Genomic DNA, 56,481 nt, shown 5'->3' with positions numbered 1-56,481 from the left:
CTGCTGACGCCGGGGGCGCTGGCGTTGATCGGAGCGACCTTTCCGCAAGACGAGCGCGGGGCAGCCTTCGGGGCCTGGGCGGGGGCCGGGGCCCTGTTCGGCATGGTCGGGCCTCTGGTCGGCGGCTGGCTGTCGGACCATGCGGACTGGCGGTTCATCTTCTGGATCAATCTCCCCCTGGCCGTGCTCACGGTGGTCGTGGCGCTGAAGGCAGTGCCGGAGAGCCGGGATGAGAGCGCCACGGGGCTCGACTGGCCTGGCGCAGTGCTCGCCATCGGCGGACTGGGCGCGCTGATCTGGGGGCTGACGGCGGCGCCGGATCTGGGCTGGACACACCCTGGGGTGATAGGCGGATTGATTGGCGGGGTCGTGCTGCTGGCGGGTTTCCTGTGGGCCGAGGCGAAAGGGCCGCATCCGATGATGCCCCTCGGCCTGTTCCGTTCGTCCGTGTTCAGTGGAATCAATCTGTTGACGCTGCTGCTTTATTTCGCGCTCAGCGGGGCGATGTTCTTCCTGCCGTTCGAGCTGATCCGGGTGCACGGGTGGTCGGCGACCGGGGCAGGGTCCGCCATGCTGCCGTTCGCGGCAGTGATGGGGCTGTTCTCGGGCGCGGCGGGCAGGCTGGCCGACCGGTTCGGGGCGAAGCTGTCCCTCAGCGTCGGGCCTGTGCTGGCCGGAACTGGCCTGATCCTGCTGGCCCTGATGCCGCCGGACGCCGGCTATGTGGCGGGGCCGCTGGCCGGGATGACGGTGATGGCCGTGGGCATGACCCTGGCCGTCGGGCCGTTGACGGCGGCGGTCATGGGGGGGGTGAGGGAGGGCCACACGGGCGTGGCCTCGGGCGTCAACAACGCCGTGGCCCGGATCGCTGGCCTGCTGGCCGTGGCCCTGCTGGGGGTGCTGTTGTCGGCGGTGTTTGTTTCAGGCCTTGGGTCGGGGGTCGATGCGCCGGATGCGCGGGCTCAGCTCGGCGCGGTGATGGCCGGGGAAGGTCGTGTCCCGGACGGGGCGGTCGCCGCCTTCCACCGGGCCTTCCAGTGGGTGATGCTCGCCTGCGCGGTCTGCGCAGGACTGGCCGGGGTCATCGGGCTGCTGACCGCGCCCGCCAGAATTCAAGAACATGGGGTTCAGAAGGCCGTGTAGAGGGCCTCGATCAATCGTTGCGCCCGGGGGTCGCCGATCAGATACTGGGACTGGCGGGTCATGGCGTAGGCGGCCGACAGCCTGATCTCCGGGTCGACCATGACGCAGCTGCCGCCCCAGCCGCAGTGGCCGACCGCGTCCGGGTTGGGGCCGAAGATGTTGAGCCCCGCGTTGCGCATCAGGCCCGCCGCCCAGGTGATGTCAAAGGGCAGGACCTTGTCCGGTCCCGAAATGCGCGGCTTCGTCGCCTCGGCGAGGACGGCGGGGGAGAGGATGGGCTGGCCGTCGAGCGCGCCCTCGTTGGCGAAGACCCCCATGATGCGGGCGAGGGCCAGGGCCGTGCCGTGCAGGTTGGCGGACGGGATCTCGATGGAGCGCCACTCGGCCGAGCCGCGCCCGCCGGGGGCCGAACCCTTGTCGAGGAAGGCGGCGGTCTTGATGGCGTCGATGGGGCCGAGGTCGGGGGCTTTCGACGGCTTGCGAAGGGCCGCGACGCGGTCGTGCTCGGCCTCGGGCAGGCCGATCCACAGGTCGAGCCCGAACGGCCTGGCGAAATCCTGCCGCAGGGCCTGACCCAGACTGCGGCCGTCAGCGAGGCGATGGACCTCGTTGGCGAGGAAGCCGACCGTAACGGGGTGGTAGCCGGAGGCGGTTCCCGGCGGCCACATCGGCGCCTGGGCGGCCAGGCGGTCGAGCACGGCGCCCTGGTCGAACCAGATGGCGGGATCGACGGGTTCGTCGAAGCCGGGCAGGCCGTCCTGATGCGACAGCAGCTGGGCGACGGTGACCTCGGCCTTGCCGTTGGCGCCATAGGCCGGCCACAGGTGGGCGACCTTCTCCTCATAGGCCAGCCTGCCGCGCTGTACGGCCGAGGCCATCAGCAGGGCCATGACCGCCTTGCCGGACGAGAAGACGGGCACGAGGCTGTTGTCCGTGAAGGGCGTCTTCTCGCGCGGATCGGCGACCCCGGCCCACAGGTCGAGCACCGTCTCGCCGGCGATCACGACCGAGAACCGGGCCCCCTGTTCGTTCAGCCCGTCGGGGGCGTCGGTGAAATTGGCGGCGAAGGCGTCCTTGACCGCGTGGAAACGGGGCGGGCAGAGGCCGGAAATCTCGGGCGCGGATACGGTCATACGGGGCTTGTATCGGCCGTTTGCGACGCCTGCCAGCCGAGGACGCCCTGCGCCGCGACCACGCCGGAGGCGAGGCTGGCCTGCAACAGATAGCCGCCGGTCGGGGCTTCCCAGTCGATCATCTCCCCGGCGACGAAGACTCCGGGCCGTGCGGTCAGCATCAACGATGGACTCACGGCGTCGAAACGCACGCCGCCGGCCGTGGAGATGGCCCGCTCCAGCCCCTGGATGCCGGTCAGCTTCAGGCGCACCGCCTTGATCCGTTTGGCCAGCTTGTCGAACCCCGGCGGAATGTCGCCGATCTCGCGCAGCAGGGCGACGGCGACGGGCGACAGGCCGCCGGCCTTGCGCAGGTGGTTGGTCATGGAATCCTTGCCGCGCGGGCGGGACAGGCGCTCGGCGAGGGCCGCCTCGGTCAGGTCGGGGCGCAGGTCGACGACCAGGGTGGCGGAGCCCTCGGCGGCGATGACGGCGCGCAAGTGCGCGGAGAGGGCGTAGATCGCCCCGCCCTCGACGCCGTAGCGGGTGACGACCATCTCGCCGCGCACCGTCTGCTCGCCGAAGGTCAGGCTGGCGGGCTTGAGCACCTGACCGGCGAACCGTTCGCTCAGGATGTCGGACCAGGCGACGTCGAACCCGGCGTTGGCGGGGACCAGGGGCGAGACGGCGACGCCTTCGCTCTCCAACGTCCGGACCCAGAGGCCGTCGGAGCCCAGCCGGGGCCAGCTGGCGCCGCCCATGGCGAGGACGGTGGCGGCCGGATGCTCGATCCGTTCGCCGTCGGGGGTCTCGAAGGTCAGGGCCTCGTCCCGCCAGCCGGTCCAGCGCGAGCGGGTGCGGATCTCGACGCCGAGCTCGTTCAGTCGGTCCAGCCAGGCGCGCAGCAGGGGCGAGGCCTTCATGGCGCGCGGGAAGACGCGCCCGCTGGAGCCCACAAAGGTCGGCTGGCCCAACCCTTGCGCCCACTGGGTCATGTCGTCGGGCGAAAAGGCTTCGAGCCAGTCGGAGATCGGCTCTGCGGCCTCGGCGTAGCGGGCCAGAAAGGCCGGCTGATCCTCGGTGTGGGTCAGGTTGAGCCCGCCGCGCCCGGCCATCAGCAGCTTGCGCCCGACCGACGGCATGCGGTCGTGGACCACGACGCGGGCGCCGGCCCTGGCCAGGGTCTCGGCGGCCATGAGGCCTGAGGGACCGGCCCCGATGATGTGGACGGCGTGATCGGAGGGGGTGGTCATTGGCGGGGGTGTAACGCGCGAGAGAACGGTCGTCTCCCTCCCACTTGGGGGAGGGTCGTCGCGAAGCGACGGGGTGGGGACGGCAGGGTGATGCGGATGCAGGCCTGCGGGGTTTCCTTGCCGCCCCCACCCGGTCTCCGCTGCGCTTCAACCACCCTCCCCCAAGTGGGAGGGAAAGAGTTGCGCGGGAACATCCGTGTCCCGCATACGCTTTCCCGATCATGAGCGTCGCCTTCACGCGCGAGGAGGATCTGGAGGCCACGGCCGCCGATCTGCCGGACCGCCCCATCTCCACCCATCCCAATCTGGTGACGCCTGCGGGCCTCGCCGCCATTGAGGATGCACTGGCGTCGGCGAGGGCCGCCTATGCCTCGGCCCAGGCGTCGGGGTCGATTGAGGCGGATCGGACGGCGATGGCGCGGGCGACACGGGACCTGCGCTACTGGTCCGCACGCCGGGCCAACGCCCAGCTGGTCGAGACCCAGGTCGACGGCCGGGTGCGCTTCGGCGGATCGGTGACCATCGAGCGCGACGACGGGCGGACCCAGACCTGGCGAATCGTCGGCGAGGACGAGGCGGACCCCGCCAACGGTTCCGTCAGCCACGTCTCGCCCCTGACCCGCGCCCTGATCGGCAAGGGCGTCGGTGACGAGGCGATGGTGGCCGGACAGTCTGTGGAAATCATCGCGGTGGACTGAGGCATCTCTCCGTGCACCTGACGAATGTCGGGGTCCAGGACCGCGAAATCTGGCATCCGGGATCAGGCATCACCACTTCTGTTCCCGTTGACGAACGTTTCCATCTGGACCCCGGCCGCAGTTTATCCTCGGGCTGGCTCTAGCCAGACCCGGGGGCAGGGGTGCACGGTGTGCAGGAATGAGCTCTCTGCTCGAAAGGACATCTCTCTTCATGGCCAGAAAACCCAACTACGGCTTCGAACGCATGGAACGCGACAAGGCGGACGCCGAGAAGGCCGCCCGCAAGGCGGCGGCAAAGCTGGCGAAGAAGGAAGCGAAAGCGCGGGGCGAGGACGTCGATCACCCCGACTGGCAACCGCCGGAAGACCAGGCCGTTTAACTCCACGGCCCCGCTTGGGGCTGGGAGGACGGCATGGCGGCGAAGGGCGAGCTCGAGACCTATCAGGCCAGGCGCCGGTTCGAGGAAACGCCCGAGCCCAAAGGTCGCAAAGCCGTCGGCAAGAAGGCCGCGCCCCGCCGCTATCTGATCCAGAGGCATGCGGCGACGCGGCTTCATTATGACTTCCGCATCGAGATCGACGGGGTCCTGAAGTCGTGGGCGGTGACCCGGGCGCCGTCGCGCGATGTCTCGGTCAAACGTCTGGCGGTCGAGGTCGAGGACCATCCGCTGGACTACGGCGGCTTCGAGGGCACCATCCCCGCCGGAAACTACGGGAGCGGCACGGTGCAGATGTGGGACCAGGGAACCTGGGAGCCGCAGGAGCCGGACCTCGATGAGGCTTTCCGCAAGGGCCAGATCAAGATGGTCCTGCACGGCGAGCGGCTGGCCGGAAAATGGGCGCTGATCCGGCTGAAGTCCGATCGCGGCAAGCCGTCCAAACGATCGAACTGGCTGCTGATCAAGGAGAAGGACGCGTTCGCCGTGGCCGGCGAGGGCGACGCCCTGATGGAGATCGACGCCTCGGCCACCACCGGCCGGTCGCTGGCGGAGATCGCCGGGGGCAAGACCGAGTGGGTCTCGTCGAAGAAGACCGGCCAGAAGGCGCCGCCGAGGCCGAAGGCGTCAAAGGCCCTCGCCAGCACGGCGACCAGGCCGCCAGCCTTCACGCCGATCCAGCTGTGCAAGGTCGTCGATCATCCGCCGCCGGGCCCCGGCTGGGTGCACGAGATCAAGTTCGACGGCTATCGGATGCAGTTCGGGATCGGCGGCGGCAAGGCAAAGCTGCGGACCCGCTCGGGCCTCGACTGGACGGCGAAATTCCCCAACCAGGCGGCCGATGCGGCGCAATGGCCGGACGCGGTGGTGGACGGGGAGCTGTGCGCCCTGGCCGAGGACCACAGGCCAGACTTTTCGGCATTGCAGGCCGCGATCTCGGACGGGGAGACTGGCGGGCTGATCTATTTCGCCTTCGACCTGCTGTTCGAGGGCGACGACGACCTGCGCACCCTGCCCCTGTCGCATCGCAAGGCGCGGCTGCTGGCCTATATGGACCGGATTCCGAAAGGGGCGCGGTCGCGGGTTCGCTATGTCGAGCATTTCGCCTCGACCGGCCAGGCGGTGCTGGAGAGCGCCTGTCGGATGGATCTGGAAGGGGTGATCTCCAAGAGGCTGGGCGCGCCGTATTCGGCCGGGCGGTCGACGACCTGGGTCAAGTCCAAATGCCGGGGCCGCGACGAGGTGGTCATCGGCGGCTGGACCTCGGAGGGGTCGCGGTTTCGATCATTGATTGTCGGCGTTCAGGACATCGATGCGCAGGCGGGCGATGGGTTGAGGCCTCTGGGCCGGGTCGGGACCGGCTATAGTCAATCATTGCTCAAGACCTTGTTGCCGGCGCTGAAGGCAGCAGCAGCGGACAGGTCGCCCTTCGTCGGCAAGGGGGCGCCGCGTGGCGGGCCGGGGATCAACTGGGTCAGGCCCGTGCTGGTCGCGGAGATCGAACACGGCGGCTACACCGACTCGGGCTCGCTGAGGCAGGCAGCGTTCAAGGGGCTTCGTGAGGACAAGCCGGCGACCGAGGTCGATACGGCGCCGCAGGAGGCCGCAATGCCCGCGAAACCCTCCGGCAAGGCGCGGGCGGCGGTCGCGGGCCTGACCATCTCCAATCCCGACAGGGTGCTGTGGCCCGCCGCGGATGGCCATCCGGCGATCACCAAGCTTGAGCTGGTCCAGTTCTATGAGGCGGCGGCGGAGCGGATCCTGCCCCATGTCGCCGACCGGCCCGTGTCGATCATCCGCGCGCCCGAGGGGATCGGCGGCGAGGTCTTCTTCCAGCGTCACGCCATGCCGGGCTCGAACCCACGGCTGAAGCTGATCGATGTGAAGGAGCGCAAACCCTATGTCGGGGTCGTCGACGTCGGCGGTCTGGTCGCTATCGGCCAGTCGGGCGGTCTGGAGCTGCACCCCTGGGGCTGCGCGCCGGGCGACCCGGAGACGCCGGACCAGATCACCTTCGACCTCGATCCCGACGAGGGACTGGATTTCGACGATGTGATCGCGGCGGCCAGGACGATGAAGACGCGACTGGAGGGGCTCGGGCTCAATCCGTTCTGCAAGACCACCGGCGGCAAGGGGCTGCACGTGGTCGTGCCGATCAAGGCGGACGCCAGGAGCCGGATTGAGTGGGACCAGTGCAAGGCCTTCGCCAGGGCCGTGTCGGAACAGGTCCGGCTGGATGCGCCGGATCGGTTCACCACGACCCTGGCCAAGAAGGCGCGGGGCGGAAAGATCTTCCTCGACTATCTGCGCAACGGCCGGATGGCGACGGCGGTCGCGCCCTGGTCGCCGCGCGCCCGTCCGGGGGCGGGGATCGCGTTTCCGCTGAGCTGGGGGCAGGTGAAATCGGGGCTGGACCCGAAGGCGTTCAACCTGAGGACCTGGCCGGCGCTGCTGAAGAAGCCGGACCCGTGGGCCGGGTTCAGGGCGGGGGCAGTGAGTTTGAAGCCGGTGCTGAAGAGGGTGCTCTGACGTCTTTCGTCATCCCCCGGTCTGCGCCGCGAAGGCGCGGCTTGCCGGAGGATGACGAAAGAGAGCTAGGCGAACTCCGCCTCGAGATCCGACAGTCTCGCCGCCTGATCCTCGGCGATCAGGGCGTTGAGCAGCGGATCGAGGTCGCCCTCCAAGATCTGGGGCAGGCTGTGCAGGGTCAGGTTGATGCGGTGGTCGCTGACCCGCCCTTGCGGATAGTTGTAGGTGCGGATGCGCTCCGACCGGTCGCCCGACCCGACCTGGGACTTGCGGGCGTCGGAGCGGGCGTTGTCCTTCATCTGGCGCTGCTGGTCGTAGAGGCGGACGCGCAGGTTCTTCATCGCCTTGTCGCGGTTGACGTGCTGCGACTTCTCCGAAGATGTCACCACGATCCCGGACGGGAAGTGGGTGATGCGGACGGCGGAATCGGTCTTGTTGACGTGCTGGCCGCCCGAGCCGGAGGCGCGGAAGGTGTCGATGCGGATGTCCTTGTCCTGGATGTCGATCTCGACGTCCTCGACCTCGGGCAGGACCGCGACCGTGGCGGCCGAGGTGTGGATGCGGCCCTGGGTCTCCGTCTGCGGCACGCGCTGGACCCGGTGGACGCCGCTCTCGAACTTCAGTCGTCCGAACACGCCGTCGCCGGTGACGGTGGCGATGATCTCCTTGTAGCCGCCGGCTTCACCCTCGGTGGCGCTGTCCAGCTCGACGCGCCAGCCGCGCGTGGAGGCGTAGCGCGAATACATGCGGAACAGGTCGCCGGCGAAAATGGCGGCCTCGTCCCCGCCGGTGCCGGCGCGCACTTCCAGCACGGCCGAGGCGTTCTCGTCGGCGTCGCGCGGGGCCAGCAGCAGGGCGACGTCGCGCTCCATGTCCGGCAGGGTGTCCTTGAGGACCTGCAGCTCATCGGCGGCCATGTCGGCCATTTCCGGGTCAGCGGCCATGGCCTCGAGGTCGGCCATCTCGGCCCGAGTCTTCGCCAGCGCCATGACGGCATCGGCGACCGGCTTCATCTCGGCGTGCTCCTTCGACAGGCGCACGATCTCCTGGCCGTCGGTGGCCGCACCCATGCGGGCCTCCACCTGATGAAAGCGGTCCAGGACCTGGTCGAGCTTGGACTGGGGCAGGCGCAAGGGCGGGGTATCCATCGGCGGAAGCGAGGCGCGGTCTTACTCCGTCGGGCCTCGCCGTGTCGATGCGCGTGCGTGTCCCGGGCCGTTCACGCACGGTTGTGACCGCTGTGTGCGGCGGGCGTCGGCCTCACAACGGTTACGCACGGACGCCCGGATGGCCCGGGTCTCCGCCTTGCCCGCGGGTGCCAGGCCCTCTCCCCGCAGGGGGAGAGGGACCGGGTCGGTCAAGCCAGCGAGGGCTCGATATCCTTGCAGGCCTGCAGCAGACCCTGGACCGAAGCGACCGACTTCTCGAACATCGCCTTTTCCTCGTCGTTGGTGGTGAACTCGACGATCTTCTCGACGCCGTTCGCGCCGATCAGGGCCGGCACGCCCACATAGAGGTCCTTGAGGCCATATTCGCCCGACAGCCAGACGGCGCAGGGCAGGACGCGCTTCTGGTCCAGCAGATAGGACTTGGCCATGGCGATGGCCGATTCCGCCGGGGCGTAGAAGGCCGAGCCGGTCTTGAGAAGGGCGACGATCTCGCCGCCGCCCTTGCGGGTGCGGGTGACGATGGCGTCCAGATCGGCCTGCGACAGGAAGCCGGCCGAAACCGCGTCGGGCAGGGGCAGACCGCCGATGGTCGAGTGACGCACCATCGGCACCATGTCATCGCCGTGGCCGCCCAGGGTCCAGGCGTGGATGTCCTGTACCGAGACGCCGGTCTTTTCCGACAGGAAGTAGGCGAAACGGGCCGAGTCCAGCACGCCGGCCATGCCGACGACCTTCTCGTGCGGCAGACCTGAGAATTTCTGCAGGGCCCAGACCATGGCGTCGAGCGGGTTGGTGATGCAGATGACGAAGGCGTTCGGGGCGTGGGCCTTGATGCCCTCGCCGACGGCCTTCATGACCTTCAGGTTGATGGAGACCAGGTCGTCACGGCTCATGCCGTCCTTGCGGGGCACGCCGGCGGTGACGATGCAGACGTCCGCGCCCGCGATTTCCGAATAGGCGTTGGCGCCCTTCAGCGAGACCGAGGAGCCGAACACAGCGGTGGCCTCGGCGATGTCGAGCGCCTTGCCCTGGGGCGTGCCCTCGGCGATGTCGAACAGGATCACGTCGCCCAGGGCTTCGCGCGCGGCCACGTGGGCCAGGGTGCCGCCGATCATACCGGCGCCGATGAGGGCGATCTTCGCGCGAGCCATGGAGTTCTCCGTCAGGGGCTTGTCATGGGCCGGCCGCGCTGAGCGCGACTTGAGGCCGGGTTGTGCAGTGCGATGTCAGAAACCGTCGGGCGGCGGTCTAGACCCGGTGCGGCATGGTCGCAAGCGGGGAAGCGGGGGTTTACCGGCGACGGGCGTCCTGCGACGGTCGCCGCCTCACAGACGAGGAGCCGACACCGATGCGCGCACAGTTCGCCGCCGCCCTTCTGTTATCCGCCGTCGCCGCGCCCGCAATGGCCCAGACGCCCCCCGCCACCATCGGCCAGCAGTATGTCCCCGCCCCCTGGTGGATGCGCGATCCGGTCATTGCCTCGATCGGCTACGTCCGGGTCGAGCTCCAGGCCAACCGCGCCGGCTTCAACGCCACCTTCGAGGTCGTGGACCGAAGCGTCGCCGAGGCGTCGAGGAAGGCCGCCGACCAGGTCCGCGCCCTGTCACAGACCTTGGCCGCCTATGGCGTTGAAAAAGTCCGCGTCGAGACCAGCCTGACGACTCAGCCCCTCTACGATCAGTATCGCGACGAGAACGGGATCCTGCGCGACAACACCCGCGCCGACCGCATCGAACGCTATCAGGCCCAGGCCACCGTCAGCCTGTCGGTCCGCGACACGGCCCTGCTGGAGCGGATCTACGCGACCGTGGTCGCCTCCCAGCCCAACTCCATCAGCCAGGTCTATTTCAGCCTGGAGCCCGACAATGTCGCCAAGTCCAACCTCGCCCGCGAGGCCGTGCGCGACGCCGCCAACCGGGCGCGCGCGGCCGCCGAGAGCGCCGGCGCGACCCTCGGCTCGGTGCGGGTCATCGATCCGACCGGCCGCGCCTGCCAGACCGACGTCCTCGCCGGCTGGCCGTCCTATGGCTCGGGCGCGTCACAGGCCACGACGGTGGACGAAATCGTCGTTACCGGCAGCCGAAACCGCGCCGAAATGGCCATGGCGCCGCCCCCGCCGCCACCCGCCCCCATGGCCGGCGGCGCGCCCAGCGAAGCCCAGATAGAGGCGGCGCGACTGGCGCTTCAGCCCCCGCTCCAGGTCCTGACCGACCAGGCCTGCGTGGTCTACGGCCTCAACTAGTGGCGGCGTTCGTCGTCGACCCGGCCTTCGCGGCCGGGTCCGTCTTCGCCGCCGACTGGCCCCTGTGTCATGTCCGGCTGCAGGACGACGCCCGTTTCCCATGGCTGATCCTGATCCCCCGGGTCGCGGGCGCGACCGAGCTGGAGCATCTCCCGGTCTCCGATCGCGCAGTCCTGATGGAGGAGACGATCCGGGCCGGCGCGATCGTCCGCGCCCTGGCCGGGGCGGCGGGAAAGCCCATCGCCAAGCTGAACGTCGCCGCCCTCGGCAACGTCACCGCCCAGCTGCACCTGCATGTCGTCGGCCGCCGCCGCGACGACGGCCTGTGGCCGGATCCTGTCTGGGGTCGGGGTCCGGCTGAACCCTACGATCCGGCCGCGAGAGCCCGCGCTCTCGGTCTGATCGATCTCGCATAAGATTTCCGTGCATCCCCGCGAAGGCGGGGACCCCGGTTTTGGCTGCACCTCGGTGCGCGGGATCACGGTCAACGCGCACCTGGCGCCCCCTGTTGCCCACAGCACTGGGTCCCCGCCTTCGCGGGGATGCACGGGGTTGGGCTGAATCAGCGAACGAGCGTAACGGGCCATTCGCGGTCGCCGCGCGCCAACACGCCGCTCCAGCCTTCGCCCGCAGACTGCAGCGACAGTCGTCCGCCGCCCATCTCCAGCACCAGAACGCCCGCCGACCGTTCCGCCGTCGTCAGGGGTCCGACCTCGGCCGTGGCGTCGGCGGTGCGATAGCCGCCCTCCAGCGGCCTGGTCTCGCCCTGGTCCATCAGGGACACGGTCATCAGCGTCCGCCCCTCGCCGTCCTTCAGCAGCCAGCGCCCGTCCAGCGGCCCCATGCGCGCGTCCATGCTGCGCTCGGCGTTGTTGACTCCAGCATCGTAGGCATTGTCCGCCCGCGAGGGCGCATGCTCGTAGCTGCGGCGGTAGGCCTCGACCGAGACCGGGGCCGTAATGACGCGAAGGCGGGTATCGCCCCCGCCGTCGCCTTCCTCCGTGACACGGCCGAAATTCGACGGTGGCTCGAAAGGTCGCACCACCGGCGCCTGATAGACCTGGGCCGTATAGGCCACGGGCGCCGACTGCCCCGTCACTGCAGCGGAGGAAACGGCGAGCGAAATCAGTGCGAAAACGACCATGGGGGGCAGCTTGTCGTCTCGCGGAGGCGATGGCCAGCGCCGACGTGCGACACGCGAAATCGTGATCGGCCCCCCGCAGTGCGGGATGAGGGTGCCGGCAAGCCCGTTTTGCACTGCACCCTCGCGTTGACACCGGCCTGCCACCGTCCGTAAAGCCAGTGCCACTCACGCTTGACGCCTGTTCCGTCTCAGTTTTTTGAGAACCATTCGCATGTCGAACCCTACCGGCGACGCGGCCGACGACCAGACCGGTCGCTTCGTCCCCCAGCCCAACGGCCGCCCACGTCCCCTGTCTCCGCATCTGCAGACCTGGCGCTGGCACATCACCATGACGGCCTCGATCCTATTCCGCGTCACCATCGGCGCGGCCAGCGTCGGCGCGATCTTCGTCGTCGCCTGGATCGCTGCCGCCGCCTTCGGACCGGAGGCCTATGCCGCCGCTCTCGATCTGGCGGGCTCGCCCCTGGGCCTGTTCGTCGGCTTCGGCCTGACGGTGGCGCTGGCCTCGCTCCTGCTGAACGGCGGTCGCCACCTGATCAACGACACCGGCGCCGGCCTGACGATCACGTCCGCCGACCGGCTGTCCTCGATCGCCGTCTACGGCCCCGTCCCCCTGGCCATCCTGTTCTGGGTCGCCCTGTTCGCCACCGGAAGGGTTTCGCTGTGAGCGCCCAGGCCCAGTACAAGAACGGCGTCCGGGTCTCCGAGCGCCACGGCGCCGGGGAATGGACCCTGGAAAAGATCCTGCTGGCCCTGATGATGCCGCTCGGCGTCTGGCTGCTGTCGACCGCCTTCACCCTGGCCGGCGCCGGATACGACGTCGTCCTCCAGTGGTTCGCCAGCCGGCTGAACGCAGGGCTGCTGATCGTCACGGCCCTGGTCTTCTTCGGTTTCGCCAGCCTGGCCTGGAAGGTGATCGTCGAGGACTACATCCACCGTCCGGGGAACAAGGCCCTGCTGCTGGGCCTGCTGAACCTGATCTTCCTCGCGCTGGCTGCCGCCAGCGTCTTCTTCATCGTGCGGCTGGCGCTGGGTTCGGCGCCGCTGCCGGCCGGTTTCGGGATCTGATCGAAAAAAAATGGCTGACTATCAAATCGTCGATCACGAATACGACGTCGTCGTCGTCGGCGCCGGGGGCTCGGGCCTACGCGCGGCCCTCGGGGCGGCGCAGCAGGGACTCAAGGTCGCCTGCGTCACCAAGGTCTTCCCGACCCGCTCCCACACCGTGGCGGCCCAGGGCGGCATCTCCGCCGCGCTCGGCAACATGGGCGAGGATTCCTGGAAGTGGCACATGTACGACACCGTCAAGGGGTCGGACTGGCTGGGTGACCAGGACGCCATCGAATATCTGGTCCGCGAGGCCCCCAAGGCCGTCTACGAACTGGAACACTGGGGCGTGCCCTTCTCGCGCACCGACGAAGGCAAGATCTATCAGCGCGCCTTCGGCGGCATGACGAAGAACTACGGCGAGGGCCCGGTCCAGCGGACCTGCGCCGCCGCCGACCGCACCGGACACGCCATCCTCCACACCCTCTACGGCCAGTCGGTGCGCCGCGAGGTCGAGTTCTTCATCGAGTATTTCGCCCTCGACCTGATCATGCAGGACGGCAAATGCACGGGCGTCACGGCCTGGAAGCTCGACGACGGCACCATCCACCAGTTCCGCGCCAAGCTCGTCATCCTGGCCACCGGCGGCTACGGCCGCGCCTATTTCTCGGCCACCTCGGCCCACACCTGCACGGGTGATGGGAATGCGATGGTCCTGCGCGCCGGCCTGCCGCTGCAGGACATGGAGTTCGTCCAGTTCCACCCGACCGGCATCTACGGCGCCGGCTGTCTGATCACCGAGGGCGCCCGGGGCGAGGGCGGTTACCTGACCAACTCCGAGGGCGAGCGGTTCATGGAACGCTACGCCCCGTCGGCCAAGGATCTGGCCTCACGCGACGTCGTCAGCCGCTCCATGACGATGGAGATCCGCGAGGGTCGCGGCGTCGGTCCGAACAAGGACCACATCAACCTGCACCTGGATCACCTCGACCCGGCGGTGCTGCACGAGCGCCTGCCGGGCATCTCCGAGAGCGCCAAGATCTTCGCCGGCGTCGATGTCACCAAGGAGCCGATCCCGGTCATCCCGACCGTCCACTACAATATGGGCGGCATCCCCACCAACTATCACGGCGAGGTCCTGACCAAGGTCGGCGACAACGCCGACACCGTGGTCCCGGGCCTGATGGCCGTGGGCGAGGCGGCCTGCGTCTCGGTCCACGGCGCCAACCGTCTGGGCTCCAACAGCCTGACCGACCTGGTCGTCTTCGGACGCGCCGCCGGCCTTCGGGCTGGTGAGGTGGTCGACAAGGCCGCCCCGGTCCCCGCTGCCCCGGCCTCGGCCACCGCCGGACATCTGGCCCGCCTCGACCGCTTCCGCTTCGCCAACGGCTCCCAGTCGACGGCGAAACTGCGCAACGAGATGCAGCACGCCATGCAGTCCGACGCGGCCGTGTTCCGCACCGGCGAGACCCTGGACGGAGGCGTCGCCAGGCTGCGCGACATCGCCGCCCGCTCGGCTGACATCAAGACCACCGATCGCGGCATGATCTGGAATACGGATCTGGTCGAGGCGCTGGAATACGACAACCTGATCGACCAGGCCCTGGTCACGATCGAGAGCGCGGCCAACCGCAAGGAAAGCCGGGGCGCCCACGCTCGCGAGGACTTCCCCGACCGTCACGACGACGAATGGATGAAGCACACCCTGGCCTGGAAGAGGCCCGGCGAGGACGTCGCGATCGACTACCGACCGGTCCACACCTACACGATGTCGTCCGACATCGAGTACATCAAGCCCAAGGCGAGGGTTTACTGAGATGGTTCAACTCACCCTCCCGCGCGGCTCCGCCCCGACCAAGGGCAAGGTCCACAAGGCTCCCAACGGCGCCAGGAACGTCAAGACCTACAAGGTCTATCGCTATGACCCCAACGTCGACGCCAACCCCTCGTGGGACGTCTTCGAGGTCTCGGCCGACGACCACGGCCCGATGCTGCTGGACGCCCTGATCCACATCAAGAACGAGATCGACCCGACCCTGTCGTTCCGGCGCTCGTGCCGCGAGGGCATCTGCGGCTCCTGCTCGATGAACATCGACGGCCGCAACACCCTGGCCTGCACCAAGGGCTGGGACGAATGCTCGTCCTCGACCATCGCCATCGGCCCCCTGCCGCACCAGGCCGTGATCAAGGATCTGGTGACGGACCTGACCCTGTTCTACGCCCAGTACGACTCGATCAAGCCCTACCTCCAGTCCGACGATCCGGATCCCACCACCGAGCGTCTGCAGTCGCCCGAGGACCGCGCGAAGCTCGACGGCCTCTACGAATGCATCCTGTGCGCCTGCTGCTCGACCTCCTGCCCCAGCTACTGGTGGAACCAGACCGAGTACCTGGGTCCCGCGGCCCTGCTTCAGTCCTATCGCTGGATCTCCGACAGCCGCGACGACAAGACCCAGGAGCGGCTCGACGACCTCGAGGACCCGTTCAAGCTCTACCGCTGCCACACGATCATGAACTGCGCCCAGGTCTGCCCCAAGGGCCTGAACCCGGCCAAGGCCATCGCCGAGACCAAGAAGCTGATGATCGCCCCGGGACGCAAGAAGCAGGCGGCCTGATCCTTGGCCAGAATTAGATACATCGAGCACGACGGCCGCGAACATGCCGTGGAGGTCAAGTCGGGCCTCTCCGTCATGGAGGGGGCGGTCCGCAACAGTGTGCCCGGCATTGACGCCGACTGCGGCGGGGCCTGCGCCTGCGCCACCTGCCACGTCTATGTCGACGAGGCCTGGCGCGAGGCGACCGGCAAGCCCTCGGCCATGGAAGAGTCGATGCTCGACTTCGCCGAGGCGGTGGAGCCCAACTCGCGCCTGTCGTGCCAGATCCGCGTCTCCGACGCCCTCGACGGCCTGATCGTGCGCCTGCCGGCCAACCAGCACTGACCCCAGAGTCTGGCATCGTCGAACCCCGGCTGATCCAGGCCGTGGACGATCTGATCCGCCGCCACGCGCGGCCGGGCCACCTCCCCCTGATCGCCATCGCGGGCGCCCAGGGGAGCGGCAAGAGCACCCTGGCGGCCGAGGCGGCGACGCGCCTGTCCTGCGCCGCCCTGTCCCTCGACGACGTCTATCTGACCCGCGCCGAGCGCGCCGACCTCGCCGCCCGCGTCCACCCCCTGTTCGCTGTCCGGGGTCCGCCCGGCACCCATGACCTCGACCTGCTGGATCAGACCCTGGCCCGCCTGCGCGCCGCCGGGCCAGGGGACAGCACGGCGATTCCCGCCTTCGACAAGCTCGCGGACGACCGCCGGGCCGAGGCGGACTGGCCCGTCTTCACCGGCCGGGCCCGCGCTGTCCTGCTGGAAGGCTGGTGCCTCGGCGCGACGCCTCAGGACGAGCCCGAACTGGCCGTCCCGATCAATGACCTCGAGCGGATCGACGACCCGGACGCCGTCTGGCGCCGCGCGATCAACCATTCACTGGCGACCCGTTACGCCCGCCTGTTCGCCACCTTCGACGCCCTGCTGTTCCTCAAGGCCCCGACCTTCGACCGCATCCTCGACTGGCGGGTCGAACAGGAGGCGGGATTGCTCGGCATCCGTCCTGCCGCCGTGCCAGAGGCCCGCCGCACCGAACTGGCCCGCTTCATCCAGGCCTTCGAGCGCATCACCCGCCATATGCTGGCCGGCGGCGTCACGGCGGACAGCGTCATCGAACTGGACGAAGACCGCGCCGTGCTTCACATCCGGGACCATGGCGGCACCTGAAGCGCCCGCCGCGCGTTGAGTACCGTGGCCTTGACCCAACCCATCGACCGTCGCCTCCAGCCCCGCTCGCCCACGAACGCGCGCGCCGTCCTGGTCGCGCCCGGGATCGAGATGGCCTGCGTGATTGTCGACACCTCGGCGGGCGGCCTCAAGGTCCGAACCGACCGTCAGCTTTCCCTGCCCGCCCGCGTCACCATTGTGGACGTTGCGGCGGGCCTCGCCACCGAGGCGGACGTCGCCTGGCGCAAGGGCGCGGAGGCCGGGCTCACGCTCAAGGGCCAGTCCGCCCTGCGCGGCCTCGTTCCCTCCCGCCTGCTCCCCGCCCGCGAAGCGTGGATCCGCGCCGGCGGGCGCTGACACTCGCCCGGCGGCGCTCAACATTGGCGATCCGTATAGTCGGAGACATGCGGCTCCAAACCGTCGATCACTAGAAACAGGGCTCCAACCACAGGAAGCCCTCACATGAAAACGACCGTTCGCAAATTCCTCCCCGTCGCCTTCGGCGCCCTGGTCCTGACCGCCGTCGGCGGCGCAGCCTTCGCCGCCGTCCAGTATGGAGACGAGGCGGAAGAGGTCGCTGCAGCCCGCGCCGCGCCGATCTCCCTGTCCCAGGCCGTTACCGCCGCCGAGACCGCAGCGGTCGGCAAGGCGATCGAGGCGACCCTCGAAATCGACCACACCGGCGCCTACTACGAGGTCTCGGTCGCCACCGAGGTCGACCTGAAGGACGTCATCGTCAGCGCGACCGATGGACGGGTGCTGCAGATCGCCATAGACCGCGACTGAGCATGATGGGCGCGTCACGCCGTTTCGACGGGATTCAGACATGAAGGTTCTCGTCGTCGAGGACGACCCCCGCATCGCCGACTACGTCTGCGATGGCCTGCGTCAGCAGGGTCATGTGGTGGATCACGCCGGCAACGGACGTGACGCGCTCTTTCTCGCGCTCGAGCCGGGACATGACGTCCTGGTGGTCGACCGGATGCTGCCGGGCATGGATGGCCTGGCGGTCGTCCGCGCCCTGCGCGCCTCCGGGTCCGGGGTCCCCATCCTCTTGCTGACCGCCTTGGGCGGCATCGACGATCGGGTGGAGGGCTTGAACGCCGGGGCTGACGACTATCTGGTCAAACCGTTCGCCTTCTCCGAACTGTCGGCGCGCCTCGCCGCCCTCGCCCGCCGCCCGGCCATCTCGGCCCGGCAGCACGAGACGACGCTGAAGGTCGGAACGCTGGAAATGGACCTGCTGCGACGGGCCGTCACGCGCGAGGGACGCCCCATCGAACTTCAGCCGCGCGAGTTCCGCCTCCTGGAGGTGCTGATGCGCCATGCCGGAGAGGTCGTGACCCGCACCATGCTTCTGGAACAGGTGTGGGAATTCCATTTCGACCCCCGAACGAACATCGTCGAGACCCATGTCAGCCGCCTTCGCGGCAAGATCGACCGCGAGTTCGGAGCTCCGATGCTGCACACTGTCCGCGGCGCGGGATACAGCCTGCGTGGCTAGGTCACGCCTGCTCAGCTCCGCGGCGTTCCGGCTGGCGGCCGTCTATGCCGTCATCTTCGCGGTGTCCGCCGCTGGTCTGCTCAGCGCCGTCTATGTCCTGGTCACCCGGTATGACGAGGCGCGCCATCGCCAGATCGTCCACACCCAGTCGGTCAACCTGCTGCGCGAGGCTGACGAAGACGGGCTGGGGGAAATTCTCGAACACCTGTCGGCCCAGGACGCGGACGATCAGGACCGACCCGACAGTTTCCTTCTGATCGGGCCCGACGGCCGGGTCATGGCCGGTGACGAACGCCTCGCCGACACGCCGCTCGGCCTCTCTGACATCACCCTGATCCAGTCGAACGGCGCCCCCCTGCCGATGATGGCGGTCCGGGCCAATGTGCAGGGCGGTGTCCTGGTCGTGGCCAGCGACACAGCGGACCTGCTCACCCTGCAGCGCGAGATGCGGTGGTCGTTCGCCTGGGCGGGCGGCCTGACCGCGATCCTGGCGATCCTGGGCGGGGCGGCCACCAGTATTCTGTTCCGCAGCCGGATCGGCATGGTCACGCGCACGACGCGACGGATCGTGGGCGGCGAACTGTCCGAGCGGGTATCGGTGTCGCCCAACGACGACGAGTTCGACCGCCTCGCCATGGATGTGAACGCCATGCTGGACCGGATCGAGAGCCTGATGGAGGGCCTGCGGCAGGTCTCCAACGACATCGCGCACGACCTGCGCACGACCCTGACCCGCCTGCGCCAGCGGCTGGAGACCGTGCGCAACGGACCTCAGGCCATCGCCCTCTATCAGTCCGCGCTGGACGCCGCGGTCGAGGACACCGACGAGATCCTCGCCACCTTCGCCGCCCTGCTGCGCATCGCCCAGATCGAGGCCGGCGCCCGCAAGGCCGGGTTCCAGCGTGTCGACCTCAGTCGCATCGTGGCCAATGTCGCGGAGGCCTTCACCCCTTCCGCCGAGGATCAGGGCCGCCGCCTGACCGCGCGCATTGAACCGGATCGGTCGGTCTCCGGCGACCCGGAGCTGCTGACCCAGCTGATCTCCAACCTGATCGAGAACGCCCTGAGCCACACGCCGGAGGGCACGCCGATCGAGGTCGCCCTGACGTCCCTGGGCGATCGCGTCGACGTCGTGGTCTCTGATCGCGGACCGGGCGTGCCCGAGGCGGCGCGCGACAAGGTCTTCCGTCGCTTCTATCGGGGCGACGCCAGCCGGACGTCGCAGGGCAATGGCCTGGGTCTGGCCCTGGTCGCCGCCATCGCCGACCTTCACGGCATGAGCATCGCTCTGGGGGATGCGCAGCCCGGCCTGACCGTGCGCCTGTCGCTGCGTCGCGCGCCGGAGGCGGCTCTCTAGTCGATCCTCGGCATCGTCCCGGCGTTGATCGCGATCCGCCCGATCAACCCCTTCACGATCAGGTCCAGCGGCTGGCCCTCGCGATAGTCGGCGGCGGCGACGAAATTGACCCGGTCCTCAGAGATCAACGAATAGATCTTCTTCTGATCCTTCTCCGAGTTCCGGGGATCATAGACGGCGATCGAGAAGCCGCCCTTGGTGTGCATCATCTTCATGGTCGGCACGTCGGTGTCGCCGTCGCCGAGGAAGATCATCCGCTCGAACGGAATGGCCCGGTCCTCGTCGGCAGTGAACCGGTTGATCCGCTCGTGGTCCCAGTGGTTCAGGACGCCCTTGTTGATGCGGAACAGATACTGGGTCTTGGTCGTGTAATTGACCCCCACCGCCGGCCAGATCGCCACCCCGTGGTCGTCATAGGCGAATTTCGACGCGAAGACGTGGTGGAAGGCGTCGCGGATCGGACAGCCGTCGATCATCTCCTCCAGACCCGCCGAGATGATGTAGTGTTCGATCTCCAGCCCGTATTTCGCGCCGATGGCGTCAATCCGCTCGAACCAGCCCTTGCCGGTCAGGTCCGACTTCAGCCCGTCGAACAGCTTCACGTCCTGGCCGTGCTCGGCAAGCAGCTTTTTGGTGATCGGCTGGTCGCTGTGCCGCGCCCGCTGCAGCATCAGCTGCATGTACATCAGGATGTTGTCGCCATCGGCCGACTTGGTCAGCCGGTCCGCCTCGCCCCAGAAGTCGCCGATCCCCATCCCCACCGAGGGAATGAAAGTGACCTCCTGCATATTCCCCCGCGCCAGGGTCCCGTCGAAATCATAGATCAGGGCGGTCTTGAGGAGCTTCGTCATGCCCGGTCCTTTATTCCGCCGCCTATCACCGCGCCAGCGGGGGCGAAGATGACCAATCCTTAAATAGCCATCCCTGCGACCTCTGTCATAGTCAGGTGTCGCTACGGAGCTTCCCATGTCGCCGAAGACGCTTTCCGTCCGCCCCCTGACCACCGCTGGGATCGTCGCCACCCTCCTGTGCGGCGTGGCGATCCACGCTTCCGCCCAGACGTCCCGACCAGAGCCCGCGACCTTGCCGGCCTCCGGAGCATGGGTGTTGGACGCCGCGCGCACCGGGGATGTCCGCGCAGCCGAGGTCTTCATCGCCCACGGTGCCGACGTCGATGCGGGCCGCGAGCACGACGGCACGCCACTGATCATGGCCGCCCGCAACGGCGACCTGACCATGGCCCGCTTTTTGATCGAACATGGCGCCGAGATCGACCGTCCAATGAAGGGCGATGGCAACCCCCTGATCGCCGCTGCGGCCAGCGGCCATATCGAGATGGCGGACTATCTGATCGGCCTCGGCGCCGACGTGAACGCGATTGTCCCGGACGACGAGACGCCCCTGATCAACGCCGCCCGCGAGGGTCATCTGTCGGTCGTCCAGCGGCTCGTCGCGGCCGGCGCCGACGTCAACCTGGCGGTGCCGGTCACTCTCGCTTCGGGTGGCACGGAAGTCCGATCGCCGATCAGCCAGGCGCGCCGCTATCGACACGCCGATGTCGCTGCCTGGCTGATCGACCACGGCGCCCGCAGCTAGGGCGGTCTACCCCAGCGCCAGTTCCGGCGCCGCAGCCCCGCTGTCGGCCTCCAGCGGCAGGTGCAGGATGAAGGCCGCGCCCTTGCCGGGTTCGCTTTCCACCTCGGCCCAGCCGCCGTGCAGTTCAACCAGGGCCTTGACCAAGGCCAGCCCCACGCCCGGCCCGCCGCGCTCGCGCTTCACGAACCGGTCGAAGACATGCGCCTGCAGATGATAGGGGATGCCCCGGCCGGTGTCCTCGACCCGGATGCGCAGCTCGCTTGAGTTGGCCTCGGCCCGCAGGGACACCGACCCGCCCTCCGACACCGAGCGCCCGGCATTGTCCAGCAGATGATCGACGGCCTGGGCCAGCCGCCGCGCATCGGCCCGGATGGCCGGCAGGTTGGCGGCGGCGACGGCCTTCAGTGTCGCGCCGCGTCCCTCGATCCTCGGCCGATGCTTCTCGACGGCGGCGGCGAACAGGTCACGGATGCGCACGTCGCCGAGCGACAGCTCCATTTCGCCCGCGTCGATCTGGGCCATGTCGAGCACATCGTCGATGGAGTGGGTCAGTTGGCCGGCGGCGACGCGGATGGCCCCCGCGTACTGGCGGCTACGGTCGGGCAGATCGCCCATCGTCTCCAGCAGTTCGGAATAGCCGACGATCGTGGTCAGCGGCGTCCGCAGCTCATAGCTGACCGAGCCCACGAACTCGCGCTTCAGCGCCTGGCTTTCCTTCAGGGCCGCCTCGCGCTGGGCCAGGGCCTGTTCCAGCTCGCGCCGCGCCGTCACGTCGGAGAAGGCCACCAGGGTCGCGCCGTCGGGCAGGGGCCGGGTCTGCCAGGCCGCCGTCCGCCCGTCGGTCGTGCGCCCCTCGCCCGAGACGGCGATGCGGCTCTCGGGATCGGGATCGGCCACCCGCGCCTTCAGCCCCAGCCAAAGGGCCGCGTCGGGCAGGGCCGTCTTGCACAGCTCGGCGATGGCATCGAACTCCCCCGCCTCCTCCAGCTGTTCGGCCGACAGGCTCCAGAAGGTCTCGAACGCCTCGTTGTGCAGCCGCAGCCGCCCGTCCGAGCCGAACACGGCGACCGCGTCGTTGAGCTTGTCGAGCGTCGCCGTCTGCACCTGAAGCTGGGCGTTGAACCGGCTGCGCAGGCTCAGTTCGCCCGTGATGTCCGAGAACAGCAGCAATATGCCGCCCAGGGGATGGGGCTGGCGCACCAGCCTCAGGGTCCGCCCGTCGGGCAGGGACCAGCTGTCGTCGGCCGCTGCTTCGGTGGCCTCGTAGAACTCCAGCTCGCGCGCCTTCCAGCCCGCATAATCGATGACCTCGGGCAGCATCCGGCGCTGACGCAGCCGGTCCAGCAACTCGGCGTGCGTCGGCCGTTCGTTCAGCCAGGCCGGATCGAGGTTGAACAGCACCTGGAAGGCGATGTTGTGGAAGGCCAGTTTCTTGGACGGCCCGAAGATGGCCACCGCATCGGCCAGATGGTTGAGGGTCTCGTCGTGGGCCGTAACGTGACGACGCAGGGTATCGCGCGTCTCCTCGGCCTCGGTCATGTCGATGGCGAAGACCAGCACCGGCCCGCCCGGCCCGGCCGCGCCGCCCGAGAACAGGGGCTCGGCCAGGATCTTCCAGGCCCGGCGACGTCCGTCTCCGGCGGTCCAGCGGAAACCTTCCTGATGCGTCCCGACCCGCGCGGCCTCGGCCGCCAGCTGGTCGGCGCCGCGGTCGAAACTGGCCCGGGCCTCGCGCGCCGCCTCGACCGTTCCGCACTTCACCTCGGCCAGCCACGCCTTGTTGGCCCAGACCAGACGGCCGTCGTGATCCACGACCCAGGTCGGCGAGGGCGAGGCGTCGGCGATCAGCCCGGCCCCGAACCCGTGCTCGCCGGCGCCCTCGCCCGGCCCACCCTGGATGTCCACCTGCGAGACGCTCCGCACCACCGGCGACAGCCTCAGCCAGGCGGTGCCGTTGACGGCGCTGCCCTCGATCTTCCAGGCGTCGCCGTCGTGCGCCTCGAACGGGGTCCCGTCGGCCAGAAGGGCGTCGATCGCCTCGGGCAGGCCCGCATGCAGGGCCTCGGCCAGGGCCGCGCCCGGCGACCCCTGGACGTCCTTCGCAAAGGCCAGCCGCACCGCCTCGATGGACTCGTCCCGCCCCAGCAACAGCGGCGGCTCGCCCGGCGTAAGCCCGATGCGCACGTCGTCGAAGGCGGTCAGGGCGCCGTCGTGCTGCGCCCGGCTCACCGCCGTCGCGACCCGTTCCCGCTCAATCATGGATTCGCGCGCGGCCACGGCCCGGCGCAGACGCCACGCCCAGACGCTGATCGACAGGGCCAGCCCCGCCGCTCCCGCCGCCGCCGCAAAGGCGATATCGGCCTCCGCCATACCCGTTCACCCGCTGGATCGAATCGCGACCATAGCCGAAGCCGCGCCGGGCGCGAATGGATGGTTAACAAGTAGTCGGGGCGTGCGCGACGGTGAGTCCCTTGCGCCACGGTGGCGCTGCCCCGGACGAGCGCCTAACTCCCCCGCCATGACCTGGAACGACCAAGCGGCCCCTTCGCTCGACGACTTCGCCCGGCTGGCGCGCCAGGCCTTCGACGCCCTGCCGGAGCCGTTCAGGTCCGCCGCCGGGGATGTGGTCATCCGCGTCGACGATTTCGCCGACGAGGAGACCCTGGCTGCGGTCGATCTCGAGGACCCGTTCGACCTGACTGGCCTCTATCACGGCGTCCATATCGGCGAGCGCGAAGGCTTCGGCCCTGCGCCCGAGCCGTCGCGCGTCTTCCTCTACCGCCGCCCGATCCTCGACGAATGGTGCGAGCGCGGCGACGTCGGCCTCGCCGAGATCATCGCCCACGTCCTCATCCACGAGATCGGCCACCACATGGGCCTCGACGACGACGACATCGACGGCATCGAGGCCGAGGATTGATGATGCTTCCTTCTCCCCCTGCGGGAGAAGGTGGCCGAAGCGGAGCGGAGGTCGGATGAGGGGTCACGCTGACCTCGCCAATTTACCGTCTGCCCCCTAACTCCACCCGCCGGCGAGACCCCTCATCCGTCAGCCTTCGGCTGCCACCTTCTCCCGCAAGGGGAGAAGGGAAACTCAAGCCGCCTTCTTCTTCCCCGGAGCCTTCTTCTTCGCCGGCGGATTCTTCGCCGCGACTCCCCCCGCCGACCCCTTCAGACTGTTCCGCAGCGCCGCCATCAGGTCCACGACATTGGTGTCGTCCGGTTCCGGCGCCTCGACCACGCCCTGACCCGCCTGTTTGGCCTTGATCATCGCCTTCAGCGCCTCGTCGTAGCGGTCCTTGAACAGCGTGGGATCAAAGTCAGCATCCTTCTGGCTGATGATCCGCGCGGCGATATCGACCATGTCGGCATCCGCCTTCATCGTCGGGATGTCGTCGAAATAGTCCTCGGCGTCGCGCACCTCGTCGTGCGCCCGCAGCGTCCAGGCCACCAGCCCCTTGCCCCGGACCTCCAAGGCGATGCGCCGCTCGCGGTTCCTGAGCACCAGCGAGCCGATGGCGATCTTGTTCTGCTTGGCCATCGCCTCGCGGATGACGGCAAAGGCCTCGGCCCCCACCCCCTTGTCGGGCACGACATAGAGGGGGTCGGCCCAGTACAGCCGGTCGATATCGTCGGCGTCGACGAACTGGTCGATGTCGATGGTCCGCGTCGAGTCCAGCTTCACCTTGTCGAAATCGGCGGTGTCGAACAGGACGTATTCGTCCTTCGACACCTCATAGCCCTTGACCAGATCCGACCGCTCGACCGGCCCCGTATCGGGGTCCGTCGCGACCATGCGGATGCGATTGTTGGTCTTCGGATTGATCAGGTGGAACGAGACGTCGTTCGTCCTGGTCGTCGCCGCATAGAGCGCCACTGGACAGGTGACGAGCGACAGCTTCAGATGGCCTTGCCAGGTGGGGCGTGCGGGCATGGGACGACTCCTCGGGACCGAGTCGAATGCTTGTCCCGCCGGTTGGTTCAGCGGCTCAACCCGGTGCGTGGTCGAGGCGTCCCGGACCCCTCCTCTTCCCGGTCACCCACGGGCGTGCATCGAGCGCGATGATCCGGCGGTTCCGGCGTCAGCAGGCGACGGGCGAAGGTCGCCTTCCCGGCCCGCTCTCGACTGGGGATCCCGACCCAAAGCGCACCTTACCAGGTAACGCTTTGTTCGGTATCGGGCATTAACCCTGAGCGTTCACAGGGATTTGGCGATGGCAAAGAGCGAAGCGTTCGACCGGCTGACCGAACTTGCGGCGGCACTGTTCGGCGCGCCTATCGCTCTGATCACTGTGCTGGATCAGGACCGGCAATGGTTTCGTTCGAACCGGGGCTATGACGCAGATCAGACGACGCGGGACGAATCCTTCTGCGCCCACATGGTTGGCGGGCCGGCAGGATCGACGATGGTGGTCGAGGACGCCACGCTTGATCCCCGGTTTCAGGACAACGGTCTGGTTACGCGCGATGGCGTGCGGTTCTATGCCGGGGCGGTCATAACAACCGTTGATGGAGCGCAGGACGGCGCGGTCTGTGTGATCGACACTGTGGCCCGGCCCGCACCCACCGCCGCCCAGATGGATAGTCTGGTGCTTCTGGCAGGGCTGGCAGGTCACGAGATCGACAAGGCCCGATTGATGCGCCGCCAAAGTGAACAGACCGCCAAGCTTGAGATGGCTGAGGCGATGTCCGGGGTCGGTCATTGGCGATACGACGTCGCGACGCGGGCGATTGAATGGTCGGACGAAGTGTTCCGCATCCACGGGCTGGAGCCTGGTTCGGTCGATCCAACGTTCCAAGCCATGAGCCCCCAGTATCACCCGGAGGACCGGGCGAAAGTCTGGGCTCTGATCGAGCGGGCCCTGGTTAACGGGGAGGGCTATGACACGCTCCTGCGTATAGACCGCGTCGGCGAGCAGCGCGTTACGCGGACCCAGGCCAAGGTTGAGCTGGACCATGAGGGCCAGGTCATCGCTCTGTTCGGCGTCTTTCAGGACATCACTGAGTCAGTGCGCGGACAAGAGCGTATCGAGGCGAGCGAAAACCTGTTTCGACTGATGAGCGAGACCGCCACCGACATCGTCGCGCGATACGCGGCAGACGGATCGTTCTTGTCTGTGTCGCCGTCGGTTGAAGCCATCCTCGGTCGCACACCCGAAGAAATGATCGGCCGGAAATGGGGCGACTTTACCGTCCCCGAAGACCTTCCCACCGTGTGTGCCAAGGTGAAGGCCTATCTCGAAGCGGGTTCAGGGGCGGAGGTCACGCGCTACGAATACCGGGCCCTCAAGGCCGATGGAACGATCGTCTGGCTGGAGGCGTCGCCGCGTGCCTTGCGCGACGCTGACGGACGGGTTTTTGAAATGCAGGACCATGTCCGCGACATCACCGCCAGGAAGGTCGTTGAAGGCGAGCAGGCCGAGTTGGTCGAGACTCTGAGGCTTGCGGAAAACCTGGCGGGTCTGGGCTCATGGAAGCTGAACGCTGTGTCCGGGCACGTCCGATGGTCGGAGCAGGTCTATCGGATCCATGGCGTGACGCCCGAGGCCTTTGACCCCAACCTCGACGATGCGGTCGGGTTCTATCATCCGGACGACCAGCAGGCCGTCCGTGACTGGTGTGCCAAGGCGATGGAGACAGGCGAAGCCGGGGAGTTCCAACTGCGACTGATGCGTTCGGACGGCGAGGAACGCACTGTGATTTCCCAATGCCGGCCCGAACGCGGGCCGGACGGAACCACAACCGCACTCTATGGCGTCTTCCAGGACGTGACCGAGCGGGTTCAGGCGGAAGAGACGATCAAGTCCAGCGAAGCGCGCTATCGGCTACTGGCGGACAACTCAACCGACATCATCGCAACCTACGGAATAGACGGGGTATTCCGCTATCTGTCTCCTGCGATCGAGGGGCCGATGGGCTACCGGCCTGAAGAGCTGGTGGGTCAACCGTGCGGCTATTTCATGCATCCCGAAGACGTAGACCGGGTTCAGGCTGTATTTGCCGACTACGCGCGGAGCGGGCCCGGAACGCCGTCGCCTCGCGTGCCTTATCGCGGTGTTCGTAAGGACGGATCGTTTGTCTGGCTCGAGGCCCACCCCAAGGTGATCCGTAATGCGAAAGGGCAGCCCTTCGAGTTTCAGGACGTGGTCCGCGATATCACGGAGACCAAAGCGCTGGAGGAGGCGTTGATCGAGGCGCGTGACGTTGCGGAGGCGGGCGCCAGGGCCAAGTCCGAATTCCTGGCCAATATGAGCCATGAGCTGCGCACGCCCCTGACCAGCGTGATCGGGTTTTCGGGGCTGCTGAAAGGCAGCCAGAGCCTGCCGGACGCCGAGCGGCGCTTCGCGGACCGGATCGCGACGTCGTCGGAAGCGCTGCTGAGCGTGATCAATGACATTCTGGACTATTCAAAATTGGAAGCAGACGCTGTGGGGCTGGATCCCATGCCGTTCGATCCGAAGGCCATGGCTGAGGGGGCAGCGGGGATCGTTGAGGCGCAGTGCGTGGCCAAGGGACTGGCGCTGGATATCGAAATAGAGCCCGGACTGCCCGAAGCCCTGATGGGCGATGAGGGGCGGTTGCGACAGGTTATGCTGAACTTCCTGTCCAATGCGGTGAAGTTCACCGGGCATGGCCGGGTTCTACTGAACATGGGCTGGGCCGACGGGCGGTTGCGGATCGCGGTGACCGACAGCGGGATTGGCATTGCGGCCGACAAGATCGACGCGCTGTTCGACCGCTTTACCCAGGCCGATGCCTCGACCACGCGGGTCTATGGCGGGACCGGATTAGGCCTGGCTATTTCGCGCCGCCTGATCGAACTGATGGGTGGGGAGATCGGAGCGGACAGCCGGCCGGGTCACGGTTCTACCTTCTGGCTGGAAGTGCCGCTGGACGTGGCGCGGACCAGTGCGACCGCCGACGCCCAGACCCTGGCGGAGGTACCATCGGGCTCCCGGATCCTTATGGCGGACGACGCAGCCGCCAATCGCGAACTGGTGCGGGCCATCCTGGGCAGCTGGGACATCGTGCTGGAGACGGTCGACGACGGCGCAGCGGCGGTCCAGGCTGCTGCGAGCGGCGACTATGACCTGATCCTGATGGACGTGCACATGCCGGTCATGGATGGGCTGGACGCCACCCGGGCCATTCGTGCGATGTCGGGGCAAGTGTCGCGCACGCCGATCCTTGCCTTGACGGCCAATGTTCAGCCTGAGCAGGTCGCAGCCTGTCGTGCGGCGGGGATGGATGGCCATGTCGGCAAGCCGATCCAGATCCACGATCTGATGGCGACCATTGCCAAACAGTTGACCGCTTCGAACGTCGAACCTTCCAACGTCGAAGCCGCCGCATGAAACACGCTGTTCTGATCGCTGAAGACGACCCGACAATCGGCGAGATGATGGACATCATTCTCACCCAGGCCGGGTTCGAGGTGTCGCTGGTCAACAACGGCGAGGCGGCTATCGACCTGTTGAAGCGGTCACGATTCTCGCTCGTGCTGCTGGATGTCCACATGCCGCGTGTAGATGGACTGGATGTCCTGAAGGCCATGGGGCGGATGGCGTGGTTTCCGCCGGTGTTGATTGTCAGCGCCAACCGATTGAGCGAGACGATCCGCGAAGCGGCAGCGCTGGGGTGCTCGGGCTACCTGGCCAAGCCGTTCACGCCGGACGGGCTGTTGCAACGGGTCCGCATGGTGATGGCTGGGCGAAAGCGGGCGAATGTCCTCCTTCTTTGACGCCGCTCCATACCGGCAAGTCGAGCAGGTCTTGGTAGCGCGCTTCGCGTTCGAGCGACCGTCGCCATGGCAAGATCGAGAAGTCGTCGCGTAGGGCGATCCCGACGCGAAAGACTGGAGATGGCAGCAAGGGCGGGCGCGAGGCGTTCAATGACGGCGAGCGCCTGATGGGCATCGATGTCGCACCCGGATGACATTGCGGACCGTCCTCCCATATCCGCACCATGCGGACGCGGTTAATCTATTGCGGGGGGCAGGGGCGGTGACAGGTTATGGCTCTGGCGTGAATTCCCGGCCCGATCCGGTGATGCCCGGTCAGGAAAGCGTGTGGGCCTATCCACGCCCGGCGATCGCCCAGCCGAGCGGTGCGCATGTTCTGATCGTCCACGCGGGCGTCATCGTGGCCGACACCCGCTCTGCGGTGCGAACGTTGGAGACGAGTCATCCGCCCAGCTACTATATTCCGCCCTCGGACATAGCGCCCGGGCTGCTGCGTCGCGCCCGCGGCGGCTCGTTCTGCGAGTGGAAGGGCGACGCGACCTACTGGGACGTCGTGATCGGCGCCCAGATCCTGCCGCGCGTCGGCTGGAGCTATCCGCAGCCGACGCCTCCGTTTGAAGGTTTGCGGGACCATATCGCCTTCTATGCCGGCCCCTTCGATCGCTGCAGCGTCGACGACGAGACAGTCGAGCCCCAGGTCGGCGGGTTCTACGGCGGCTGGATCACCTCGCGTCTGGCCGGACCGTTCAAAGGCGGCCCCGGGACCCTGACGTGGTGAGAGCGTGAGCCGGGACACGGGCTCATCCCCCGGACGGTCGGTGCCGCGCGGGCGCCTGTCGCGGCTGAGCCAGTTCGGTCGGCTGGCGGGATCCGTCGCCGGAGGCATGGTGGCGGAGGGCGCGCGACGGCTCGCGGAGGGCGAGCGCCCGCAGCTGCGAGACCTGCTCCTGACGCCGTCGAACGTCGGACGGATCGCCGACCGCCTGTCCCATCTGAGGGGTGCGGCCATGAAGCTGGGCCAGATCATTTCGATGGACGCCGGGGACCTGCTGCCTGCGGAGCTGACCGCCATCATGGCGCGGTTGCGCGACAGCGCCCACCACATGCCCCCGGCCCAGCTGCAGAAGGTTCTGGTGCGCGAGTGGGGCCCGGACTGGCGAAACCGGTTCCAGCGGTTCGACCTGCATCCGATTGCTGCGGCGTCGATCGGCCAGGTTCACCGCGCCATCACCCGCGACGGCCGCGAACTGGCGATCAAGGTGCAGTACCCCGGAGTCAGCGAAAGCATCGTGTCCGATGTCGACAACGTTGCCACCTTGCTGAGGATGTCCGGTGCCCTGCCCAGGGGCCTCGACATCGCGCCGCTCCTTGCCGAGGCCAAGCGCCAGCTTGCCGAAGAGGCCGATTACGAGCGTGAAGGCGAACAGATGATGCTGTTCGAGCGCCTGCTGGCCGATACCCCTGAGGTCATCGTGCCCACCCTGGATCAACAGCTGACGACGTCCCGGGTTCTGGCGATGACCTTCCTGTCGGGCCTTCCGATCGAGACGCTCGAGACCGCCCCCCAGGCGGCGCGCGATGCGGCCGTTCGTACGCTCATGACCCTGGTGCTGCGCGAGCTGTTCCAGTTCGGCGTCATGCAGACCGATCCGAACTTCGCCAACTACCGCGTCCAGCCCGATAGCGGCCGGCTGGTCCTGCTCGATTTCGGCGCAGCACGCCCGGTGCAGCCGGCCACAGCCCTGGGGTACCGCCAGCTCTTGCACGCAGGTCTGTCCGGCGACCGGATGGCCGCGCGGGCTGCAGCGCTCTCGGCGGGCTTCATCGGCCCGGCCGCGGTCGCCCGACATAGCGGGCGCGTCGACGCCATGATCGATGTGATCCTCGGCGAGCTTCAGCGCCCCGGTCCGTTCGACTTCGGCGATCGCCGCTTCGTGGCGGCCTTGCGCGAACCGGGTCTGGAGATCGCGGCGGACAGTGCTGCATGGCATCTGCCGCCTTCGGACATCCTGTTCGTCCAGCGAAAGATCAGCGGCACCGCCCTGCTGGCGGCCAGGCTGAAAGCCCGGATCGATCTCAGGGCACTTGTCCAGCCCTGGCTCTAGAGGTGAGCTCTCAATGGGTTGTCCATCCGGTCCGGGCCGAGGAAGCGGGAATTGCAGACTTCAGACCCTGCCTCGGAGGAGGGCCGAATGAACGTGCATCAGAATGCCCGGCTGACGCCCCATAGTCGAGCCTATCTGGTCCGGCACGGCTGGAGGTGGTCGGTTACACCCTGACCGACAGCGGCCGCAAAACGTGTAAGCACAATTTCCTGTTGAGCCGCCAAGGCCAGCACAAGGTGCTGACCTTGCGCAAGAAAATGATGGACGAAGGCGTCGTCGCCTCGGAATTTGAGGTCTGATGAGCGCCGACCGCTCATCGGCTGCGGCCTAGTTGCGCGGGCGTTGCGCCAAGGTCCCCGCCGGGGTCGCGGCCACGCCCGGCTCGCGCGCGGCCCAGCCCGACAACCCCCCATAGTAGCCGCTCGCTACAGCTGACTTGCCGTCGGCGGACACCGTGAGGTCCACGCTGATGGCGCGGGACAATCTGGCGACATTGCCTGGCATCGCCGTGCATTGCACCCATCGGCCCCAGCCCGAGCTTCCATGCGCCAGCGGCACGCCGGTCACCTGGGCGGGAAAGGGAGCCGGCGCGAAGGCGAAGAAGACCAATCCCCTCTGTACCTGGGGGTCGGCCCCCGACCCGTCCCGGAAGTCCATGACGCCGGTCACGATCTGGCCGGGCGAGCCTCCCGAGAGATGGTAGAGCCAGCGGCCGCCCGCGAGTTGCTCGCACGGTCCCGCGAAGGCTGGCGCCGCGACCAGCAGCGTGGCGGTGGAGGCCAGGACGGCGAAAACTCTGGACATGACAGGGGCTTCCCGGTCCGGACTGCGCGCGAGCCAGAAGGCCAGGCGACCGGACAGCATCAAAGACAGGGCAGCTTTTATGATGGTTCGTCAATCGACGTCGGATGAACGGTCGATCCCGGACGACTCACCCGCCTCGCTGCGGGACGCCCTGATGGCGCAGGGTGATGAGCGCGGCGCGATCCGAAAAATCCGCGCCGCCGCCGACCGTGCCCCGCAGTGGGGCGCGCTGCATCTGGCCCGGGGCCGGGCGCTGGAGGCGGACGGGAAGCGGGACGAGGCCCGCGAGAAATACACCGAGGCCGCCCGCATGAACCTGGCCGCCGCAGACAGGGCCGAGATGGTGCGACGGATGGCGGCGGTCAATCGGGGGTCCTGAGACCGGCTGCTGTAATGTCCGCCACCCACCCCAGGCGGCGGTTCGGGAGGTCTGATCTCAGGCCTGACGGTCAATGTCTGATTTTCGGCCTGACGCTTATGTCGTGCTCCGACCCGTTGCGGACATCCACGCGGTCGATCAAGACATCGTCGGCAAGCGCTCTGACGGCGGCTTGTCGTGATCGGAAGTAGCGAATGGGCGGTTCGAAGAAACCTCACTTCGGGATTGATGCCCCGGATCTTGTCCGCGCGTTCTTGCTGGCAGGCATGGCGCTGGCTTCGGCCAGCGTAGGCATCTTCGTCTTTGCGCCCCCGGTTCTGGGAGTTTGGATCGGCATCATCGTTCTGATCCCCGCAGTCTACGCCCTCTTTATGTTTGCCCTGATGATCCGGGGAAGTCTTGTCGACAAGGTTCGTGATGCCGAGGCCATTCTCGATCTCCATGAATGGAAGGGCAGCGAACAGGTTCTGGACGTGGGTTGCGGTCGGGGTCTGATGCTGATCGGGGCAGCCAGGCGACTGACGACTGGCCGAGCGGTTGGTGTGGATGTTTGGTCTGCAAACGACCAGTCAGCCAACGTTCCGGACGCACCGATCGAAAATGCTCGTCTCGTCGGGGTGTCTGACCGGGTTGTGGTTGAAACTGCCGATGCGCGTCACTTGCCGTTCGAGGATGGGTCTTTCGATGTCGTCTCGTCGAGTTGGGTCGTCCACAATCTTGAGAATGCCGGAGACCGGCTGTTGGCATTGAAGGAAATGGTTCGGGTCACCCGGCCTTCCGGCACGATCCTGCTGACCGACATCGTCAATCGCCACGAATATGTTTCGGCGATGAAAGGGATGGCTCTGGAAGATGTGCGGCTGGTCGTGCTTTCGCCGGGCAGGGACCGGTTCCTGAGTGCCGTTTCATTCGGGTCATTCCAGCCCGCTACAGTGTTCGCTCGCAGGACAGATCACGAAGTCGGGTGAACGTACGCTTCCGACCCCAGGCCGCGGTTCGGGAGGCCTGCTCTCAGGCCTGGCGGCCAATGTCTGATTTTCGGCCTGACGCTTGTGTCATGCTCCGACCCGTTGCCGAAATAGTCGCCTGTCCGCTGAAGAAACCGCCCAGCATCGGGCATCGATGACTGTTGGAGCTCGGGCTGGACTTACTGCGGAGCAGCTTCGATAGATGGAGCGAGCAGACGCGTTTCACGCGTTTGCCGGGGATCGCATGAACCAGGACTTCATCCGACGCGTCGCGTGGCGGGGCTACCTGCTGGCACTGGTCGCGTTTGGCGCCGCTTTCGCCGTGCGCTACGTGCTGGCGCATTGGTTCCCGCCGGGCTTTCCCTACCTGACATTCTTCCCGGCCGTAGTGGTGGTGGCCTATTATGCCGGCCTGCGTCCCGCCATCCTGACCGCCACACTGTCGGGCCTGGCCGCCTGGTGGTTCTGGATCGGCCCGGAAGGATTCGACCTCACCGTCGCCACCCTGGTCGCCCTGGGCTTTTTCATCTTCGTCGCGGCGGTCGACATCTTCTTCATCATCGGCATGGACGGCGCGTCACGCCGGCTGTCCCGCGAGGTCGAGCGCAGCGCCGCCCTTGCGGAGAGTCGCGACATCCTCATGCGTGAGGTGCAGCACCGGGTTTCGAACAATATCCAGGTGGTGAGTGCGCTGTTTAGCCTGGAAGCTCGAGCCGCCGTCGACCCGGGTGCTCGCAAGGCCTTGGCCGATGCCTCCGCCCGCACCGGCCTGGTCGCCCGAATCCAGAGAAGCCTGGCTGACGCTGAGCAGCAGGCAACGGCTTTCGAGGCCTTGGCGCGCTCCATCGTTGACGACGCGCTCGAAGCCGCCGCCCGCGACGATGTTGTCGTCTCCATTTCCAGCGGCGAGGTGGCGTTGTCGGCCGAAGAGGCCACGCCGGTCGTGCTGATCATGCTGGAATGCGTGAACAACGCACTGGAGCACGCCTTCCCCGACCGTCCCGGCCAGATCACGATCGAGCTGAGCGACGATGGTGTGGTCCGAACCCTGGTCATCGCCGATGACGGCGTGGGCGTCTCCGAAACGGCGACCACCGAACCCGCGAGTCTGGGGCTCAAGATCATTACAGCCCTCGCGCGACAGCTGGGCGGGCAATGGTCGCTTCGGTCGGCAGCTCCCGGCGCAGATGCCCGGCTGTGCTGGCCCAGCTCGCCCCTGTCGGGGCAGACATAACACCGCCCAGATCGGGAAGCGGCGCTCCAAGCCTTCACTTTTTCATATCCTGGCACAACGTGGGTAATGTCGGCTAACCACCCCGAACGGACCTGCACGATGTCCGCTTACGGCGCGTCCATCGAATGTCTGCAATCGGGCCTCAGGCTAAAGGCTGAACCCGACCCGTAGCGGACATCGCCTTTGCGCCGGACTATTGAGGCTGGTCAGTGGCCCCGGAACGGCGGGCGAGATTAATCGCAGATTTGCCAGCCAAGGCGAGACCAGCCAGTCCGATCAAAACCGCCCATGAAGAGCCGGAAACGATGGCGTAGGCGATTAGTCCAAGCCCAACCACGATAGCCACTGCGAAGGCCCAAGAGGGTGCTCTGTCAATCGTGCTCATCTGACAATCGTAGGTCGAGCATCTCACGGACGCAATGTCGGCTAACCACCCCATGCGGCGGTTCGGCAGATCCGCTTCCGGGACATGGCGGTGCGGTTCGGTTTCGGGCCTGATGCCAATGTCGCAATCCGACCCCTTGTCGACCGTGATGCCGCTTCAACACATTCGGCGCGGCAGTAACAGAGAACCCATGTAGGGCTAGTCGAACGAGACTCATTCAGAGGCGACATGCTCACCCTCATTGTCCGCTGGTCGCTATCCCGTCCGCGCCTCGTCGCCCTTCTGGCGGGCCTGATTGTCGCCTATGGCCTGGTCACCCTGTCGAGAGCCAGGTTCGACGTCTTTCCGGATTTCGTGCCGCCCCAGGTCGAGGTCCAGACGGAAGCGCCCGGTCTGTCCGCCGAACAGGTCGAACAGCTGATCACCCGCCCCATCGAGCAAGCCATCGCGGGCGGCCAGGGCATAGAGGCTGTGCGCTCCGAGTCGATCCAGGGCATCTCGGTGGTGACGGTCGTCTTCGCCGACAAGGTTGATCCCTATCGCGCCCGCCAGACCGTGACGGACAGCCTGGTCGAGGCTGGCTCCGCCCTCCCCGCCATCGCCAGGTCGCCCCAGGTCGCGCCCCTGACCTCCTCGACGATGGACCTTCTGAAGATCGGCTTCACCAGTGATGCGCTTTCGCCGGAGCAGCTTCGAAGCCTGATCGACACGGTCGTCCGTCCCCGGTTGCTGGCAACGCAGGGCGTCGCGCGGGCAAGCGTCTATGGCGGAGAGGTCGGCCGGATCGAGGTGCGGATGCGCCCCGCCGACATGGCTCGGTTCAACATCACGCCGTCCGACCTCGCGACCGCCGTGGCGGCGGCCACAGGGGTTCGGGGAGGCGGCTTCGTCGATACGCCCTCCCAGCGCATCCTCGTGACGCCGCAGGGTCAGGCCCAGGGTCCTGACGATCTGGCGCGCGGCGTCATCCGATCCGTGGTGGGCCAGCGCGTTTTGGTCGGAGACGTCGCCGATGTCGTCGAAGCGTTCGAACCCCGTCTTGGTGAAGCCCTGATCATGGGGCGGCCCGGCGTGCTGATCAGCCTGTCGAGCCAGTACGGGGCCAACACGCTCGACGCGACCCGGGCGGTCGATGCCGCGCTCGCTGAGCTGCAACCGGCGCTGACCGCCCAGAAGGTCTCGGTCAACGCCGACCTCCACCGCCCGGCGAACTTCATCAACACAGCCCTGTCCGGGCTCCGCGAGGATCTGGTCATCGGGGCTGTCCTGATCGCGGTCGTCCTGTTCGCCTTCATGGGCAGCGCCCGCACGGTGATCATCTCGTTCGTCAGCATCCCGATCTCGCTTCTCGCCGCCCTGATCGTCATGGACCTCCTGGGGCACACCCTCGACACGATGGTCCTCGGCGGCCTCGCCGTCGCCCTGGGCGTCGTGGTCGATGACGCAGTGATCGATGTCGAAAACATCGTCCGACGCCTGCGAGAGAAGACATCTGGATCGCTCGCGGAGGTCATCCAGCACGCGTCGGTCGAGGTTCGCGGGCCGGTCGTCTATGCGACGCTGGTCGTAGCACTGACGCTCGCGCCCGTCCTGCTGCTCGATGGACTTCAGGGGCGCTTCTTCAGCCCCCTGGCGTCCGCCTTCATTCTGGCGACAATGGCTTCGCTTCTGGTCGCGGTCATCGTGACACCGGCTCTGGCCCTGCTCACCCTCCGCGGCTGGACTCCGGTGGCCGAACCGGCCTGGCTCTCCAGACTCAAGGCGAGCGCCACAGGACTGATCGCCAGAGGCTCAGGCCGAGGCAAAGTCGCGATGGTCGTCACCGGTGCAAGCGCCGTCGCCCTGCTGGCGGCCCCCTTCGTCTTCCCCTCCGAACTGCTGCCGACCTTTCGCGAAGGTCATTTCGTTGTCGGCGTCGCCGCTGCGCCCGGCACCTCGCTGGAGGCCAGCCGCAGCCTGGGCCAGTCTCTGACCAACGCGTTTCTGGAGATCGACGGAGTTCAGACGGTCGAGCAACAGATCGGACGCGCGCAGGGCGGTGAAGATACCTGGGGACCGGAGCAGAGCGAGTTCCATATCGAGCTGAAGCCCCGCCTCAGCGGCGCCGCCCAGGACAGGGTCGAGGCCGGGTTGCACACCGCGCTGGACAGCCATCCCGGGCTTGAGACCGAAGTCCTGACCTTCCTGGGCGACCGGATCGGCGAGTCCGTGACCGGGCAAAAGGCCCCGGTTGCCGTCAGCGTCTTCGGCGATGATCTCGGTGATCTCGACCTGGCGAGCCATGCAGTCGCTCGCGCACTGGAGGCCATACCCGGGACCGGAGATGTGACCCGACAGACCCCGCCGGAAGCGCCCGCCGTCCGGATCAGTCCCCGTATCGATCAACTGGGGAACGTGGGACTGACCGTCAACGACATGCTCGATGTGGTGTCGAGCGCGTATCTGGGCACCGTCGCGACGCAGCTCTATCGTCCGGATCGAGCCATCGACGTAACGGTCATCCTGCCGCCAGAGCAGCGCGCCGACCCTGCAGCCATCGGACAGGTCGTGCTGCGGGGTGCGGCCGGCGAGGTGCCGCTGTCCAGCGTCGCCGATGTCGGGATGGGAAGTCAGCGGACCGTCGTCTCGCGTGAAGCCGGGCGTCGACGGGAAGTCGTCACCGCCAGTCCCAACCCTGTGGATGTGGCTCGGGTCGCTCGCCAGGCAAAGGCGGCCATCGCGACGCTAGGCCTGCCGCGAGGCATCGTGGCGTCCGTGTCCAGCACCGCGGACGCAGCCGCCTCGGCCCGCAATCAACTCGTGTTCAACTGCGCCATTGCGGCGTTGGCCGCCGTTGTCCTTCTGCTGCTTGCGTTCGGCGACGGACGCTCGGTTGGACTGGTGCTTTGCAGCGCTCCGGTGGCGCTTCTTGGCGGCATCCTCGCCCTGCCTCTCGCGGGCGGCAGCCTGTCGCTCGGCGCCCTCGTAGGCTTCGTCACCCTGTTCGGGATTTCATCGCGAAACTCGATCCTGCTGGTCTCGCATGTGGAGCACGTCGTGCGACACGAAAAGCGAGAATGGTCGCAAGAAACGCTCGTGAGGGCGACGCAAGAACGGGTTACGCCGATCCTGATGACGGCCCTGGTCACGGGTCTCGGACTTCTTCCCCTGGCCCTTCAGAACGGAGAGGCAGGGCGCGAAATCCAGGGGCCGATGGCGATCGTCATTCTCGGAGGGCTGCTCAGTTCAACAGCGGCGACCCTGTTCATGCTGCCTGCCCTGATCTGGCGATACAGGCGGTCGTAGTCGAGATCAGGCCCGATCGGTGTTCGGTATCCCAGGCGACGGACGAATGGCCTGTTTCCACTCCAGGCGGCGGTTCCGAAGGGCTGCTCTCAGGCCTAGCGGTCAATGTCTGGTTTTCGGCCTGACTTTGATGTCGTGCTCCGACCCGTTGCGGACTTGTGATGTGTTACTTTCGACGGTGGGGCTATCGCGAGTGCGATCCCGGTCTAGGATCCCGCCATGACAGAACCCTGCAATGTGGCAATCGCCGGCGCGACCGGGGATCTGGGCGCCCGAATCACCAGGGCGCTCATCGCCCGCGGCGCCTCGGTCAGCGCGTTGGTTCGCCCGGATCTCGGCAACGAAGAGCGATCTCGCCTCGCGACCCTGGGGGCGAGGATCACGCCGGCCGATCCGCACGACATCGACGCCATGGCCGCCGCCCTCGCCGGCGCTTCCTGCGTCGTCTCCGCGCTGAACGGCGTGCGCGAGGTGATCATCGATCGACAGACGGTTCTGCTCAATTCGGCGATCCGAGCGAACGTGCCGCGCTTCATTCCGTCGGACTATGCCGCCGACTTCACCAGGACCCGACCCGGCGACAACCGAAATTTCGATGTCCGCCGGGAGTTCATGGCCCTCGTCGATGCCGCGCCGATCCGGGCGACGTCGATCCTCAACGGCGCCTTCATGGACATGCTCGGCGCCGAGATGCCGATCATCCAGCCAGGGATCCGCCGGGTCCTCTACTGGCATGACGCGGATCAGAAACTGGACTTCACCACCAAGGACGATGTCGCCGCCTATGTTGCGGCCGCCGCGATGGACGAGAACGCGCCGCGGATTCTGCGCATCGCCGGCGACGTCGTCAGCGCGCGCGAGCTCGCCGTGGCCATGACCGAGGCGACCGGTGAACGCTACCGAACGCTGTGGGCGGGAAGCCTGGGCTCGCTGGCGGCGATGATCGGTTTCACGAAGCTGATCGTGCCCGGCAAGGACGAGGCGTTCCCGCCCTGGCAGGGTATGCAGTACATGCGCGACCAGTTCAGCGGCCGCGGCAAGCTCGAACCGCTCGACAACGCTCGCTATCCTGAACTGCATTGGACCCCGGTGAAGACGCTCCTGGCCAAGCGCTTCGACAAGGCGGCGTGAGAATGCGCCTCGATCCTGACGTTGAGGCCCGGCCCATATCCAGGTCCATCCAAGGGTCGCGTCCGTAGCGGATGGCCGCAGCATCCAGACCCATTCGCACGGGGAGAACGACCGGTGTAGCCGGCTGGTGCGGATCAGCCGGCCTGGCGGTCAATGTCCGGTTTTCGGCCTGGCGTTGATGTCGTCGTCCGACCCTTTTCGGACTCTCGGTCCACGCTCGCGAGGAACAAACCGTGTCTGGGAACATGGTAAAGCGTCGGCAGTTCTATGTGTCCCTTCAACAGAGGACACGCCTCAATGCACACCGACAATCATCGCGCCATCAAGACGCTCAACGATCTGATCGAGACGACTCTGGATAGCGTGAACGGCTATCGCCATGCCGCAGACGGCGTCAGCAATCCGGAACTCAAAACCCTGTTCACAGAGCGCGCCGGCCAGCGTGAAGAACTCAGCCGTCGGCTCCAGGCCGAAGTTCGCACGTTTGGTGGTGAACCTGAGGATGACCAGTCTCTGCTGGGCCGCATCCATAACAAGTTCGCCGAGATCAGAGGCGAACTCATGGGCCGTGACGACAGCGGCGTGATCGACGAGGTCGAGCGTGGCGAGGACGTGATCAAGGCGCGGTTTGAAAACGCGACCAAGGACACCGATCTTCCCGACACGCTCCGCCAGCGAGTGGCTGAAGAATATGCGTCGATCAAGGCTGATCACGATACGATCAGCGGCCTGAAGCATCGCCTCGACTAAAGGCAGGGTCCGTAAACGCACCATCGAACGACGCGCCAGAGTTGATCTCCGGCGCGTCGTTCTTCGACTACCTACTCTGTTCGGGCCGCGGCATCGGCAGCAGCATCGGTTTTCCGAGCGGCCGTGTCGGCGGCTGCATCGACGTTGGCTACCGCCTCGCTGGTTGCGGCAGAGGCGCTGTCGGCAGCGGCGTCTGCGTTTGCGGCGGTGTCGCTCGCAGCAGAAGCGACTGTCGCTCCAGCATTATCTGCAGTGGCGGCTGCCTTGTCTTCCGTATTCTCGGAGCAGGCGGCCAGTGACAGAGCGGCCGCTACGACGGCGAAATAGAGAGTGCGCATTTCGTTTCCTCTGGACTGACATGGCGGCTGATCCGCCTTCAAACGTCAGCTCGTGGAGCCTAGCGGGCGGTCAGTCCGGTGGCGACAGGATTGATAGCGCGTGCAGTGTGGGGAAACCGCAGCTTTGGGCCGTTGAGAAGGCGGCCCACCACCCACAGGGGACGTTGACCGCAGAAACCGGAAACCTCAGCAACATGCCGATATGAACCATTGTCCCCGAAAAGGCGTTTGGCAGGCGCGCGTAGCTTGACCTTATACAGGGGTAAAGATGCCAGGTGTGCCTGACACGATTGCTGGCTTTGCCAGGCTCCCGCGTTGACCGCATCGACGCTTGATACCTTGAGCCTGGCCATGCTGGCTGAGGAGTCTCCCGCAATGTTGTGGCGCGGAGACCTCAACGGCCGTTGCGTTTTTCTGAGCCGCGCCATGCGTGAGTTCTGGGGCTTGCAACCCGACGAGTGCGGCGTCTTCGACTGGAGCTCCAGTCTGCTCACCGAGGATCACGCCGTGGTTTTCGAGCCGTTTGCAGCCGCGATGGCGGCTCAGCGCGCGTTCACCTGCGAGGGGCGATACCGGCGAGCAGACGGCGAAGTGCGGATCCTGCAAACGCGCGCTCGCCCGTATTGCAATGAGGACGGCGTCTTCGCAGGCATGGTCGGAGTGAATGAGGATACGACCGAACTCCGCCGCGCTGATGAGGCGCTTCTGGCCCGCAATCGCCAACTGGATGACAGCCTCGTTCAACTGCGCTCGACTGCGGACCGGTTTGCGCTGGCGACGAGCATCTCCGGTCTGGCCATGTCCGAGCACGACGAAACGCTGAAGTACGTCTGGGCGCACAATGTGCCTGTTGAGTGCCTCGGGAAGACCCCTTCGGAATTCGTGGGGCCTGAGGTTGGAGGACCGCTTGAGGTCATCCTGCGCCGGACCATCGACACCGGTCATATGCAGACCGAGGAGATTTCGGTGCTGATCGGCGACGGGAGGACGTGGTGGGATATTCAGGCGTCGCCCTCGACCCTGCCGGACGGGCGGCCGGGTGTGGTCGCCAGTGCGCTGGACGTCACCGCACGCAGGTTGAACGAGGCAAAGCTGGAAATTCTGGCGAAGGAACTGGGGCACCGGGTCAAGAACGTGTTCGCCGTCGTTCAGGCCATTGTTCGCCAGTCCGCGCGTGCAACACCGGTGCCAGACGCCTTCATCAAAGCGGTGGAAGCCCGGCTCGTCGCTTTGGCGGACGCCCAGGACTCATTGCTGACGATGTCGGACGACCGGTTTTCCCTGCAAGGCCTGCTGACTCGACAATTATCGCATCTGGAAGGCGTGGAACTGGACGGGCCCGAAGTGCTGCTGCCGGGCAAGTTCGCTCCCTATCTCTCCCTGGCCGTGCACGAGCTCGGCACAAATGCGCTCAAACACGGCAGCCTCCGCGTACGGGACGGAAAGGTAGCGGTGAGCTGGGCTCAAACCCGCCCTGACCAACTGTGCCTGTCGTGGCGGGAACGGGGCGGCCCTGCCCCGGCATCAGGCCCCGCCTTCGCTCCGGGTCGGAAAGGGGGCTTCGGCTCGCTATTGCTGACCAAGGTCTTCGAAGGCGCGACAGGCGGCGAGGTGGATATGGAGTTCGGCCGCGACGGTCTGCTCTGGACCGCGATCATCCCGACCGGAGTCGAGTTGCACCTCTGACCGGGCCGGGCGGGTGGGGGCGCCCTGTCCCGTTCCCACCCCATGCGGCGGTTCGGGAGGTCTGCTCTCAGTCCTGGCGGTCAATGTCCGGTTTTCGGCCTGGCTTTGATGTCGTGCTCCACCCCAATCAGACATTGGACCGGTGCGCTTTCGGGGCCTGCGCGCCCCGTTGGTTGCACCGGAATGCGGACGCAAAAGACCGCTCACGCAAAATCAGTCCTCAAGGACTGATCAGGGCTCCGACAACGCCGACCATTCCAACCAATACTCCGCCGAATGCTGCCGCGATCTGCACAGCAAGCATCAGCGCAAAGCCTTTGAATACGCCTACAATACGCGACCGGAACCATCGCCCATGTCCCATGCGAATGAAGGCAATTACCCCTAGCAACATGATTGCTGCGGATGTCATCGCTGCTTTAGGCCCTGTGCCGTATGAGAACCACGCCAAAGGAAGCATCAGAACGGTCCAGGCACAAAGCCAGCCAAAGCTGGCACGGAACCCTCTACGCCATCCCAGATCTTCCTTGTCCCACAGACGAAGTAGAGGAGCTGCCGCCAATGCGTAGAAGGCTGACAGCAGGGGCACCATGACCAGAGTCATCCAGCCGTCAGCGTCTGCCACGAAAGCGTCCTGCGACTTGCCTGACCGTTCGATCAGCGGGTCAATCACTGCAGGCGGCATACCCTCCAAAATGAACCCGGCGCCACCCTGCAAGAACAGAATCAACATCAAGATGGCATTGAGCCCGAGGTAGAGGCGCAGCGGGCGGGCATAGGCGCCACCTCCCTCGGGACCCGCCTCCATCCATGCCCGCAGAACCGTCGAAGGTCGTAGCAGGAGGTCCCTGGCGGTGATTACCTCACGGCCTGCGAAGCCCAAAAAGTCTTCAGCAAGCTCATCGCTCGGTTTGCGTGTGTCTGTCATTGCTCCCCCTTGATGACAGAGATAACTGCGTTTTGAACTCCCACCCACCACATTCCTTCAAGGTCGGCTTTCGGCTGGAGAACCGTCGACCGATTGGCCGGCGACCTCGGAACACGCGCACGCCCGTTATTGAAACGGCTGCCAGAGCTGGCGCGGGGTCGGTGATCCAGGGTCCCTTTCCCACCCCCTCACGGACGTTCGGCGTGTCCGCCCGGGTCGGTCCGGAACCGCCCGGCGCGCGATCGCCAGCCCTTCGCCGGCTGTTGGCGTCACAGGAAAAAGGGGCGGCGATCGCTCGCCGCCCCCTTCATGTCCGACCGACGCCGGTCGCTACTGCGCCGGACGCACTTCCAGCGGCAGGCCGAGGGCCTCCAGCTGCGGACGCACCACCGAGGCGTCGCCGACCACGACCCAGACGAACTGGTTGGGCTTGATGACCTGGCGGGCGGCCTCGTCCATCTGGGCGGCCGTCAGCGCGCGGGTGCGGCTGGCCAGCGTGGCCTGATAGTCGTCGGGACGGCCGAACAGGGCGTTGGAGCGCAGGGCGCCCAGGATCTGGCCCGAGGTCTCGAACCCGCCGGCCAGCGACCGGGTGTTGCCGTTGATGGTCCGCTCCAGCTCGGTCGGCTGGACGCCGTCGGTCTGCAGGAAGCGGTCGTACTGGGCGATCAGGGCCGCGACCGAGTCGCCGGTGCGGTTGGCCTGAACCGGGGCGTTGACGATATAGGGGACGCGGTATTCCAGGGCGTTGACCCCGCCGCGCACGCCATAGGACCAGCCCTTGGTCTCACGCAGGTCCGAGTTGATCCGCGACAGGAAGTCCGAGCCCAGGGTCACGTTCGCCGCGTTCAGCGCCAGCAGGTCGTCGGTGCCCGAGACGGGCAGGACGGCGCCGCCGTAGATCAGCGACTGCGGCGACTGCGGACGGTCGATCAGGACAATGCGGTTGGTCGGCGCGGGCACGGCGGCGTCGGCGAAGTCCTTGGTCCCCTTCGCCGTCGCGGGCGCGCGCCAGTCGCCGAAGGCGGCTTCCAGCTGCGCGGTCACCTGCGCCAGCGGCAGGTCCGAGACGACGAAGATCGTCGCATTGTCCGGACGCACCCAGGCGTCATGCTCGGCGGTCAGGTCGGCGCGCGTCAGGGCCGTCAGGGTCGCCTCGTCGCCCGACCCGGTGAAGGACCGGCCATAGGGGCTGTCCGCGCCATAGATCAGCGGCGGCAGGGCGCGGGCGGCGATGGCGTTCGGGTTGGTCTTCTCGCTGGCCAGACCCGACAGGCGCGAGGCGCGGATGCGCTCGATCTCCGCCGGGGCGAAGGCCGGATTGCGCACCACGTCCGATAACAGGGTCAGGGACGGCGCCAGGTTGGCGGTGACGGTCGACAGCTCGGCCGAGGTCCGATCCATCGAGGCCGCGACATTGACCGAGGCGCCCAGACGTTCCTCTTCCTCGGCCAGCTGGTTGGCGTCGCGGGTCGTCGTGCCCTCGTCCAGCAGGTCCAGCATCATGGCGTGGGCGCCGAGCCGGTCGGCCCGGTCGGCGGCGTAGCCGGCGTCGAACTCCACGGCCACGCGGGTGACGGGCACGGTATCGACGTGGGCGTAGACCACCTTGATGCCGTTCGACAGGGCGGCGCGCTCGACCGCAGGGAACTCCAGATCCGGCACCTGGCCGATGGCCGGCATCGGATCACGGGCGACGCGCTGGATCTCGGCGGCCGGAGCCGGGGCCGCGCCCGACGGGGCGGCGGCCTCGACATAGGCCTCGCGCTCACCGGGCGCGATGGTCATGTCGAACACCGGACGGGTCAGCCAGCGCTGCATGGCGGCCGTCACCTGGGCCGGGGTGACCGAGGCATAGGCGGCCAGCTCGGTCTTGTAGTGGTCCGGATCGCCCGCATAGAGCTGGCCCTCGGCCAGCACATTGGCCTTGCCGTTGACCTGTTCCAGGCTCTGGATCCGGCCCGAGACATAGCGGGTGGCGACGCGGGCGACCTCTTCCTCGGTCGGCCCCCGGGCGATGAAGTCGGCGACGATGGCGTCGAGGCGACGGCCCACCTCGCCCGCATCCACGCCCGGCTTCACATTGACCGAGATGTCGAAGATGCCGATGCGGTGGAAGTCCGACAGGGACGACGACACCTGCACCGCCGTCTGCTCGTCGCGGACCAGCAGGTTGTCGAGGCGCGAGGAGGCCAGACCGCCCAGCACCTGGGCGCCGACCGACAGCGGCACGGCGTCGTCGCTGAGCAGGCCCGGCACGGCCCAGCTGCGCGTCAGACGGGTCGTGGCCACCCGGTCCGTCATGGTCGCCACGATCGGGGCGGCCAGGGTCGGCACGTCCGCCTCGGCCGGGGTGTTGACCGGGCCGCGCGCAATCGCGCCGAAATAGCGTTCCATCAGCGGGCGCGCCGTGGCCTCGTCGATGTCACCCGACAGGACGACGATGGCGTTGTTCGGGCCGTAGTTCTCGCGGAACCAGTTGCGCACAGTCTCCAGGCTGGCGGCGTCCAGATCGGCCATCGAGCCAATGGTCGAGTGGCGATAGGGGTGGCCTTCGGGGAAGAGGGCTTCCAGCTGGGCGTATTCGAACATGCCGTAGGGCTGGTTGTCGCCCTGGCGCTTCTCGTTCTGGACCACGCCGCGCTGCAGATCGAGCACGGGCTGGCCGATCTCGCCCAGCAGATAGCCCATGCGGTCGCTTTCCAGGAACAAGGCCTGTTCCAGCGCCGGGGTCGGGACGGTCTCGAAATAGTTGGTGCGGTCGAACCAGGTCGTGCCGTTCAGGTTCGACGGCCCGAGGTTGCGCATCCGGCCCAGATAGGAGCCCGGCGCATTCTCCGACCCGCCGAACATCAGGTGTTCGAACAGGTGGGCGAAGCCGGTCGACCCGGCCGGTTCGTCCTTGGAGCCGACATTGTACCAGACCGACACCGCCACCACCGGCGCCTTGCGATCCTCGTGCACGATGACCGTCAGGCCGTTGTCGAGCGTGAACCGCGTCCACGGAATATCGACCTCGGCGACCAGCTGCGACACCGGGGCGGCCTTCAGTTCGGCGGCCTGGGGCGTGGTCGCCGCCATCGGCGCGGCGGACGTTTGAGCCAGCACGGGGGCGGCGGGGGCGATCACGGCCAGAAGGGCGGCGAGCGAGACGGAGCGAAGACGCATGCGTGAAACAGTCCTTTTCCTGAGGGCGGAAACATTAACGACCGCACGCCGGTCCGCAATCGCCCGCGCCCGAACATGGACAAAGAGTCACAATCCCGTCTCACAGCACCCGGGCCCTCGCGATCACCACCCCGCCCCCGTCGATCAGTAGGTCCGTCACCGCCCAGACCAGGGCATCCGCCCGGTCGGGACTGCCAGCCCCCGCCTCCCCCATCCCCAGCAGCTCCTCCTCCAGCAGGGTCAGCTCCCCGACGTGCCCGACCCGTCCCTGTTCATACAGGGCCGCCACCGGCTCGGCCCGGGCGCGCTTGCCGACCCGCGCCTGCACCCGTCGTACGACCTGGGTCACCCCCGCCCCCTTGAGCACCGCCTCGACCATGTCCCCGCCCTGATTGCCCTCGGCCACGACCCGGACCGGACAGCCCAGGGCCGCCTCCCAGTCCCGCGCCGTCCTGGCGACCCGCGCCGCCCATCCCGCCGGCGACAGCCCCCTGACCGAGCGGTCGTCGAGCACCCAGGCCGTCCCCGCCGCCCGCGCGACCACCACGATGCCGCAGGCGTCCCCGCCCTCGCCCGACAGGGTCCCGACCGGCGGATCCACCGCCACGACGGCCCGTTCGTATCCCTCCCTCGCCCCGCCGAGCATCCAGGACCGGCCCAACATCCGCGCCCGCGCCATCTCGACCGAGGTGAACAGCGCCCCCTCGGCCTCCAGCACCACCCCGTCCAGCTCCTGCGCCGCCCGTCGCGTCCCGCCGTACAGGTCCTGCATCGCCTCCAGAAACCCCTCGGCCAGGTTCTCCGCATTGGCCCCCGTCGGCGCATGGGTCCTGACGCACCCCTCCTCCGCCAGCACCCGCCGCAGCACCGCCAAAGGCTTGGGCGTCGTGGTGAGAAGAAGCTTTGGCGTCCACCCCGTCTCCTCCCCATCGCCGCTTGGCGATGGGAAGGGGGACCGCGAAGCGGTGGAGGGGCTCTTCAAGCGCACGCCAAGACGCAACATCGCCAGCACCTCCTCCGGCCTCTCCCAGGCGCAGAACTCATCCCCCCAGGCGGCATGGAACTGCGGCCCCCTCAGCCGTTCCGGCTCGGCCGCCGACAGCATCACCCCGACCGCCCCGCCCGGAAACACCAGCCGCCTCAGCGAGCTCTCCATCACCGGCGGCGTCCGGAACGGCAGGTTCATCAGCCCCGAGGGCCCCTCGACCATGACCGCGCGCACATCGTGCAGCGTCGCCCCCACCAGGGCGATCCGTCCCCCGGCCCCCAGCCGCGCGGCCACATCCGAGACCCACTCCGCCCCCGCCCGCGTCTTCCCCGCCCCCGCCCGCCCAGAAACACCCAGGTCCGCCAGTCGCCGTCCGGCGCCCGCTGACCCTTGTGCAGCACGCTTTCCCAGGCGAGGGCCGCCTGATCGTCCGGATGCATCGCCTCGACATTCTCCCTCCCCCCACGGGGGAGGGTGGTCGAGCGCAGCGAGACCGGGTGGGGGCGACAAGGCGACCCGGACTCCGCCCCTCCTGTCTCCTCCCTGTCGCCTCTTGGCGATGGGGAGGTGGCGCGGCGCACCTTCGCGCCGCGACGGAGGGGGCCTTTCCCCCGCACCTGACTCACCCCTCCGCCCCCAGCCGCGCCAGGATCGCCGCCAGCGCGGCCTCCTGCTGCGGCGTCCGCCCTCCGGCCGACGCCTCCGCCTCATCCCCCAGCGCCCGATCGAGCCTCAGCATCAGCGCCGCCAGCCGCCCATAGGCATAGGCCCGCGTCGTATCCCCGCCCCTCAGCATCCCGACCGTGGTCCGCACCGCTGCCCGCATCGCGACCGACAGGTCCGCGTCCGCCTTCAGCGCCCGAACGGGCGCATCCGCCTCCACGCCCGAGATCGCCCGCGCCTTCGCGTCTGCCGCCTCCGGCGTCATCGGCGGCTTTTCCGCCTTCAGGTCCCGGCGCAGCCAGCCCTCCTTGCCCGCCCGCGCATAGATCTTCCGCTCGCAGCAGCCGTACTCGGCGGCGATGCATTTCGCCGTCGCCCCGGACACATAGAGGGCCCTCATCTCGGCCCACTCATCGGGGTTGTGTCGCCTGTGTGGACGTCGGTTCAGGGGCGCTTCGGTCATGCGCCGGATTGTAGGGGGACGGCGACGGGGGCGCAAAAGGGCTCTAAATAGAGCCGGGCCTTGATTCGATTGAGGTTCCAGGCCGATCCGTTGATGGGTTCGGCCTTCAACCGCGTCCACACAAGCTTTGGTTGACCTCAGCTTTCAACCTCGATCCTATGTAGGCGGGGGAGCGCCATGGGCTTCAGAATCGAACAAGACCCGCAGACGGTCCTCTCATTCGTAAATGCTGTCCAAGCGGCGGCCGATGCAGAGCGAGACGCTTTGGGCTTTTTGCCTCCTGTCGCCTACGAGCAAGCAAGTCGAAAAGGCGAGATCACGATCTTGCTGAACGAGGACGGAGAGCGGTCCTATGCTGGTCATGTGTGGGTAAGCGGAGCCTTCCCACACGCTCGCGTTGTCCAACTGTGCGTGCTGCCTGCGTACAGAGGCAACCACTTGGCGTCTCGTCTTCTCCGGTCAGCCGTTCAGCGAGCTGAGGCGCAAGGCTATCTCTTCATCAAAGCTCGCGTCGCCAGCGACCTGATCACTGCCAACCGAGTTTATGAAAATCATGGCTTTGAGCATGTAAGCACCAAGCCCGGAGGCAGAAGCCGGGGGCGAGATATCCTGATCCGGTCGAAGGAGCTCTCCTCTCCTTCACTATTCAACTATCGAGCGGCCAAGTCCGCGACTCTTGATGGCGCTGAAGCCTCGCTCGATGAGCAAGCCCTCTACATCCTTGATGTGAATGTATTTTTCGACGTCCTCAGGCAGCGAAAGACCAGCGCGGCAGCGGCAAAAATTATCAACGCCGCTCTTGCGGGAGAAGTCAGGGTCGCGGTCACAGCCGAGTTTGTGAAGGAGCTCCAGCGGACGTCAAAGGGGATCGACGACCCTGTTCTCGCTTTCGCGCGGCTTCTACCGGCGCTCGGCCCTCCCCCGACGGCGCAGATTGCGAGCATCGTTGATGAGCTTGGGCCAATCGTTTTCCCCGATCAATGTCGAGACGGCGTCCTTTCCGCTCAAGACGAGTCTGATCTTCATCACCTTGCCGAGGCCATTCTGTCCGGCGTCGATGGACTGATCACCGCCGAAAAAGCGATCATCCGGGCAGATTCGAAGTTGCGGGCGGACTACGGGCTGAGCGTTTGGGGGACTGATGCCTTCGCCGCCCTTATTCCAACGTTCTCGCAACCGATGGCGGCCGTCCGTGCGGAGCACGACCTTCTTTTTCGAGCGGAAGTCCACGACGCTGATCTCGAGCACTTCCTGGTGCGACGCGGCGTCCCTGCGGAAGCCCTTGCATCGTTTCGCAGAAAGGACGCCGCCGATAAGCGCTTCAGCGCTGTCGGTGTTCGAGAAGACGGTCACCTGATCGCAGCAGCTCTCTATCAGGCGCCCGCTGGGCCCAAAGGCTTCGCTAGAGTCCTCGTCGCCGGCGACGATCACCATCCGTCGATAGCAACGGCCGCAGACTATGTTCTTGAGCATCATGTCCGGCTGGCTGCCGGCAAACGGCCGGCGCGGGTCGAACTCGTCGACGTTCCCGGTCAGTCAACGGTTCGACGCGCGGCGATTGCAAACGGCTTCCTCGCTCAAGCGGGTAGCTCTGGCCTACAGAAGATCGCGCTCGGGACTGCTGTCATCCCGACTTCTTGGGCGGAATGCCGACGCGCGCTCCTCACGTGCGCGAACGCGGAGGTGCCAGCGCAAATGCCGTCGTTTGGGCATAACGAACAGTCCATCGAGCTCACAGCTGACGGACGCACCAACTCGCTCAGCTTGGTAGATTTAGAGTCGGTTCTCTCGCCCGCCCTCTTCCTCCTGCCTGGCCGCTCGGCTGCAATCGTTCCTATTCAGCGGGTCTGGGCCGACGACCTATTGGGCGGGATCCAACTACCTCTTTTTCCGAAGCCCGAGGCCGCCCTCCGATCTCGTCGCGTCTATTTCTCATCGCCTCGGAACGCGGCAACCCTGGTGCGGGGGCGACCGATCATATTTTACGAGTCGGGAAAGGGCCTCGGGCGGTCTGCCGCAATCGCGGTGGCCCGAGTTAGCCGGGCTGAAGTGATCCAAAAGGATCGAGCACCAGAGGAGCTACTTCAAGCTGCTGTCGTGCGTGGGCGAGCGTTGAACCGTTTGACGAAAGATACGACCGTTCTTGCCGTATGGTTCGATAACATTATGCCTTTCGCAACGCCCGTGTCGTTTGCTCAGCTGAAGGTCCTCGGCGTCGACGACAAAACGAACCTTGTCCGCAGTCGGGAAATCGACGCAGAGACCGCATCGAAGATTATTGGAGCCGGACGTCCGCATGCCACGTGAAGACATGATCATGCTGTCCGTCTCGCCAACGTACGCTCGCCCGATCGTATCTGGGGCAAAGTCGGTGGAGCTCCGGCGCCGAGCGCCTCGTATCGCAGACGGAACCCGAGCGTGGCTCTACTCGACGCTGCCCGTTGGAGAAATTGTAGCGCTCCTGAAAATCGATACGGTCGTCGAAGCTCCCATTGCTGAGCTGTGGGAACTCTATGGCCCCAAAGCGTCCATCTCAAAGGCTGCGTTTGATAGCTACTTTGCCGGGCTGGAGTCCGGGGCCGCTCTGATTATCGGCGACGTTCAACCATTGAAAACACCAATCTCTTTGCAAGAAATGAGACGTCACGGAGCGTTTCACCCGCCTCAGTTTTATAGCCGCGTTTCGCCTGAGGCGGCGGCAAAGCGATTGGCGTCCAGTGAGCTCTATCCGCCAGTTCGACTCGTCGCCTAGACGAGGCGGCTCATTCTGGAGCTGCACCGCCGGGCCGTCCAAGAGATGCTCTATCGTCAGACGGACCGACAAAGAAAAAGGGCGGGTCCGTTTCCGGACCCGCCCTCTTCATTTCAGTCGGTGACTGAGCCATGGACCCCGGCCTGCGCCGGGGCGTCCGGGCGGCGTAAACGCCGCCCTTCCGCTTAGAAGTCCATGTCGCCCATGCCGCCCATGCCGCCGCCGCCCATGCCGCCGGAGCCGCCGCCCGAGCCCTTTTTGGGAGCATCGGCCACAGCGGCCTCGGTGGTGATCAGGATGCCGGCGACCGACGCAGCATCTTGCAGCGCGGTGCGGACGACCTTGGCCGGGTCGATCACGCCCATGGCGACCAGGTCGCCGTACTCTTCCGTCTGGGCGTTGAAGCCGAAGGTGAGCGAGGGGTTCTCGAGCACCTTGCCGACCACGATCGAGCCTTCGACGCCGGCGTTCTCGACGATCTGACGGATCGGGGCCTGGATGGCGCGACGGATGATGGCGATGCCGGCGGTCTGGTCGGCGTTGTCGCCTTTAAGACCTTCCAGCGCCTTGGTCGCCTTCAGCAGGGCGATGCCGCCGCCGGGGACGATGCCTTCTTCAACCGCGGCCCGCGTGGCGTTCAGGGCGTCGTCGACGCGGTCCTTCTTTTCCTTGACCTCGACTTCGGTCGAGCCGCCGACGCGGATGACCGCGACGCCGCCGGCCAGCTTGGCCAGACGTTCCTGCAGCTTTTCCTTGTCGTAGTCCGAGGAGGTGTCCTCGATCTGCTTCTTGATCTGGCCGATGCGGGCCTCGATGGTTTCCTTCTCACCGGTGCCGTCGACGATGGTGGTGTCGTCCTTGGTGATGGTGACCTTCTTGGCCTTGCCGAGCATGTCGATGGTGACGTTCTCGAGCTTGATGCCCAGGTCTTCCGAGATGACCTGGCCGCCGGTCAGGACGGCGATGTCCTCCAGCATGGCCTTGCGGCGGTCGCCGAAGCCCGGAGCCTTGACGGCGGCGACGCGCAGGCCGCCGCGCAGCTTGTTGACGACGAGCGTGGCCAGGGCCTCGCCCTCGATGTCCTCGGCGATGATCAGCAGCGGACGGCCCGACTGGACCACGGCTTCCAGGATCGGGAGCATGGCTTGCAGCGACGACAGCTTCTTTTCGAACAGCAGGATCAGAGGCTCTTCGAGTTGAACCTCCATCTTGTCGGCGTTGGTGATGAAGTAGGGCGACAGATAGCCGCGGTCGAACTGCATGCCCTCGACGACGTCCAGCTCGGTCTCGGCCGTCTTGGCCTCTTCAACCGTGATGACGCCCTCGTTGCCGACCTTTTCCATGGCCCTGGCGATCATCTCGCCGACCTCGACGTCGCCGTTGGCGGAGATGGTGCCGACCTGGGCGATCTCGGAGTTGTTCGAGACCTTCTTGGCCGAGGCCTTGATGTCGGCGAGGACGGCCGTGACGGCCTTGTCGATGCCGCGCTTCAGATCCATCGGGTTCATGCCGGCGGCGACGGCCTTGAGGCCTTCCTGCACGATCGATTGCGCCAGGACGGTCGCGGTGGTGGTGCCGTCACCCGCCTTGTCGTTCGTCTTCGAAGCGACTTCGCGGATCATCTGGGCGCCCATGTTCTCGAAGGCGTCTTCCAGCTCGATCTCTTTGGCGACCGAGACGCCGTCCTTGGTCGAGCGCGGGGCGCCGAAGGACTTCTGGATCACGACGTTGCGGCCCTTGGGACCCAGGGTCACCTTGACGGCGTTGGCGAGGACGTTGACGCCGCGCAGCATCTTGTCGCGCGCGTCGGTGTTGAACTGTACGATCTTGGCAGCCATGTGAGGCAGCTCCTAAATATTGAATTCGTTGAAGAAGGTCGGACGATCGGTGTGCTTACAGCACGCCCAGGACGTCGGATTCCTTCATGATGATCAGGTCTTCGCCCTCAAGCTTTACTTCCGTACCCGACCATTTGCCGAACAGGATGCGGTCGCCGGCCTTCAGTTCGAGGGCGTTGACCGTGCCGCGCTCGTCACGAATGCCGGGGCCGACGGAGACGACTTCGCCTTCCTGGGGCTTTTCCTTTGCGGTGTCGGGGATGATGATCCCACCCTTGGTCTTGGATTCTTCTTCCACGCGCTTGACCAGCACGCGGTCGCCGAGAGGACGAAACGCCATCTGTGTATTCTCCAGTGAAGACTTCAAAAGTTCATCGTCGCGGCTCGGAGGCGGCTTTTGGCAGCCGGGCCCCACGAGTGCTAACGCGCAGCGGAAGTAGGGTCGCGGCCCAGCAGCGTCAAGACGTGCGCGCTCGATGAACGCCAGATGAACGGGAATTCAATTCAGCCGTTCAGGTTCACGAGCGCAGCAATGGATTTCGTCGGTCACCGTTCGCCCGGGTGGGAGAGCAGGCTTCACTGACCGCCTTGGAGGGCCAGAGAATGAAGATGTTTCGGATGATCGCTGTCGGCGCGGCCGCCCTGACCCTGAGTGCCGTCGCCATGCCGGCCGCCGCCCAGAACTACGGTCGCGGCCATGACCGGCACGATCGGAATGACGACGGCGATGTGGTCGCAGGGCTGGTGGTCGGCGCGGTCGTCGGCGGGATCGCCGGCGCCGTGCTCGGCGACGGCGACGATCGCTATGTCGCCGGCGGAGCCCTGGCCGGGGCGGCTCTGGGCGCGGCGGCGGCCAGCGACGACGACCGTCGCGGCTATCGCTCCTATGGCGGGAGCAGCTACGGCTACAGCTACGGTTCGGGCTACGGTTACGGCAACAGTGGATACCGCTCCGACTGTGACTACTGGCGGGACGGCCGCTGCTGGCGCAATCGCGGCCACTGGGAACGCGAGCACGGCATCAACAGCCGCGAGCGGGGCTGGGATCGCCGCGACTGGCGCTCGGATCGCCGGGACGATCGCCGGGACGATCGCCGGGACGACCGGCGCGACGAACGCCGCTGGCGCAACTACTGAGACCTGAAGCGGGCCCTTCGGTGCCCGTTTCTACATCAGGCGGGTGAGCAGTGACGCGGTCGAGGGATCGAGCGTCGCCGACGGTCCGCCGGCCGAGACATCCTTCAAGATCGCCCTGGCCAACACCTTGCCCAGTTCCACCCCCCACTGGTCGAAGGAGTTGATGTCCCAGATCACGCCTTCGACGAAGGTCTTGTGCTCGTAGAGGGCCAGAAGGGCGCCCAGCGTCCCGGGCGTCAGACGCTCCATGGCGATGGCGGTCGAGGGTCGATTGCCGGGGAAGGTCTTGTGCGTTGCCAGCCGGTCGGCCTCGGCCGCACCCGCGCCGGAGGCGATCAGTTCAGCCCGCGCCTCCTCCGTCGTCTTGCCCAGCATCAGCGCCTGACCCTGGGCCAGAGCATTCGACCACAGCGGGCTTTCAGGCGCGTCGGCGTGCGTCTTCGCCACAATGACGAACTCGGCCGGGACGACCTGCGGCCCCTGGTGAATCTGCTGAAAGAAGGCGTGCTGGCCGTTGGTGCCGGGCTCGCCGAAGATGACGGGGCAGGTCTGGCGCTTCACGGGCGAGCCGTCGCGATGCACCCGCTTGCCGTTCGACTCCATCTCCAACTGCTGCAGGAAGGAGGGCAGCCGACGCAGGGCGTGGGCGTAGGGGGCGACTGTGCGGGCCGGCCGGTTGATGCCGTCGACGTTCCATATCTGGGCCAGGGCCATCAGGACGGGGGCGTTCTTCTCAAGCGGCGCCGAAACGAAATGCTCGTCCATGGCCGCAGCGCCGGACAGCATGGCGTCGAACACGTCCGGCCCCAGGGCGATGACGCAGCTCAGGCTGACCGCTGACCACAGGGAGTAACGACCGCCGACCCAGTCCCGGAAGGCGAAGGTGCGGGCGCAGCCGAAAGCCTTGGCCTTGTCCGGCGCGGCGGTCACCCCGATGAAATGCCTGTCGCGGCCGGCCTCGGGCAGGCCGGCCGCCAGCCAGGCCCTGGCGGCCTCGGCATTGGCGAGGGTTTCCTGGGTGGTGAAGGTCTTGGAGACGACGACGACCAGGGTCGTCTCGGGAGCGAGGCCGGTCAGGGCCTCGGCCATGTCACGCGGATCGATGTTGGCGACGAAGCGCAGGTCGATCTGCGGGTCGACAGGACGAAGCCCGTCCCAGACGACACGGGGACCGAGATCCGAGCCGCCGATGCCGATGTGGACGATGGCCTTGAAGGGCTTGCCGGTCGCGCCCGTCTCGGCGCCCGAGCGGACGGCGGTCGCATAGGCGGCCATGTCGGCGCGGACGGCGTCGACCCCGGCGGAGACGGCTTCGCCGAGGGCGTGGAAGTCGGCCCCCGTCGCCGCGCGCAGGGCGGGGTGGAGGACGGCGCGGCCCTCGGTGAAGTTGATCGCCTCGCCGCCGAACAGCCGTGCCCTTGCCGCTTCGACTCCGGCCGAACGGGCCAGGTCCAGACAGGTCTCGAAGGCGGCTTTTGTCCAGCTCTGCTTGGACAGGTCGAGGTAGAGACCCGCCGCCTCGACCGTCATCCGAGCCAGCCGATCCGGGTCAGCCGCGAACTGGTCGACGATGAGGGCGTCGGCATCCCGCGCCGCGGCGACATCGAAGGCGGTCCAGTCGGTCATGCGAACATATCCCCTTAATCAAGGTCTCGTTTACGGGTGGGGCGTAGACCGGTTCAATCGTAGATTCGCGAAAAGGTCGTTCACCATGTCCTGTGGCATCGCCATCGCCGCCGCCCTCCTGCTGAGCGACCCCAATGTGGTCCTGGCCGCCGCCGAGCCGGCTGCGGTGGCCGGAGCGCCGGTCTCGGTCGCCTCCGAGCCCCTGTTCATCGACATCGTCAGCCGCGCCGGCGCCCTGAAGACCGTCGTCGAGGGCTGGAACGGCGTGCTGACCGACTTCGACGCCTTCAAGCTTGAGGCGCAGGAACTCGCCGCTCTCGACATGCAGGCACATCTGATCCTCAAGGAGCGCGGCACGGACGGCGACCTGAAATGCATCCTGCGCGGCATTTCCGAGGACATCCCGCTTAAACTCGGGGCTGTGGAAGCCGCCGCCACGGACGAGGCCCGCGCCACCGCCCTGTCGGAACTGTCCTATCTGCTGAACGACAATGTCGAGGTCATCACGGCGCCGCCCCAGCCCGAGGTCTGATCAGGCCTCTTCCGGGTATTTGATCGAACAACCATAGGGCTGGGCGTAGGCCGTGCGAACGGGCCGGCCGGCTTCCACGTCCTCGAGCGCCGCGCGCACGAAATTGTTCGCGCCTTCCAGATCCTCGACCGTGTTGGTCGGACGGTCGTCGATCCCGCCCGTGAACAAGATGCGGCCATCTCCGTCGATCACCCGCATGTCGGGCGTCGTCATCGCGCCGTAAGCCTTGCCGACCGCTCCCTCGGGATCGAGCAGCAGATGGGTCGAGGCGGCGTTGTTACGGGTCCACCAGGCGCGGGCCCCTTCGCCCTCGACATGGCCCTGTTTGCCCGGCGCGGACGAGATGACGGTCAGCCAGACCACGCCGTCGGCGACGGCCTCGCGCTGCAGGGCCTGCATGGCCCCTGAGGAATAATGTTTCTGGACATAGGGGCAGCCCTCGTTGGTCCATTCGATGACGACAGTCTTGCCCCGGAAGTCGGCGAGGGAACGCGCGACCCCTTCGCTGTCGATCAGGGTGAAGGCGGGGGCGACCTGGGCCCGACCGGTCGTCGCCACGGCGGGGGTCGCCCCGGTCGCCGGAGCGG

Annotated in this window: 51 protein-coding genes (2 of these 51 cut by a window edge); 33 read left to right on the top strand and 18 right to left on the bottom strand. The window is 67.0% G+C overall.

The window, feature by feature from the left end:
• Positions 1-1,143 carry the 3' portion of an MFS transporter gene (locus ACP7AZ_RS10610; RefSeq protein WP_426038623.1) on the top strand. Its footprint begins 354 nt before the window's first position, so 1,143 of the gene's 1,497 nt are visible here — the last part of the coding sequence; the start codon falls outside the window, past its left edge; it ends in the stop codon at positions 1,141-1,143.
• Here the strand turns inward: ACP7AZ_RS10610 and ACP7AZ_RS10605 are convergent.
• Positions 1,128-2,276 (bottom strand): serine hydrolase domain-containing protein, encoded by a 1,149-nt coding sequence (locus ACP7AZ_RS10605; protein WP_426038622.1) that lies wholly within the window; start codon positions 2,274-2,276, stop codon positions 1,128-1,130. The genes ACP7AZ_RS10610 and ACP7AZ_RS10605 overlap by 16 nt on opposite strands.
• Positions 2,273-3,508: an NAD(P)/FAD-dependent oxidoreductase gene (locus tag ACP7AZ_RS10600; protein WP_426038621.1), complete on the bottom strand. Its 1,236-nt coding sequence runs from the start codon at positions 3,506-3,508 to the stop codon at positions 2,273-2,275. The genes ACP7AZ_RS10605 and ACP7AZ_RS10600 overlap by 4 nt, the downstream gene beginning before the upstream one ends.
• 221 nt (positions 3,509-3,729) lie before the next feature.
• Here ACP7AZ_RS10600 and greA point away from each other — a divergent pair, with 221 nt between their 5' ends.
• The 3 genes from greA to ligD all read left to right on the top strand — a co-directional run bounded on the left by greA (position 3,730) and on the right by ligD (position 7,171).
• Complete coding sequence (gene greA / locus ACP7AZ_RS10595) at positions 3,730-4,206, top strand: transcription elongation factor GreA (protein WP_426038620.1); 477 nt, start codon at positions 3,730-3,732, stop codon at positions 4,204-4,206.
• 211 nt (positions 4,207-4,417) lie between these two features.
• Entirely contained in the window at positions 4,418-4,585 is a 168-nt protein-coding gene (locus ACP7AZ_RS10590; RefSeq protein ID WP_425990210.1) for a hypothetical protein, read from the top strand.
• A 33-nt stretch (positions 4,586-4,618) separates the two neighbouring features.
• Positions 4,619-7,171 (top strand): DNA ligase D, encoded by a 2,553-nt coding sequence (ligD, locus tag ACP7AZ_RS10585; RefSeq protein WP_426038619.1) that lies wholly within the window; start codon positions 4,619-4,621, stop codon positions 7,169-7,171.
• 65 nt (positions 7,172-7,236) lie between these two features.
• Here ligD and prfA read toward each other — a convergent pair whose 3' ends face one another.
• Complete coding sequence (gene prfA / locus ACP7AZ_RS10580) at positions 7,237-8,304, bottom strand: peptide chain release factor 1 (RefSeq protein WP_426038618.1); 1,068 nt, start codon at positions 8,302-8,304, stop codon at positions 7,237-7,239.
• A gap of 224 nt (positions 8,305-8,528) precedes the next feature.
• Positions 8,529-9,491, bottom strand: a complete 963-nt coding sequence (gene mdh, locus ACP7AZ_RS10575) for a malate dehydrogenase (RefSeq protein WP_303694706.1) — start codon at positions 9,489-9,491, stop codon at positions 8,529-8,531.
• 197 nt (positions 9,492-9,688) lie between these two features.
• Here mdh and ACP7AZ_RS10570 point away from each other — a divergent pair, with 197 nt between their 5' ends.
• Entirely contained in the window at positions 9,689-10,582 is an 894-nt protein-coding gene (locus tag ACP7AZ_RS10570; RefSeq protein ID WP_426038617.1) for an SIMPL domain-containing protein, read from the top strand.
• Positions 10,582-10,998 (top strand): HIT domain-containing protein, encoded by a 417-nt coding sequence (locus ACP7AZ_RS10565; RefSeq protein ID WP_426038616.1) that lies wholly within the window; start codon positions 10,582-10,584, stop codon positions 10,996-10,998. The genes ACP7AZ_RS10570 and ACP7AZ_RS10565 overlap by 1 nt, the downstream gene beginning before the upstream one ends.
• Positions 10,999-11,144: 146 nt before the next feature.
• Here the strand turns inward: ACP7AZ_RS10565 and ACP7AZ_RS10560 are convergent, their stop codons facing one another.
• The gene (locus tag ACP7AZ_RS10560; RefSeq protein ID WP_426038615.1) at positions 11,145-11,726 is read right to left on the bottom strand and encodes a hypothetical protein; all 582 of its coding nucleotides are present in this window, start codon (positions 11,724-11,726) and stop codon (positions 11,145-11,147) included.
• Between the two features lie 211 nt (positions 11,727-11,937).
• Here ACP7AZ_RS10560 and sdhC point away from each other — a divergent pair, with 211 nt between their 5' ends.
• The 10 genes from sdhC (at position 11,938) to ACP7AZ_RS10510 (ending at position 19,397) form a co-directional block, all read left to right on the top strand.
• Entirely contained in the window at positions 11,938-12,393 is a 456-nt protein-coding gene (sdhC, locus tag ACP7AZ_RS10555) for a succinate dehydrogenase, cytochrome b556 subunit (RefSeq protein ID WP_426038614.1), read from the top strand.
• Positions 12,390-12,794: a succinate dehydrogenase, hydrophobic membrane anchor protein gene (gene sdhD / locus ACP7AZ_RS10550; RefSeq protein WP_426038613.1), complete on the top strand. Its 405-nt coding sequence runs from the start codon at positions 12,390-12,392 to the stop codon at positions 12,792-12,794. Before sdhC ends, sdhD begins: the two co-directional genes overlap by 4 nt.
• 10 nt (positions 12,795-12,804) lie before the next feature.
• The gene (gene sdhA, locus ACP7AZ_RS10545) at positions 12,805-14,589 is read left to right on the top strand and encodes a succinate dehydrogenase flavoprotein subunit (RefSeq protein WP_426038612.1); all 1,785 of its coding nucleotides are present in this window, start codon (positions 12,805-12,807) and stop codon (positions 14,587-14,589) included.
• Position 14,590: 1 nt separating this feature from the next.
• On the top strand, positions 14,591-15,388 hold the full coding sequence (locus ACP7AZ_RS10540; protein ID WP_426038611.1) for a succinate dehydrogenase iron-sulfur subunit: 798 nt from the start codon (positions 14,591-14,593) through the stop codon (positions 15,386-15,388).
• 3 nt (positions 15,389-15,391) lie between these two features.
• Positions 15,392-15,712, top strand: coding sequence for a 2Fe-2S iron-sulfur cluster-binding protein (locus ACP7AZ_RS10535; RefSeq protein WP_426038610.1), 321 nt, complete (start codon positions 15,392-15,394; stop codon positions 15,710-15,712).
• Positions 15,713-15,753: 41 nt separating this feature from the next.
• Positions 15,754-16,536, top strand: coding sequence for a kinase (locus ACP7AZ_RS10530; RefSeq protein ID WP_426038609.1), 783 nt, complete (start codon positions 15,754-15,756; stop codon positions 16,534-16,536).
• Positions 16,537-16,560: 24 nt separating this feature from the next.
• Positions 16,561-16,893, top strand: a complete 333-nt coding sequence (locus ACP7AZ_RS10525; RefSeq protein WP_426038608.1) for a PilZ domain-containing protein — start codon at positions 16,561-16,563, stop codon at positions 16,891-16,893.
• Positions 16,894-16,998: 105 nt separating this feature from the next.
• Complete coding sequence (locus ACP7AZ_RS10520) at positions 16,999-17,322, top strand: PepSY domain-containing protein (RefSeq protein WP_303694717.1); 324 nt, start codon at positions 16,999-17,001, stop codon at positions 17,320-17,322.
• Between the two features lie 40 nt (positions 17,323-17,362).
• Positions 17,363-18,040, top strand: a complete 678-nt coding sequence (locus ACP7AZ_RS10515; protein WP_303694718.1) for a response regulator transcription factor — start codon at positions 17,363-17,365, stop codon at positions 18,038-18,040.
• On the top strand, positions 18,033-19,397 hold the full coding sequence (locus tag ACP7AZ_RS10510; RefSeq protein ID WP_426038607.1) for an ATP-binding protein: 1,365 nt from the start codon (positions 18,033-18,035) through the stop codon (positions 19,395-19,397). Before ACP7AZ_RS10515 ends, ACP7AZ_RS10510 begins: the two co-directional genes overlap by 8 nt.
• Here the strand turns inward: ACP7AZ_RS10510 and ACP7AZ_RS10505 are convergent.
• Positions 19,394-20,248, bottom strand: coding sequence for an HAD family hydrolase (locus ACP7AZ_RS10505; RefSeq protein WP_426038606.1), 855 nt, complete (start codon positions 20,246-20,248; stop codon positions 19,394-19,396). The two genes, ACP7AZ_RS10510 and ACP7AZ_RS10505, sit on opposite strands and share 4 nt — an antisense overlap.
• A 115-nt stretch (positions 20,249-20,363) precedes the next feature.
• On the opposite strand from ACP7AZ_RS10505, the gene ACP7AZ_RS10500 reads away from it, so the two are divergent.
• Positions 20,364-20,993, top strand: coding sequence for an ankyrin repeat domain-containing protein (locus ACP7AZ_RS10500; RefSeq protein WP_426038605.1), 630 nt, complete (start codon positions 20,364-20,366; stop codon positions 20,991-20,993).
• A gap of 6 nt (positions 20,994-20,999) precedes the next feature.
• Here the strand turns inward: ACP7AZ_RS10500 and ACP7AZ_RS10495 are convergent, their stop codons facing one another.
• Positions 21,000-23,363, bottom strand: coding sequence for an ATP-binding protein (locus ACP7AZ_RS10495; RefSeq protein ID WP_426038604.1), 2,364 nt, complete (start codon positions 23,361-23,363; stop codon positions 21,000-21,002).
• Positions 23,364-23,511: 148 nt separating this feature from the next.
• On the opposite strand from ACP7AZ_RS10495, the gene ACP7AZ_RS10490 reads away from it, so the two are divergent.
• A complete protein-coding gene (locus ACP7AZ_RS10490; protein ID WP_426038603.1) occupies positions 23,512-23,913 on the top strand; it encodes a metallopeptidase family protein in 402 nt (133 codons plus the stop codon).
• A gap of 174 nt (positions 23,914-24,087) precedes the next feature.
• On the opposite strand, the gene ACP7AZ_RS10485 is transcribed toward ACP7AZ_RS10490, so the two are convergent.
• Complete coding sequence (locus ACP7AZ_RS10485) at positions 24,088-24,927, bottom strand: Ku protein (RefSeq protein ID WP_426038602.1); 840 nt, start codon at positions 24,925-24,927, stop codon at positions 24,088-24,090.
• A 280-nt stretch (positions 24,928-25,207) separates the two neighbouring features.
• On the opposite strand from ACP7AZ_RS10485, the gene ACP7AZ_RS10480 reads away from it, so the two are divergent.
• From ACP7AZ_RS10480 to ACP7AZ_RS10460, 5 genes are all read left to right on the top strand, one after another.
• Positions 25,208-28,348, top strand: a complete 3,141-nt coding sequence (locus ACP7AZ_RS10480; RefSeq protein WP_426038601.1) for a PAS domain S-box protein — start codon at positions 25,208-25,210, stop codon at positions 28,346-28,348.
• Positions 28,345-28,734, top strand: a complete 390-nt coding sequence (locus ACP7AZ_RS10475) for a response regulator (protein ID WP_426038600.1) — start codon at positions 28,345-28,347, stop codon at positions 28,732-28,734. Before ACP7AZ_RS10480 ends, ACP7AZ_RS10475 begins: the two co-directional genes overlap by 4 nt.
• A gap of 307 nt (positions 28,735-29,041) precedes the next feature.
• A complete protein-coding gene (locus ACP7AZ_RS10470) occupies positions 29,042-29,512 on the top strand; it encodes a DUF427 domain-containing protein (RefSeq protein WP_426038599.1) in 471 nt (156 codons plus the stop codon).
• Positions 29,513-29,552: 40 nt separating this feature from the next.
• On the top strand, positions 29,553-30,839 hold the full coding sequence (locus ACP7AZ_RS10465; RefSeq protein ID WP_426038598.1) for an ABC1 kinase family protein: 1,287 nt from the start codon (positions 29,553-29,555) through the stop codon (positions 30,837-30,839).
• A 155-nt stretch (positions 30,840-30,994) separates the two neighbouring features.
• Positions 30,995-31,138: a hypothetical protein gene (locus ACP7AZ_RS10460; RefSeq protein ID WP_426038597.1), complete on the top strand. Its 144-nt coding sequence runs from the start codon at positions 30,995-30,997 to the stop codon at positions 31,136-31,138.
• Between the two features lie 28 nt (positions 31,139-31,166).
• On the opposite strand, the gene ACP7AZ_RS10455 is transcribed toward ACP7AZ_RS10460, so the two are convergent.
• Positions 31,167-31,643: a hypothetical protein gene (locus ACP7AZ_RS10455; protein WP_426038596.1), complete on the bottom strand. Its 477-nt coding sequence runs from the start codon at positions 31,641-31,643 to the stop codon at positions 31,167-31,169.
• A gap of 79 nt (positions 31,644-31,722) precedes the next feature.
• Here ACP7AZ_RS10455 and ACP7AZ_RS10450 point away from each other — a divergent pair, with 79 nt between their 5' ends.
• The 6 genes from ACP7AZ_RS10450 (at position 31,723) to ACP7AZ_RS10425 (ending at position 39,775) form a co-directional block, all read left to right on the top strand.
• Entirely contained in the window at positions 31,723-32,022 is a 300-nt protein-coding gene (locus ACP7AZ_RS10450; RefSeq protein ID WP_426038595.1) for a hypothetical protein, read from the top strand.
• 194 nt (positions 32,023-32,216) lie between these two features.
• On the top strand, positions 32,217-32,990 hold the full coding sequence (locus tag ACP7AZ_RS10445) for a class I SAM-dependent methyltransferase (protein ID WP_426038594.1): 774 nt from the start codon (positions 32,217-32,219) through the stop codon (positions 32,988-32,990).
• A 244-nt stretch (positions 32,991-33,234) separates the two neighbouring features.
• On the top strand, positions 33,235-34,224 hold the full coding sequence (locus ACP7AZ_RS10440) for a sensor histidine kinase (RefSeq protein ID WP_426038593.1): 990 nt from the start codon (positions 33,235-33,237) through the stop codon (positions 34,222-34,224).
• Positions 34,225-34,837: 613 nt separating this feature from the next.
• Complete coding sequence (locus tag ACP7AZ_RS10435) at positions 34,838-37,894, top strand: efflux RND transporter permease subunit (RefSeq protein WP_426038592.1); 3,057 nt, start codon at positions 34,838-34,840, stop codon at positions 37,892-37,894.
• A 219-nt stretch (positions 37,895-38,113) separates the two neighbouring features.
• Positions 38,114-39,025 carry an NmrA family NAD(P)-binding protein gene (locus ACP7AZ_RS10430; RefSeq protein WP_426038591.1) on the top strand — a complete coding sequence of 304 codons (912 nt, stop codon included), beginning with the start codon at positions 38,114-38,116 and terminating at the stop codon, positions 39,023-39,025.
• Between the two features lie 297 nt (positions 39,026-39,322).
• Positions 39,323-39,775, top strand: a complete 453-nt coding sequence (locus tag ACP7AZ_RS10425) for a PA2169 family four-helix-bundle protein (RefSeq protein ID WP_426038590.1) — start codon at positions 39,323-39,325, stop codon at positions 39,773-39,775.
• A gap of 71 nt (positions 39,776-39,846) precedes the next feature.
• On the opposite strand, the gene ACP7AZ_RS10420 is transcribed toward ACP7AZ_RS10425, so the two are convergent.
• Complete coding sequence (locus ACP7AZ_RS10420) at positions 39,847-40,113, bottom strand: hypothetical protein (RefSeq protein WP_426038589.1); 267 nt, start codon at positions 40,111-40,113, stop codon at positions 39,847-39,849.
• Positions 40,114-40,428: 315 nt separating this feature from the next.
• On the opposite strand from ACP7AZ_RS10420, the gene ACP7AZ_RS10415 reads away from it, so the two are divergent.
• Positions 40,429-41,799, top strand: coding sequence for a PAS domain-containing protein (locus ACP7AZ_RS10415; RefSeq protein WP_426038588.1), 1,371 nt, complete (start codon positions 40,429-40,431; stop codon positions 41,797-41,799).
• A gap of 220 nt (positions 41,800-42,019) precedes the next feature.
• Here the strand turns inward: ACP7AZ_RS10415 and ACP7AZ_RS10410 are convergent, their stop codons facing one another.
• The 4 genes from ACP7AZ_RS10410 to ACP7AZ_RS10395 all read right to left on the bottom strand — a co-directional run bounded on the left by ACP7AZ_RS10410 (position 42,020) and on the right by ACP7AZ_RS10395 (position 48,009).
• Positions 42,020-42,727: a hypothetical protein gene (locus ACP7AZ_RS10410; RefSeq protein ID WP_426038587.1), complete on the bottom strand. Its 708-nt coding sequence runs from the start codon at positions 42,725-42,727 to the stop codon at positions 42,020-42,022.
• 330 nt (positions 42,728-43,057) lie between these two features.
• Positions 43,058-45,895 (bottom strand): M16 family metallopeptidase, encoded by a 2,838-nt coding sequence (locus ACP7AZ_RS10405; protein WP_426038586.1) that lies wholly within the window; start codon positions 45,893-45,895, stop codon positions 43,058-43,060.
• Between the two features lie 100 nt (positions 45,896-45,995).
• Positions 45,996-47,177 (bottom strand): terminase large subunit domain-containing protein, encoded by a 1,182-nt coding sequence (locus tag ACP7AZ_RS10400; RefSeq protein ID WP_426038585.1) that lies wholly within the window; start codon positions 47,175-47,177, stop codon positions 45,996-45,998.
• A gap of 328 nt (positions 47,178-47,505) precedes the next feature.
• On the bottom strand, positions 47,506-48,009 hold the full coding sequence (locus ACP7AZ_RS10395; protein WP_426038584.1) for a hypothetical protein: 504 nt from the start codon (positions 48,007-48,009) through the stop codon (positions 47,506-47,508).
• Between the two features lie 177 nt (positions 48,010-48,186).
• Between ACP7AZ_RS10395 and ACP7AZ_RS10390 the strand changes: the two genes are divergently transcribed.
• Positions 48,187-50,316 (top strand): GNAT family N-acetyltransferase, encoded by a 2,130-nt coding sequence (locus ACP7AZ_RS10390; protein WP_426038583.1) that lies wholly within the window; start codon positions 48,187-48,189, stop codon positions 50,314-50,316.
• A gap of 630 nt (positions 50,317-50,946) precedes the next feature.
• On the opposite strand, the gene groL is transcribed toward ACP7AZ_RS10390, so the two are convergent.
• Positions 50,947-52,599, bottom strand: a complete 1,653-nt coding sequence (groL, locus tag ACP7AZ_RS10385) for a chaperonin GroEL (protein ID WP_426038582.1) — start codon at positions 52,597-52,599, stop codon at positions 50,947-50,949.
• 55 nt (positions 52,600-52,654) lie between these two features.
• Complete coding sequence (gene groES / locus ACP7AZ_RS10380; RefSeq protein WP_426038581.1) at positions 52,655-52,939, bottom strand: co-chaperone GroES; 285 nt, start codon at positions 52,937-52,939, stop codon at positions 52,655-52,657.
• A gap of 263 nt (positions 52,940-53,202) precedes the next feature.
• On the opposite strand from groES, the gene ACP7AZ_RS10375 reads away from it, so the two are divergent.
• Positions 53,203-53,736 carry a hypothetical protein gene (locus ACP7AZ_RS10375; RefSeq protein WP_426038580.1) on the top strand — a complete coding sequence of 178 codons (534 nt, stop codon included), beginning with the start codon at positions 53,203-53,205 and terminating at the stop codon, positions 53,734-53,736.
• A 30-nt stretch (positions 53,737-53,766) separates the two neighbouring features.
• Here ACP7AZ_RS10375 and pgi read toward each other — a convergent pair whose 3' ends face one another.
• The gene (pgi, locus tag ACP7AZ_RS10370) at positions 53,767-55,362 is read right to left on the bottom strand and encodes a glucose-6-phosphate isomerase (protein WP_426038579.1); all 1,596 of its coding nucleotides are present in this window, start codon (positions 55,360-55,362) and stop codon (positions 53,767-53,769) included.
• An 85-nt stretch (positions 55,363-55,447) separates the two neighbouring features.
• On the opposite strand from pgi, the gene ACP7AZ_RS10365 reads away from it, so the two are divergent.
• A complete protein-coding gene (locus tag ACP7AZ_RS10365; protein ID WP_426038578.1) occupies positions 55,448-55,894 on the top strand; it encodes a hypothetical protein in 447 nt (148 codons plus the stop codon).
• Here the strand turns inward: ACP7AZ_RS10365 and ACP7AZ_RS10360 are convergent, their stop codons facing one another.
• Positions 55,895-56,481, bottom strand: the 3' portion of a protein-coding gene (locus ACP7AZ_RS10360) for a redoxin family protein (RefSeq protein WP_426038577.1). It continues 73 nt past the right edge of the window; 587 of the gene's 660 nt are visible here — the last part of the coding sequence; its start codon lies beyond the right edge, outside the window; its stop codon occupies positions 55,895-55,897.

The organism is Brevundimonas sp. DC300-4 (genome assembly GCF_049897365.1).
In the GTDB taxonomy this organism is placed as follows: Bacteria; Pseudomonadota; Alphaproteobacteria; order Caulobacterales; family Caulobacteraceae; genus Brevundimonas.
Note: the sequence above shows the minus strand (reverse complement) of the source record. Positions and strands in the feature narration are given on the sequence as shown.

Excerpts from the sequence above, each read along its gene's own strand:
- ACP7AZ_RS10485 (WP_426038602.1), bottom strand. The coding sequence starts at position 24,927 with ATGCCCGCACGCCCCACCTGGCAAGGCCATCTGAAGCTGTCGCTCGTC.
- groES (WP_426038581.1), bottom strand. The coding sequence starts at position 52,939 with ATGGCGTTTCGTCCTCTCGGCGACCGCGTGCTGGTCAAGCGCGTGGAA.
- ACP7AZ_RS10500 (WP_426038605.1), top strand. The coding sequence starts at position 20,364 with ATGTCGCCGAAGACGCTTTCCGTCCGCCCCCTGACCACCGCTGGGATC.
- sdhC (WP_426038614.1), top strand. The coding sequence starts at position 11,938 with ATGTCGAACCCTACCGGCGACGCGGCCGACGACCAGACCGGTCGCTTC.
- greA (WP_426038620.1), top strand. The coding sequence starts at position 3,730 with ATGAGCGTCGCCTTCACGCGCGAGGAGGATCTGGAGGCCACGGCCGCC.
- ACP7AZ_RS10440 (WP_426038593.1), top strand. The coding sequence starts at position 33,235 with ATGAACCAGGACTTCATCCGACGCGTCGCGTGGCGGGGCTACCTGCTG.
- ACP7AZ_RS10395 (WP_426038584.1), bottom strand. The coding sequence starts at position 48,009 with ATGACCGAAGCGCCCCTGAACCGACGTCCACACAGGCGACACAACCCC.
- ACP7AZ_RS10480 (WP_426038601.1), top strand. The coding sequence starts at position 25,208 with ATGGCAAAGAGCGAAGCGTTCGACCGGCTGACCGAACTTGCGGCGGCA.
- ACP7AZ_RS10600 (WP_426038621.1), bottom strand. The coding sequence starts at position 3,508 with ATGACCACCCCCTCCGATCACGCCGTCCACATCATCGGGGCCGGTCCC.
- ACP7AZ_RS10495 (WP_426038604.1), bottom strand. The coding sequence starts at position 23,363 with ATGGCGGAGGCCGATATCGCCTTTGCGGCGGCGGCGGGAGCGGCGGGG.
- ACP7AZ_RS10475 (WP_426038600.1), top strand. The coding sequence starts at position 28,345 with ATGAAACACGCTGTTCTGATCGCTGAAGACGACCCGACAATCGGCGAG.
- ACP7AZ_RS10470 (WP_426038599.1), top strand. The coding sequence starts at position 29,042 with ATGCCCGGTCAGGAAAGCGTGTGGGCCTATCCACGCCCGGCGATCGCC.
- ACP7AZ_RS10505 (WP_426038606.1), bottom strand. The coding sequence starts at position 20,248 with ATGACGAAGCTCCTCAAGACCGCCCTGATCTATGATTTCGACGGGACC.
- ACP7AZ_RS10435 (WP_426038592.1), top strand. The coding sequence starts at position 34,838 with ATGCTCACCCTCATTGTCCGCTGGTCGCTATCCCGTCCGCGCCTCGTC.
- sdhA (WP_426038612.1), top strand. The coding sequence starts at position 12,805 with ATGGCTGACTATCAAATCGTCGATCACGAATACGACGTCGTCGTCGTC.
- ACP7AZ_RS10445 (WP_426038594.1), top strand. The coding sequence starts at position 32,217 with ATGGGCGGTTCGAAGAAACCTCACTTCGGGATTGATGCCCCGGATCTT.
- ACP7AZ_RS10590 (WP_425990210.1), top strand. The coding sequence starts at position 4,418 with ATGGCCAGAAAACCCAACTACGGCTTCGAACGCATGGAACGCGACAAG.
- ACP7AZ_RS10560 (WP_426038615.1), bottom strand. The coding sequence starts at position 11,726 with ATGGTCGTTTTCGCACTGATTTCGCTCGCCGTTTCCTCCGCTGCAGTG.
- ACP7AZ_RS10430 (WP_426038591.1), top strand. The coding sequence starts at position 38,114 with ATGACAGAACCCTGCAATGTGGCAATCGCCGGCGCGACCGGGGATCTG.
- ACP7AZ_RS10515 (WP_303694718.1), top strand. The coding sequence starts at position 17,363 with ATGAAGGTTCTCGTCGTCGAGGACGACCCCCGCATCGCCGACTACGTC.
- ACP7AZ_RS10390 (WP_426038583.1), top strand. The coding sequence starts at position 48,187 with ATGGGCTTCAGAATCGAACAAGACCCGCAGACGGTCCTCTCATTCGTA.
- ACP7AZ_RS10425 (WP_426038590.1), top strand. The coding sequence starts at position 39,323 with ATGCACACCGACAATCATCGCGCCATCAAGACGCTCAACGATCTGATC.
- ACP7AZ_RS10570 (WP_426038617.1), top strand. The coding sequence starts at position 9,689 with ATGCGCGCACAGTTCGCCGCCGCCCTTCTGTTATCCGCCGTCGCCGCG.
- ACP7AZ_RS10420 (WP_426038589.1), bottom strand. The coding sequence starts at position 40,113 with ATGCGCACTCTCTATTTCGCCGTCGTAGCGGCCGCTCTGTCACTGGCC.
- ligD (WP_426038619.1), top strand. The coding sequence starts at position 4,619 with ATGGCGGCGAAGGGCGAGCTCGAGACCTATCAGGCCAGGCGCCGGTTC.
- ACP7AZ_RS10410 (WP_426038587.1), bottom strand. The coding sequence starts at position 42,727 with ATGACAGACACACGCAAACCGAGCGATGAGCTTGCTGAAGACTTTTTG.
- ACP7AZ_RS10520 (WP_303694717.1), top strand. The coding sequence starts at position 16,999 with ATGAAAACGACCGTTCGCAAATTCCTCCCCGTCGCCTTCGGCGCCCTG.
- ACP7AZ_RS10490 (WP_426038603.1), top strand. The coding sequence starts at position 23,512 with ATGACCTGGAACGACCAAGCGGCCCCTTCGCTCGACGACTTCGCCCGG.
- ACP7AZ_RS10375 (WP_426038580.1), top strand. The coding sequence starts at position 53,203 with ATGAAGATGTTTCGGATGATCGCTGTCGGCGCGGCCGCCCTGACCCTG.
- ACP7AZ_RS10540 (WP_426038611.1), top strand. The coding sequence starts at position 14,591 with ATGGTTCAACTCACCCTCCCGCGCGGCTCCGCCCCGACCAAGGGCAAG.
- ACP7AZ_RS10605 (WP_426038622.1), bottom strand. The coding sequence starts at position 2,276 with ATGACCGTATCCGCGCCCGAGATTTCCGGCCTCTGCCCGCCCCGTTTC.
- pgi (WP_426038579.1), bottom strand. The coding sequence starts at position 55,362 with ATGACCGACTGGACCGCCTTCGATGTCGCCGCGGCGCGGGATGCCGAC.
- ACP7AZ_RS10455 (WP_426038596.1), bottom strand. The coding sequence starts at position 31,643 with ATGTCCAGAGTTTTCGCCGTCCTGGCCTCCACCGCCACGCTGCTGGTC.
- mdh (WP_303694706.1), bottom strand. The coding sequence starts at position 9,491 with ATGGCTCGCGCGAAGATCGCCCTCATCGGCGCCGGTATGATCGGCGGC.
- ACP7AZ_RS10405 (WP_426038586.1), bottom strand. The coding sequence starts at position 45,895 with ATGCGTCTTCGCTCCGTCTCGCTCGCCGCCCTTCTGGCCGTGATCGCC.
- groL (WP_426038582.1), bottom strand. The coding sequence starts at position 52,599 with ATGGCTGCCAAGATCGTACAGTTCAACACCGACGCGCGCGACAAGATG.
- ACP7AZ_RS10450 (WP_426038595.1), top strand. The coding sequence starts at position 31,723 with ATGATGGTTCGTCAATCGACGTCGGATGAACGGTCGATCCCGGACGAC.
- ACP7AZ_RS10365 (WP_426038578.1), top strand. The coding sequence starts at position 55,448 with ATGTCCTGTGGCATCGCCATCGCCGCCGCCCTCCTGCTGAGCGACCCC.